The 56557-nt window shown below is 65.5% G+C and carries 54 protein-coding genes and 2 tRNA genes (2 of these 56 only partly in view); 22 read left to right on the top strand and 34 right to left on the bottom strand.

Features of this window, described 5'->3' with window-relative positions; translation table 11 throughout:
• Nucleotides 1-114: the 5' portion of a group III truncated hemoglobin gene (locus tag ACOYW5_RS12760; protein ID WP_423065268.1), read on the bottom strand. It extends 294 nt beyond the left edge of the window; the window shows 114 of its 408 coding nt (coding positions 1-114); the start codon lies at nt 112-114; its stop codon lies off the left edge, out of view.
• 120 nt (nt 115-234) lie between these two features.
• Nucleotides 235-319 (bottom strand) — tRNA-Leu (locus tag ACOYW5_RS12755).
• 195 nt (nt 320-514) lie between these two features.
• On the opposite strand from ACOYW5_RS12755, the gene ACOYW5_RS12750 reads away from it, so the two are divergent.
• The gene (locus tag ACOYW5_RS12750; protein ID WP_423065267.1) at nt 515-1477 is read left to right on the top strand and encodes a complex I NDUFA9 subunit family protein; all 963 of its coding nucleotides are present in this window, start codon (nt 515-517) and stop codon (nt 1475-1477) included.
• Nucleotides 1478-1481: 4 nt separating this feature from the next.
• Here ACOYW5_RS12750 and ACOYW5_RS12745 read toward each other — a convergent pair whose 3' ends face one another.
• Nucleotides 1482-1706, bottom strand: a complete 225-nt coding sequence (locus ACOYW5_RS12745; protein WP_423065266.1) for a hypothetical protein — start codon at nt 1704-1706, stop codon at nt 1482-1484.
• Between the two features lie 88 nt (nt 1707-1794).
• On the opposite strand from ACOYW5_RS12745, the gene ACOYW5_RS12740 reads away from it, so the two are divergent.
• The 5 genes from ACOYW5_RS12740 (at nt 1795) to ACOYW5_RS12720 (ending at nt 5523) form a co-directional block, all read left to right on the top strand.
• On the top strand, nt 1795-2769 hold the full coding sequence (locus tag ACOYW5_RS12740; protein ID WP_423065265.1) for a helix-turn-helix transcriptional regulator: 975 nt from the start codon (nt 1795-1797) through the stop codon (nt 2767-2769).
• 62 nt (nt 2770-2831) lie between these two features.
• Nucleotides 2832-3194, top strand: a complete 363-nt coding sequence (locus ACOYW5_RS12735; RefSeq protein ID WP_423065264.1) for an ArsR/SmtB family transcription factor — start codon at nt 2832-2834, stop codon at nt 3192-3194.
• Nucleotides 3175-3675 (top strand): SRPBCC domain-containing protein, encoded by a 501-nt coding sequence (locus tag ACOYW5_RS12730; RefSeq protein ID WP_423065263.1) that lies wholly within the window; start codon nt 3175-3177, stop codon nt 3673-3675. Before ACOYW5_RS12735 ends, ACOYW5_RS12730 begins: the two co-directional genes overlap by 20 nt.
• A gap of 100 nt (nt 3676-3775) precedes the next feature.
• Complete coding sequence (gene uxaC / locus ACOYW5_RS12725) at nt 3776-5188, top strand: glucuronate isomerase (RefSeq protein ID WP_423065262.1); 1413 nt, start codon at nt 3776-3778, stop codon at nt 5186-5188.
• Between the two features lie 8 nt (nt 5189-5196).
• Nucleotides 5197-5523, top strand: a complete 327-nt coding sequence (locus ACOYW5_RS12720) for a cupin domain-containing protein (protein ID WP_423065261.1) — start codon at nt 5197-5199, stop codon at nt 5521-5523.
• A 12-nt stretch (nt 5524-5535) separates the two neighbouring features.
• Here the strand turns inward: ACOYW5_RS12720 and ACOYW5_RS12715 are convergent, their stop codons facing one another.
• The 10 genes from ACOYW5_RS12715 to ACOYW5_RS12670 form a co-directional block, all read right to left on the bottom strand.
• Nucleotides 5536-7419, bottom strand: coding sequence for a diguanylate cyclase (locus ACOYW5_RS12715; protein WP_423065260.1), 1884 nt, complete (start codon nt 7417-7419; stop codon nt 5536-5538).
• Between the two features lie 79 nt (nt 7420-7498).
• The gene (locus ACOYW5_RS12710) at nt 7499-8758 is read right to left on the bottom strand and encodes an Hsp70 family protein (RefSeq protein ID WP_423065259.1); all 1260 of its coding nucleotides are present in this window, start codon (nt 8756-8758) and stop codon (nt 7499-7501) included.
• Nucleotides 8759-8863: 105 nt separating this feature from the next.
• Complete coding sequence (locus ACOYW5_RS12705) at nt 8864-9865, bottom strand: TIGR03842 family LLM class F420-dependent oxidoreductase (RefSeq protein ID WP_423065258.1); 1002 nt, start codon at nt 9863-9865, stop codon at nt 8864-8866.
• Nucleotides 9866-9930: 65 nt separating this feature from the next.
• Entirely contained in the window at nt 9931-10740 is an 810-nt protein-coding gene (locus ACOYW5_RS12700; protein WP_423065257.1) for an ABC transporter ATP-binding protein, read from the bottom strand.
• Nucleotides 10737-11750 (bottom strand): iron chelate uptake ABC transporter family permease subunit, encoded by a 1014-nt coding sequence (locus ACOYW5_RS12695; protein WP_423065256.1) that lies wholly within the window; start codon nt 11748-11750, stop codon nt 10737-10739. Before ACOYW5_RS12695 ends, ACOYW5_RS12700 begins: the two co-directional genes overlap by 4 nt.
• A complete protein-coding gene (locus ACOYW5_RS12690) occupies nt 11750-12685 on the bottom strand; it encodes a putative F420-0 ABC transporter substrate-binding protein (protein ID WP_423065255.1) in 936 nt (311 codons plus the stop codon). Before ACOYW5_RS12690 ends, ACOYW5_RS12695 begins: the two co-directional genes overlap by 1 nt.
• 1 nt (nt 12686) lies before the next feature.
• A complete protein-coding gene (gene cofE, locus ACOYW5_RS12685; RefSeq protein ID WP_423065254.1) occupies nt 12687-13517 on the bottom strand; it encodes a coenzyme F420-0:L-glutamate ligase in 831 nt (276 codons plus the stop codon).
• Nucleotides 13514-14515, bottom strand: coding sequence for a glucose-6-phosphate dehydrogenase (coenzyme-F420) (fgd, locus tag ACOYW5_RS12680; RefSeq protein ID WP_423065253.1), 1002 nt, complete (start codon nt 14513-14515; stop codon nt 13514-13516). The genes cofE and fgd overlap by 4 nt, the downstream gene beginning before the upstream one ends.
• A gap of 146 nt (nt 14516-14661) precedes the next feature.
• A tRNA-Ala gene (locus ACOYW5_RS12675) sits at nt 14662-14737 on the bottom strand.
• A gap of 214 nt (nt 14738-14951) precedes the next feature.
• Nucleotides 14952-15371: a TIGR02300 family protein gene (locus ACOYW5_RS12670; protein WP_423065252.1), complete on the bottom strand. Its 420-nt coding sequence runs from the start codon at nt 15369-15371 to the stop codon at nt 14952-14954.
• A 178-nt stretch (nt 15372-15549) separates the two neighbouring features.
• Here ACOYW5_RS12670 and ACOYW5_RS12665 point away from each other — a divergent pair, with 178 nt between their 5' ends.
• From ACOYW5_RS12665 to trpA, 10 genes are all read left to right on the top strand, one after another.
• Complete coding sequence (locus ACOYW5_RS12665) at nt 15550-16188, top strand: (d)CMP kinase (RefSeq protein WP_423065251.1); 639 nt, start codon at nt 15550-15552, stop codon at nt 16186-16188.
• A gap of 173 nt (nt 16189-16361) precedes the next feature.
• Complete coding sequence (rpsA, locus tag ACOYW5_RS12660) at nt 16362-18059, top strand: 30S ribosomal protein S1 (protein ID WP_423065250.1); 1698 nt, start codon at nt 16362-16364, stop codon at nt 18057-18059.
• A gap of 88 nt (nt 18060-18147) precedes the next feature.
• Entirely contained in the window at nt 18148-18654 is a 507-nt protein-coding gene (locus ACOYW5_RS12655; protein ID WP_423065249.1) for a GNAT family N-acetyltransferase, read from the top strand.
• Between the two features lie 62 nt (nt 18655-18716).
• Nucleotides 18717-19664 (top strand): signal peptide peptidase SppA, encoded by a 948-nt coding sequence (sppA, locus tag ACOYW5_RS12650; RefSeq protein WP_423065248.1) that lies wholly within the window; start codon nt 18717-18719, stop codon nt 19662-19664.
• Nucleotides 19665-19698: 34 nt separating this feature from the next.
• Nucleotides 19699-19983: an integration host factor subunit beta gene (locus ACOYW5_RS12645; RefSeq protein WP_055047553.1), complete on the top strand. Its 285-nt coding sequence runs from the start codon at nt 19699-19701 to the stop codon at nt 19981-19983.
• Nucleotides 19984-19998: 15 nt separating this feature from the next.
• Complete coding sequence (locus ACOYW5_RS12640; protein WP_423065247.1) at nt 19999-20352, top strand: lipopolysaccharide assembly protein LapA domain-containing protein; 354 nt, start codon at nt 19999-20001, stop codon at nt 20350-20352.
• 10 nt (nt 20353-20362) lie between these two features.
• Nucleotides 20363-21013 carry a phosphoribosylanthranilate isomerase gene (locus ACOYW5_RS12635; RefSeq protein WP_423065246.1) on the top strand — a complete coding sequence of 217 codons (651 nt, stop codon included), beginning with the start codon at nt 20363-20365 and terminating at the stop codon, nt 21011-21013.
• A gap of 13 nt (nt 21014-21026) precedes the next feature.
• Nucleotides 21027-22247 (top strand): tryptophan synthase subunit beta, encoded by a 1221-nt coding sequence (trpB, locus tag ACOYW5_RS12630; protein WP_423065245.1) that lies wholly within the window; start codon nt 21027-21029, stop codon nt 22245-22247.
• 87 nt (nt 22248-22334) lie between these two features.
• Entirely contained in the window at nt 22335-22511 is a 177-nt protein-coding gene (locus tag ACOYW5_RS12625) for a hypothetical protein (protein ID WP_423065244.1), read from the top strand.
• A gap of 61 nt (nt 22512-22572) precedes the next feature.
• Nucleotides 22573-23403 carry a tryptophan synthase subunit alpha gene (gene trpA, locus ACOYW5_RS12620; protein WP_423065243.1) on the top strand — a complete coding sequence of 277 codons (831 nt, stop codon included), beginning with the start codon at nt 22573-22575 and terminating at the stop codon, nt 23401-23403.
• 46 nt (nt 23404-23449) lie between these two features.
• Here trpA and ACOYW5_RS12615 read toward each other — a convergent pair whose 3' ends face one another.
• Nucleotides 23450-24253 carry a hypothetical protein gene (locus ACOYW5_RS12615; RefSeq protein WP_423065242.1) on the bottom strand — a complete coding sequence of 268 codons (804 nt, stop codon included), beginning with the start codon at nt 24251-24253 and terminating at the stop codon, nt 23450-23452.
• 221 nt (nt 24254-24474) lie between these two features.
• Here ACOYW5_RS12615 and accD point away from each other — a divergent pair, with 221 nt between their 5' ends.
• Both accD and ACOYW5_RS12605 read left to right on the top strand, forming a co-directional pair.
• Nucleotides 24475-25434, top strand: coding sequence for an acetyl-CoA carboxylase, carboxyltransferase subunit beta (accD, locus tag ACOYW5_RS12610; RefSeq protein WP_423065241.1), 960 nt, complete (start codon nt 24475-24477; stop codon nt 25432-25434).
• Nucleotides 25435-25613: 179 nt separating this feature from the next.
• On the top strand, nt 25614-26909 hold the full coding sequence (locus ACOYW5_RS12605; RefSeq protein WP_423065240.1) for a bifunctional folylpolyglutamate synthase/dihydrofolate synthase: 1296 nt from the start codon (nt 25614-25616) through the stop codon (nt 26907-26909).
• 29 nt (nt 26910-26938) lie between these two features.
• Here the strand turns inward: ACOYW5_RS12605 and ACOYW5_RS12600 are convergent, their stop codons facing one another.
• The 15 genes from ACOYW5_RS12600 to ACOYW5_RS12530 all read right to left on the bottom strand — a co-directional run bounded on the left by ACOYW5_RS12600 (nt 26939) and on the right by ACOYW5_RS12530 (nt 45678).
• Nucleotides 26939-27313 carry a YciI family protein gene (locus ACOYW5_RS12600; protein ID WP_423065239.1) on the bottom strand — a complete coding sequence of 125 codons (375 nt, stop codon included), beginning with the start codon at nt 27311-27313 and terminating at the stop codon, nt 26939-26941.
• A 57-nt stretch (nt 27314-27370) separates the two neighbouring features.
• Complete coding sequence (locus tag ACOYW5_RS12595; RefSeq protein WP_423065238.1) at nt 27371-29023, bottom strand: glycoside hydrolase family 3 protein; 1653 nt, start codon at nt 29021-29023, stop codon at nt 27371-27373.
• A 57-nt stretch (nt 29024-29080) separates the two neighbouring features.
• On the bottom strand, nt 29081-29416 hold the full coding sequence (trxA, locus tag ACOYW5_RS12590; protein WP_423065237.1) for a thioredoxin: 336 nt from the start codon (nt 29414-29416) through the stop codon (nt 29081-29083).
• Between the two features lie 136 nt (nt 29417-29552).
• The gene (gene trxA, locus ACOYW5_RS12585; protein WP_423065236.1) at nt 29553-29876 is read right to left on the bottom strand and encodes a thioredoxin; all 324 of its coding nucleotides are present in this window, start codon (nt 29874-29876) and stop codon (nt 29553-29555) included.
• Between the two features lie 79 nt (nt 29877-29955).
• Nucleotides 29956-33375: a double-strand break repair helicase AddA gene (gene addA, locus ACOYW5_RS12580; RefSeq protein WP_423065235.1), complete on the bottom strand. Its 3420-nt coding sequence runs from the start codon at nt 33373-33375 to the stop codon at nt 29956-29958.
• Complete coding sequence (gene addB, locus ACOYW5_RS12575; protein WP_423065234.1) at nt 33372-36326, bottom strand: double-strand break repair protein AddB; 2955 nt, start codon at nt 36324-36326, stop codon at nt 33372-33374. Before addB ends, addA begins: the two co-directional genes overlap by 4 nt.
• Nucleotides 36327-36366: 40 nt before the next feature.
• Nucleotides 36367-36807: a tRNA (adenosine(37)-N6)-threonylcarbamoyltransferase complex ATPase subunit type 1 TsaE gene (gene tsaE, locus ACOYW5_RS12570; RefSeq protein ID WP_423065233.1), complete on the bottom strand. Its 441-nt coding sequence runs from the start codon at nt 36805-36807 to the stop codon at nt 36367-36369.
• Between the two features lie 39 nt (nt 36808-36846).
• Nucleotides 36847-39207: a PAS-domain containing protein gene (locus ACOYW5_RS12565; protein ID WP_423065232.1), complete on the bottom strand. Its 2361-nt coding sequence runs from the start codon at nt 39205-39207 to the stop codon at nt 36847-36849.
• Nucleotides 39208-39687: 480 nt separating this feature from the next.
• Complete coding sequence (gene ahcY, locus ACOYW5_RS12560) at nt 39688-41088, bottom strand: adenosylhomocysteinase (protein WP_423065231.1); 1401 nt, start codon at nt 41086-41088, stop codon at nt 39688-39690.
• Between the two features lie 145 nt (nt 41089-41233).
• Complete coding sequence (locus ACOYW5_RS12555; protein ID WP_423065230.1) at nt 41234-41761, bottom strand: DUF2937 family protein; 528 nt, start codon at nt 41759-41761, stop codon at nt 41234-41236.
• Between the two features lie 85 nt (nt 41762-41846).
• Nucleotides 41847-42158, bottom strand: a complete 312-nt coding sequence (locus tag ACOYW5_RS12550; protein ID WP_423065229.1) for an HPr family phosphocarrier protein — start codon at nt 42156-42158, stop codon at nt 41847-41849.
• A gap of 24 nt (nt 42159-42182) precedes the next feature.
• Nucleotides 42183-42581 carry a PTS sugar transporter subunit IIA gene (locus ACOYW5_RS12545; protein WP_423065228.1) on the bottom strand — a complete coding sequence of 133 codons (399 nt, stop codon included), beginning with the start codon at nt 42579-42581 and terminating at the stop codon, nt 42183-42185.
• A 95-nt stretch (nt 42582-42676) separates the two neighbouring features.
• The gene (locus ACOYW5_RS12540; protein ID WP_423065227.1) at nt 42677-43162 is read right to left on the bottom strand and encodes an HPr kinase/phosphorylase; all 486 of its coding nucleotides are present in this window, start codon (nt 43160-43162) and stop codon (nt 42677-42679) included.
• Entirely contained in the window at nt 43159-44949 is a 1791-nt protein-coding gene (locus ACOYW5_RS12535) for a stimulus-sensing domain-containing protein (protein ID WP_423065226.1), read from the bottom strand. The genes ACOYW5_RS12540 and ACOYW5_RS12535 overlap by 4 nt, the downstream gene beginning before the upstream one ends.
• Nucleotides 44950-44958: 9 nt before the next feature.
• On the bottom strand, nt 44959-45678 hold the full coding sequence (locus ACOYW5_RS12530; protein WP_423065225.1) for a response regulator transcription factor: 720 nt from the start codon (nt 45676-45678) through the stop codon (nt 44959-44961).
• Nucleotides 45679-45907: 229 nt separating this feature from the next.
• Here ACOYW5_RS12530 and pckA point away from each other — a divergent pair, with 229 nt between their 5' ends.
• On the top strand, nt 45908-47461 hold the full coding sequence (gene pckA, locus ACOYW5_RS12525; protein ID WP_423065224.1) for a phosphoenolpyruvate carboxykinase (ATP): 1554 nt from the start codon (nt 45908-45910) through the stop codon (nt 47459-47461).
• Between the two features lie 322 nt (nt 47462-47783).
• Here the strand turns inward: pckA and ACOYW5_RS12520 are convergent, their stop codons facing one another.
• Together ACOYW5_RS12520 and ACOYW5_RS12515 are read right to left on the bottom strand one after the other, a co-directional pair.
• Nucleotides 47784-48146 (bottom strand): hypothetical protein, encoded by a 363-nt coding sequence (locus ACOYW5_RS12520; protein ID WP_423065223.1) that lies wholly within the window; start codon nt 48144-48146, stop codon nt 47784-47786.
• Between the two features lie 304 nt (nt 48147-48450).
• Nucleotides 48451-48711: a DUF2171 domain-containing protein gene (locus tag ACOYW5_RS12515; RefSeq protein WP_423065222.1), complete on the bottom strand. Its 261-nt coding sequence runs from the start codon at nt 48709-48711 to the stop codon at nt 48451-48453.
• Between the two features lie 127 nt (nt 48712-48838).
• Here ACOYW5_RS12515 and ACOYW5_RS12510 point away from each other — a divergent pair, with 127 nt between their 5' ends.
• Nucleotides 48839-50731: an AAA family ATPase gene (locus ACOYW5_RS12510; protein WP_423065221.1), complete on the top strand. Its 1893-nt coding sequence runs from the start codon at nt 48839-48841 to the stop codon at nt 50729-50731.
• A 6-nt stretch (nt 50732-50737) separates the two neighbouring features.
• On the opposite strand, the gene polA is transcribed toward ACOYW5_RS12510, so the two are convergent.
• On the bottom strand, nt 50738-53653 hold the full coding sequence (gene polA / locus ACOYW5_RS12505; protein WP_423065220.1) for a DNA polymerase I: 2916 nt from the start codon (nt 53651-53653) through the stop codon (nt 50738-50740).
• Nucleotides 53654-53792: 139 nt separating this feature from the next.
• Between polA and ACOYW5_RS12500 the strand changes: the two genes are divergently transcribed.
• Nucleotides 53793-54764, top strand: a complete 972-nt coding sequence (locus ACOYW5_RS12500; RefSeq protein WP_423065219.1) for an NAD(P)-dependent alcohol dehydrogenase — start codon at nt 53793-53795, stop codon at nt 54762-54764.
• A gap of 65 nt (nt 54765-54829) precedes the next feature.
• Here ACOYW5_RS12500 and ACOYW5_RS12495 read toward each other — a convergent pair whose 3' ends face one another.
• Nucleotides 54830-54967: a hypothetical protein gene (locus ACOYW5_RS12495; protein ID WP_423065218.1), complete on the bottom strand. Its 138-nt coding sequence runs from the start codon at nt 54965-54967 to the stop codon at nt 54830-54832.
• Here ACOYW5_RS12495 and ACOYW5_RS12490 point away from each other — a divergent pair.
• Entirely contained in the window at nt 54966-55796 is an 831-nt protein-coding gene (locus ACOYW5_RS12490) for an SH3 domain-containing protein (RefSeq protein WP_423065217.1), read from the top strand. The two genes, ACOYW5_RS12495 and ACOYW5_RS12490, sit on opposite strands and share 2 nt — an antisense overlap.
• A gap of 192 nt (nt 55797-55988) precedes the next feature.
• Here the strand turns inward: ACOYW5_RS12490 and ACOYW5_RS12485 are convergent, their stop codons facing one another.
• Nucleotides 55989-56557 carry the 3' portion of a phosphoribosyltransferase gene (locus ACOYW5_RS12485; RefSeq protein WP_423065216.1) on the bottom strand. The gene runs 124 nt beyond the window's last position, so the window shows 569 of its 693 coding nt (coding positions 125-693); the start codon falls outside the window, past its right edge; its stop codon occupies nt 55989-55991.

Raw genomic sequence — 56557 nt, 5'->3', positions numbered from 1 at the left:
CTTGCTGAGATGCGCCGGCCATTCCTCGGCGGCGACCACCCGGTTGAACACCGGCCCGACCACGTCATCGGCCCGCGCCCGAGCGTAGAACGCCTCGACTACGGCACGCACCATGGCGTCGTCGAGCTCGTCCGGAACGAGTCGGCCAGTGGGATGCAGACGCTGACCTGTGGGTTGCTCAACCATAACTCACCAAAACAAAAAGCCTCCCCGGAGGGAGGCTCTTGAGCCGATTGGTGCCCTGGAGAGGACTCGAACCTCCACGTCGTTAAACACACGGACCTGAACCGTGCGCGTCTACCAATTCCGCCACCAGGGCAAACCGATGGGCGCCGCTACGTAGGGGATGGCGCGGGGCGTGTCAATGCGCCGGGAGGCGGTTGCGATGAGAATGTTCGGGCCGGGCGGCAAGCGCCTGCGTCATGGTCGCGCTGCGGCGCCTCGAACCCTCGACACTGGAACAGGTGCGCGCTAGAAGCGGCCAGTTGATTGCGCCAACGGAGCCCCCTGCGCCATGGAGTCCTCGAACAACCTCGTCACCATTTTCGGCGGTGCCGGTTTCATCGGGACGCAGGTGGTGCAGGTGCTCGCGTCAAAGGGCTACCGCATCCGCGTCGCGGTGCGCCGGCCGGACCTCTCGGGCCACGTGAAGCCGCTCGGCATGGTCGGGCAGGTGATGCCGATCCAGGCCAATATCCGCAATCGCGATTCGGTCGAGCGCGCCATCAAGGGGGCGTCGATCGTCATCAATCTCGTCGGCATCGGCCACGAGAGCGGCAAGCAGCGCTTCCGTGCTGTGCACACGATGGGCGCCAGGAACATCGCCGAGGCGGCCAAGGCGCTGAAGGTCGAGCATCTGGTGCATGTCTCGGCGCTCGGTGCCGATCCGCAGAGCCTCAGCGGCTATGCCCGGTCGAAGGCGCTGGGTGAGGCCGAGGTGCTCTCGGCTTTCCCCTCGGTCGTGGTCATCCGCCCCTCGATCGTCTTCGGGCCCGGCGATGGCTTCTTCAACCGCTACGGCATGCTGGCGCGCTTGCTGCCGGTGGTGCCGGTCATCGGCGGCAAGACCCGCTTCCAGCCGCTCTATGTCGGTGACCTGGCGCTTGCCATTGCCGCCGCTGCCGAGGGCGAAGTGAAGGGCGGCCGGATCTACGAATTGGGCGGGCCCGAAGTCGCGACCCACAACGAGCTGGTGAAGCGCGTCATCGCCGACACCGCCCGCACCAACCCGATCGTGCCGCTGCCGGCAGGGATCGCCAAGCTCATCGCCTTCCCGCTGTCCTTCCTGCCCTCGCCGCTCATCACCGGCGACCAGGTCGATCTGCTGCAGCAGGACAACGTGGTGTCCGAGGCTGCAACCAAGGACAAGCGCACGCTCGCCGCCTTCGGTGTCACACCGACGGCGATGGAGGCGATCCTGCCGAGCTATCTGTGGCGGTTCATGAAGAACGGCCAGTTCGACCGGCAGACCGCCTGAGCACTCACATCAGGTCCGGCGGCAGCCCTAGATCCCGCTTGAGATAGGCCGGCATCTCGTCGAGATGGATGCGTTCGGGCCGGCGTAGCGTGCGCCTCAGCAGCCGATTGGCATGGGCGCGTAGCAGCAGCGACCTGAACCATGCCCCGACGGCCGGTGCAGCCAGCGGAGCCTCGTCGGGCTGCATTCGCGCACTCTTCTCGACTTCGATCAGATATCCCACGCTCATCCCTCATCTCCTCGTCTCTTTGCAAAAACGACTCTATGCCTATAAGGCTGACATCCGATGTCAGGGTTGATCGTGTAGAAGAGCTTTTATGCGTGCCAGTCGCCTGCTCACCATTTTGATGATCCTCCAGACGCGAGGCCGGACCAGTGCCGAAACGCTGGCCGAGGAGCTCGAAGTCTCGGTGCGCACCGTCTATCGCGACATCGACCAGTTGAGCGCTGCCGGCGTGCCCGTCTATGCCGAGACAGGGCGGAACGGTGGTTTCGCCCTGCTCGATGGCTGGAAGACCCGGCTCAACGGGCTGACGGCGCCGGAAGCGCGGGCCCTGTTCTTTTCGGGACTGCCGGGACCGGCGGGTGAGCTGGGGCTCGGCGACGAGGCGGCGCAGGCGGAACTGAAGCTGCTGGCGGCGCTGCCGGCCGACTGGCAGGCCGAGGCCCGCCGGATGAGCTCGCGCTTTCACCTCGATCCGCGCGGCTGGTTCCAGCCCGGCCACAAGCCGGAATTCCTGAAGCTCGTCGCCGAGGCGGTGTGGAACGCCACCCGCATCGCCATCCGCTACGAGAGCTGGAAGGACGTGCGCGACCGGGTAATCGAGCCACTCGGGCTCGTGCTGAAAGGTGGCGTCTGGTACGTCGTGGCGCAGCGCGATGGCGCTGCCCGCACCTACAGGCTCTCCCAGATCCAGGCGCTCGGACCGACCGGTGAGACCTTCGTGCGGCCCAAGGATTTCGACCTGCCGAGCCACTGGGCCGAGGCGACCAAGCAATTCGAGCGCGACATCTATGTCGGCACCGCCAGGGTGCGCGCCAATGCCGTCGGCCGCCGCAAGCTCAAGGACCTGAGCGAGACCGTGCGCCATGCCATCGAGGCGCTCACTGTTGTGCCGGACGCCGACGGCTGGGCCGAGTTCGACCTGCCGGTCGAGGAGACCGGCTGGGCCAGCCACGAGCTGACCAAGATCGGCGACGACGTCGAGGTCCTGGGTCCACCGGAGCTGCGTGCCCGGGTGGTCAGCAACGTGCAGAAGATGGCGCGGCTCTACCGGGTCAACGGCACCTAGAAACACTGCAAGTCGCGCCAGCCCTCTTGTGCGCGGCTGTCTGTGGTCATATACTGAACTATATGGTTCAGTTTTATCAAGCCCGCTTCGATGCTTCGTTCTCGGCCCTGTCGGACGCCACGCGTCGGGGTGTGCTGGAGCAACTCGGGCAATCCGATGCATCGATCACCGAGCTCGCCGATCGGTTCCACATGACCCTCACGGGCATGAAGAAGCACGTTGGGGTGCTGGAGCAGGCAGGGTTCGTCGTTACCCAGAAAGTCGGCCGGGTCCGCACCTGCCGGCTCGGCCCCTACCGACTGGAGGACGAAATGACCTGGATCGAGAATTACCGCCGGCTGTGGGCGGCTCGCTTCGACGAGCTGGACCAGATCGTCGAAGAGTTGAAGCGCAAGGAGAAGGCCGATGGACGGTCAAGTGAGTGAAGCCGGCAAGTACGAAACGACGACGGAACGGGCCTCCGGGCGCGAGCTCGTTGTCACACGGACCTTCGACGGCCCGGCGCGGCACGTGTTCAAGGCCTGGACGACGCCAGACCTCTTGCAGCGCTGGTGGGCGCCCAAATCGATCGGCATCACGCTCGTCTCTTGCGAGGTCGACGCGCGCACGGGCGGTACCTACCGCTTCGAGTTCGGCGTGCCGGGTTCAGACCAGCCGGTCGCCTTCTTCGGCCGCTATATCGAGGTGGTGCCGGATAAAAAGATCGTCTGGACCAACGAGGAAGGCGAGGACGGATCGGTGACCACGGCCACCTTTGAGGAAAAGGACGGCAGGACCCTGCTGGTCATTTCCGACCTCTATCCCACCGAAGCGGCGCTCGATGCGGCCATCGCCTCAGGAAGCGTCGCCGGATACGACGAGCAGTTTGGACAGCTCGACGAGCTTCTCCCCACGCTACGCCCATAGTCGCAACCCCGCCGGCGGTGAACATGGCTGGACAGCCGCCGGCCACGCTCCCTATGGTGCGCCCCAAGCTAAGTAACCAGTTGGTTCGGGGAGGATGAGGGTGGCTGCGGCATATCTGGACGAGGACCGGCTGTTCGATGCGGAACCGAAGGCGCGGGGCGTGGCCCGTGCACTCTATGCCGGCATCAAGGACCTGCCGCTGGTCTCCCCGCACGGCCATACCGAGCCGCGCTGGTATGCCGAGAACGAGAAATTCCCCGATCCGGCGCAGCTGCTGATCGTCCCCGATCACTACGTGTTCCGCATGCTGTTCAGCCAGGGGATACGGCTCGAGGACCTGGGCGTGCCGACCGCCGACGGCAGCGCCGTCGAGACCAGCGGCCGGACGATCTGGCGGCTCTTTGCGAAGAACTATTACCTCTTCCGCGGCACCCCGACGCGCATATGGCTCGATCACACGCTGGCGACGCTTTTCGGCATCGAGGAGCGGCTGACCGAAAAGAACGCCGATGCCGCCTATGACCGGATCGCCGAGCTGCTGCAGCGCGACGACTATCGGCCGCGTGCCCTGTTCGAGCGCTTCAACCTCGAAGTGATCTCGACCACCGATGCCGTCACCGACGAGCTCAAGTGGCACAGGATGATCCGCGACTCGGGCTGGAAGGGCCGGGTCGTTCCCGCCTATCGGCCCGATGCGGTGGTCGATCCGGATTTCGCCGGCTTTGCGCAGAATCTTGATCGGCTGGGCGAGCTCACCGGCGAGGATACCGGCCACTGGACCGGCTATCTCGAAGCACATCGCCAGCGCCGCGCCTATTTCAAGCAGTTCGGCGCGACGTCGTCGGATCATGGCCACCCGACTGCCGAGACGGCCAATCTCCTGCCCAAGGAGGCGGGGCAGCTGTTCGACAAGGTGCGGAGCGGCAAGGCCGATACACGCGAGAAGGCGCTGTTCCGGGCCCAGATGCTGACCGAGATGGCCCGCATGTCGATCGAGGACGGGCTGGTGCTGCAGATCCACCCCGGCGCCTCGCGCAACCACTCGCCGACCATGCTGGCACACTTCGGCCGCGACAAGGGCTTCGATATCCCCACGCGCACCGACTATGTCGGGGGGCTGAAGCCGCTGCTCGACGCGGTGGGCACCGACCCGCGGCTCTCGATCATTCTCTTCACGCTCGACGAGAGTGTCTATTCGCGCGAACTGGCGCCGCTTGCCGGCGTCTATCCGTCGCTGAAGCTCGGCCCGCCCTGGTGGTTCCACGACAGCCCCGAGGGCATGCGCCGCTTCCGCGAACTGGCGACCGAGACGGCTGGCTTCTACAACACCGTCGGCTTCAACGACGACACCCGGGCCTTCCCCTCGATCCCGGCCCGCCACGATGTCGCCCGCCGCATCGACTGCGCCTTTCTCGCGCGACTCGTCACCGAACATCGGCTCGACGAGGACGAGGCCCACGAAGTTGCCAAAGACCTCGCCTACAACCTCGTGAAGAAGGCCTACAAACTGTGAGCGACCGCATGTCCCCACTCTTCGCGCAAGCCGGCGACGGCAAGGTCACCCAGCTCGACGGCTCGAGCCGGCGCGTCATCCTCGATCTGCCTGACCTGATGCTGGTCGAGTTCACCTTCGACAAGGGTGGTGTCGGCGCGCTGCACTCCCATCCGCACCGCCAGTCGAGCTACGTCGCCGAGGGCGTGTTCGAGGTGACGATCGACGGAGTCACCCAGACGATCGGCAAGGGTGGCGCCTATATCGTGCCCGAGGGGTTGGTGCACGGCGTCAAGGCGCTGGAAGCGGGCAAGCTGATCGACAGCTTCACACCCCGCCGCGAGGATTTCCTCTAGCGCAGGCTCGCCTCAGCCGGCGATCCGCGCCACATCGCGCGGCTTCCAGCCCATCACCCGGTTTCGGCCGGCGCCCTTGGCCTCATAGAGTGCCTCATCGGCGCGCGCCAGCAGTTGCGCCACGCTGCGTCGCGTCTCGCTTGCCCCATAGCTGGCGATGCCGGCGCTGATGGTGACGATGCCGGCTCGCGTTGAAGGATGCGGCAGCTTCAGTTCGCTGAGCGCCGTGCGCACCCGGTCGGCAACGACGAAGGCGTCGTCCTCGCCAGTATCGGGCAGGATGGCGACGAACTCCTCGCCGCCGTAACGGGCGGCGATGTCGTCCGGCCGCAGCAGCGTTGCCTTCAGGCAGCGGGCCACGTCGCGCAGGCACTCGTCGCCCGCCGGGTGGCCGAGCGCGTCGTTGTAGGGCTTGAACCAGTCGACATCGAACATGACGAGGCTGAAGGGCCGCCGCTCCTCCCGGCTGCGGGCGAGCGCCTCGGTGAAACGCACGTCGAACGAGCGCCGGTTCATCAGCCCGGTCAGTCCATCCGTCTCGGCGAGGACCTTGAGCTCGGAGGTGAGGCTGCGCAGCTCGCCTTCGGCCTTCTTGATCGAGGTGATGTCGGAGACCACCACCATGGCGGCGCCCTCATCGGTCGGGCGGGTCTTGACCAGCAGCCACCGGCCGTTGAACAGGTTGACCTGCTCTTCGGAATGCTTGCGCAGGGAAGCGGCGACGACCTCTACCCAGATTTCGGGGTCTCCGAGATTGAGCTGCTCGCCGGTCTCGACCACGCGGGTGAGGATGTCGCGGATATGCGCTCCCGGCCGGCGCACGTCGGCGGTCAGCGGAAACAGGCCTCGGTAGCGCTCGTTGCAATAGACGAGGTGCCCGCTGCGATCGAACATGGCGAGGCCGTCGGACATCTCGTTGACGGCGTAGTTGAGGAGGTTCCGGCTGTCGGTCAGGGCCACCTCAAGCTTGTGCTGCTCGGTGATGTCGCGTGTCGTACCGGCGATGCCGATCGCTTCACCGTCGGCATTGTGCAGCGCCACCTTGGAGGTGAGGAACCAGCGCTCGCGTCCGGACGCATCGACGATGCGCTCCTTGCGTCCAATCATCGGCGTTCCGGTTCGCAGGATACGCTGCTCGTCCTCGAACAGCTCGTCGGCGCGCTTCTGGTCCACGAGGTCGAAATCGGTTTTGCCGACGAGGTCCTCCGGTCGGTCGAGGCCCGCATTGTGGGCGACGTTGACGTTCGCCATGACGAAGCGGCTGGCCTGGTCCTTGATGTAGAAATACTCGGGCGAGCGCGTGAGGGCCGCGCTCATCAGGTCGCGCTCCGCCGAGCGCGCCTCGCCGCGAGCGACGACGAAGCCGGCAAGCACCGTCGCTGTAAAGATGAGGCCGGCCGCCGGCAGGGCCATGAAGCGCAATTCGTCGGTCAGGGTCGGCAGGCTAAGCGTGGTCAGCAACGTAACACCCGCCACGCCGGTTGCGGCGAGCAGCACGTGGATCGGTCTCGGGTCGCGACCGTTGAGCATGAGGTGGAGGATGACGCCGAGCAACGTGACGATGCCGATCATGACGAGGCCGGGTCCCGTGCCCACGCCGCCGACAGCCAGCCGGTAAGCCGCCGTCAACGCCGCAGCCAGCAACGCCGCGAGTGGCCCGCCGAAAAGGCCGGCAATCACGAGGGGTGCTGAACGGAGGTCGAGCAATAATCCCGGCTGGCCTTCGACAGCAAAGACGATGGTGGCGATAGCACTGAGGCCCATGAACGTGCCGAGCGCAAACTGACGCACCGGGCGCCGGTGGCGATGCAGCCACTCCTGGGCCAGTGTCCATAGGGCGAACACGGTCCCCACGACCGCGAAATTGGCTACCAATGCGTGCCAGAAGTCGTCCAAACCACCGCCGCCGAGCTCGTACTACTGCCGACAACTTAGCCGAGGATGGTTTTGTTTTCGGTAACAATCGTATGCGAAGTCACCCGAACCTGCGCGCAGCGTCGATCGCGAGCCCGAGGCCTACGCTGCCGAAGGCGTCGGTCTCGACGGCTTTGGCCTTAGGGAACAGTCCCCGCAGCATGTTCGATACGGCCGGAACGCGGGTCGAGCCACCGGTAAGGATCAGCGTATCGATCCTCTCTCCCCCCACCCCCGCGGCTTCCAGCGTCCGGCCGATGGCCCTCGCGATCGACTCCGTGGCACCGGCAAGGGCCGCCCGCAATTCACCGACGGCTATCAGCGTCTCGAGTTTCACGTCGCGCGTCACGAAGCGGAACTCGGTCTGGTCGGTCTCGCTGAGTGCGATCTTGGCCTCTTCGACGCGCCCGGCCAGGCGATGCCCCTGCCGGTCCTCGACCAGCGCGACCAGCATGGCGACGAGGTCGGGGAACTGCGCTTCCTGGTAGGTCTCGCGCAGCTCGGCCATGATCTTGGCATTGTAGAGCCGGTTGATCCGGTGCCAGGTGGCGAGATCGTAGTAGGGCGCCGAGGGCAGGGGGCGCTTGCCGTCGGCAGTTTCGGTGCCATAGCCGAGCAGCGGCATCACCTTCTTGAGCGAGAGCAGACGGTCGAAATCGGTGCCGCCGATATGGACGCCGGCAGTTGCAAGGATGTCGTCCTTGCGCTCCTTGGCGCGGGCCCGCTCCGGCGAGAGACGGATCACGGTGAAGTCCGACGTGCCGCCGCCGATATCGGCGACGAGCCCGAGCTCCTCGCGCGTCACCTGCTGTTCATAGTCGAGCGCCGCCGCGATCGGCTCGAACTGGAATTCGATGTGGCGGTAGCCCTGCGTCCGCACCGCGCCTTCGAGCTGGCGCTGCGCTTCAGCATCGGCGGCATCGTCGTCGTCGACGAAGCGCACCGGGCGCCCGCAGACGATCTCGCCGATCTCGTGCCCGAGCGTTGCCTCCGAGCGATGCTTCAGCTCGCCGACGAAGCGGCCGAGGATTTCGGAGAATTTCAGCGCCTCGCGCTTCACCCGCGTGGTGTCGTTGAACAGCGAGGTGCCGAGCACACTCTTGATCGAGCGCATCAGCCGCCCATCGGCGCCGGTGACATATTCGCTGACCGCTTGGCGGCCGAAATAGGTCCGGTTTTCCTCGAACGAAAAGAAGATCGCCGACGGGATGGTCGGCTTGCCGTCCTCGAGCGGGAGGAGGCGCGGTGGCTCGTTGCCACCCGCCACGGCGAAGGTGGAGTTGGAAGTGCCGAAATCCATGCCGCAATGGGGTCGCGCCATTCCAAAACTCCGCATGCGTGTGAACCCGCCTCGGGGAGCCAATGGCGGGGCGCGGGATATAGAAGGTCTGGCCCGGGCTGTCGAGGCCCCGGGGTGCTGAGGAGGCTATCGGAAGGCCGGGATTACGTGGCGGCCGTAACCGGCGATGATCTCTTCCTCGTCGCCCGAGTCGAGATAGATGTTGAACTGGGTGACCCCGGCGGCTTCGAGCTCGCGCACCTTGGCAACGTGCTCGTCGGGCTCGCCCAAGACGCAGAAGCTTTCGACCACGTCGTCGGTGATGAAATCTAGGAACGGGTTATCGGCCTGGCCGTGCTTGGAATAGTCGTAGCCGCGGCGCTTCTCGATATAGCTGGTCAGGCTCTTGGGCACCTGGCCGGACTCGGTGCCGTATTTCTCGACGATATCGGCGACGTGGTTGCCGACCATGGCCGGGAACCACTTCACATGCTCGATGGCGCGCTTCTTGTCGCCGAAATAGGCGGGGGCGGCGGCCATCGACCGGAAGTTCGACATATCCTTGCCCGCTGCCTTGCCGGCCTCGATGCACTGGTCGGTGAACCACTTGCAGAGGCTGGGCTCGGCGATCTGCAGCACCACGCCCTCGGCGCTCTCGCCAGCCGTCTTCAGCGCCAGCGGACCGTACGCCGCGATCCAGCTCGGCATCTCGTGGCCGACGGCCCAGGGGAATTTCGCCGGGACCGGGATCTCGCCGTATGTCACTTCCTCGCCGCGCACCATGGCCTTGGTTTTCGCAATGAACTCGGCCACCCGCGCCAGCGTCGCCGGCTTCTTGCCCATGACGCGCATGGACGAGTCACCACGGCCGACGGCGAGATCGAAGCGGCCGCCGGACTGCTTCGACAACGAGCCGAAGATCGAAGCGGCCACTGACCAGTCGCGCACGTCCGGGTTGGTGACCAGCGGCCCGAAGCGCATCTTCTCGGTGTGCTCCATGCACATGGCGATGGCGGCGTAGCAATCGCGCCAGAGGATGTGGGAATCATAGAACCAACAGTAGCTGAAGCCGGCGTACTCGGCGGCCCTAACGAGGTAGCGGGCCCGGTCGGCATCGACAAAGCCCTTGAAGGTGATCCCGAATTCCATAGCCCGCGCTCCTCGCCCCGAAATTTGACCAGATGATCAAAGATTTGGCCGGCTGCGCGCCGTTGTCAATCGGATTTCGGTGCCGGAACCGTCCCGGCAGCGCGATCGTAGATGACGAGCGGGCGGGCACTGCCCGGCAGGGTCACGATGTTGGCGTGGACGCCGTAGACTTCGAGCAGCAGGCTCGGCGTCAGCACCTCGGATGACGCGCCTTCCGCCACCACGCGGCCGCCATGCATCACCACCAGATGATCGCAGAAGCGCGCAGCAAGATTAAGGTCATGCATCGCGAGGAGCACCGTGCTGCCGGCCTGCGTTAGGCGGCGCAGCAGGTCGAGGACGAGCAGTTGCGCCTTGATGTCGAGATGGCTGGTCGGCTCGTCGAGCAGCAGCAGCTGTGGTTCCTGCGCCAGGGCGCGCGCCAGTTGCACCCGCTGCTGCTCGCCACCCGAGAGGCTGTGGTAGAGGCGGCCAGCAAACTCGCGTACGCCGAGTTCGTCGATTGCTGTTTCCACCACCCGCTCGTCCGCCGGTGTCGGCACGGATTGCCAGGTCGATTGAAATGGGATGCGCCCCAGCGCCACCACGTCGCGGACGGTAAGGCGCTCGGACGTGGTCGACGACTGCTCGACATAGGCGACGAGCTTCGCGCGCTTGGCCGGGCGCATCTGCGGCAGGTCGGCGCCATCGAACGTGATGGTGCCGCGCGACAGCCGCCTCAGACCGACGACCGCGCCGATCAGTGTCGATTTTCCTGCGCCATTGGGGCCGATCAGGCCGGTGACGGCACCTGCGGGCGCCGTGAGGCCTGTCCCGGAGAGGATGGTCACCTCCCCGGCGCGAACCTCGACATTGCTGACGGCGAGCCCGCTCATGTCACCCGCCGGTAGCGGAGGAGGATGAGCAGGAAGGCCGGCGCGCCGATCAGCGCGGTGACGATCCCGACCGGCAGTTCGCGCGGATCGAACAGGCTCCGGGCCACGGTGTCGGCCCAGAGCATGAAGATCGCGCCCACTAGCATCGACATCGGCAGCAGCACGCGGTGGCGCGACCCGACCGCCAGCCGCACTGCGTGGGGCACGACAAGGCCGACAAAGCCGATGGCCCCGCCGATCGCGACCATAACGCCGGTCAGCAACGCCGTGGCGCCGAGCAGCGTCCAGCGCAGGCGCCTGATATCAATGCCGAGGCCGATCGCACCGGCGTCGCCAAAGGCGAAGGCATCGAGGCCGCGGCCGGAAAGGAGGATTACCGGGGTGCAGAGGATCAGCCCGAGTGCCACCAGCCCCGCATCGCCCCAGGTCGTGCCGCTGAGCGAGCCCATCAGCCAGCTGAGGATTTCGCGATAGGAGTCTCCCGTCGCCGACCAGAAGATCAGCAACGACGTCAGCGCCGAAGCGACCGCCGCGATGCAGATGCCGGCGAGAATGGCCCGCGACGGGGTGGCGCCGCCGAGCAGCGCGGCGATCAGCAGGGCGAGACCAAGTGCCGCCAGGCTGCCGAGAAAGGCGCCCACCGGCATCAGCAGGGCTGCGCCGGCGAGGAGAAAGATCACCGCGCCAAGCGCAGCGCCCGAGGAGAGGCCGAGGAGGTACGGATCAGCCAGCGGGTTGCGGGTCAGCACCTGCATCACCGTGCCGGCAAGCGCCAGCCCGGCGCCGACGCCGAGGGCCGCCAACACACGAGGCAGCCGCAGCTCCCAGACGATGGCGTCACGCAGAACCGATAGGGGGCTGTCGCCCGGACCGAGGTGATGCAGCAGGCTGCCCCACACCTCGGTCGGCGAGATATCGGCCGGCCCGAAGGTTATCGCTGCAACGATGCTGGCAAGCAGCAGCGCCCAGAGGCCGGCATAGGCCAAGAGGTAGGCCGGCCGGCTCGCCATCAGTCGAACGTGAGCGCCTTGAGTTGTGCCGCGAGGTCAAGCGCGGCCGGTACGTTGCGCACGCCGGCCTCGGAGGCCGGGAACGGAATGATCAGGTAGCGTTCGTGCACCACGGCATCGAGCTTGCTCGTGATCGGGTTCTCGGCGAGGAGCTTCTTCTTCTGCGCGGCCGAGTTCCAGGCGGAATCGACGAGAACGATCACGCTCGGATTGGCGTCGACCACCGCTTCCCAGCTCGCCGCGAACCAGCCCTCGTCGGTATCGGCGAAGATGTTCTCGAGTCCGACTGCCTCCATGATCATCGCCGGAGCATTGCTGCCGGCGCCGACATAGGGGGCCTTGGTGCCAGAGGAGTACCAGACGGCGGTGAGGCCACGGCTATCCGCGGCGAGACCGGCGAGCTCGGCCCTCTGCTTGTCGATGAGCGCGGTTGCGGCCGGCTCGACATCGAAGATCGCGCCCATTTCGGCGATCTCGCCGAACAGCGCGTCGAAGGTCAGCTTCGGCGGCTTGATCGTGCGGCAGGCGGCGGGCGCCACATAGGACGCAACGCCGAGCTGCGCCAGGGCGGGGCGCTCACCCGCGCCATCGGCGGCAAAGTTGCTTTCCCAGCCGCCATAGACGAAATCCGGCTCCGTCTCGAGCACCACTTCCTGCGCCGGCAGTTTCTCGGCCAGCACCTTGAGGTTTGCGCCAGCCGCCGCGAGATCTTCCGGCAGCGGTCCATCCTGGAAGCCGACGCCGACGATCTTGTCGGCAAGTCCGAGCGACAGCAGCAGTTCGGTGGCCGTCGACTTGATCGTCACCACGCGCTCCGGCGCCTTGGCGATGGTCACATCGACCCCGCAGTTCTCTAGCGTCAGCGGGTAGGTCGTAGCAGCCAGCGCCGGGCTGGCGAGCAGCGCAGCCATCAAGGCGAAGGGGATGAGACGCATTTCAACTCTCCTGTCGGGCGCCGCGCTTTTTGGCCGGCGCCCCGCCGAGCTCCGCGCGCGCTGTGTCGTAACCAAGCTGGTAGGCCTCGGCCGAGCCGAAGCGGAACATGTCTTCCTCGAGCGGCCGGACAAGGGTCCGGGCCCCCGGCGCATCGACCGCGACCACCAGGTGGCCGAGCCCGCGCACCACGGCTACCGGCAGTCCGCCGGCCTTGCCCTTCACGAGGTCTGCCGCTCCGGCGATCTCGTCGGCCAGCACGGCGATGGTGGCATGCAGCGGCCGGCCATTCGCATCGGTGCTGCCACGCAGGTCCTCGGTCAGTTGCACCCCCGCTGCTCCGATCGCCACATCGGTCTGCCCGACACGCCACGGGCGGCCGAACGTATCGGTGACGATGATCCCCAGCGCGATACCGAGCCGCTCACGCAGCGCTGCACAAAGAGTGCGCGCAGACAGGTCCGGGTCCTCCGGCAGCCGCAGCGCGTAGCCGTCGGGGACGTTCGACATGTCGATGCCCGCCGCCGCCATGATCAGCCCCTGCCTCGTCTCGACGATCCGGGTGATCCCGTTGGGCGTCACGCGTTCGGCGACGACGCGCACGGTATCATCGGCAATCACCTTCTCGCGGTCGGTCGCGGGAACGAGCATCCCCTCGGCCTTGGCGACGATCTTGCTGGCGATGACGAGGATGTCGCCCTCCGCCAGTGCGAGGTCTGGTTCCGTGCCTGCCTGCCTGGCCACCGCATCGAGGATCAGCGCGACGAGATCGTCGCCCGCCTGCACTTCGGGAATGCCCGGGACGGCCCAAGCGGAAAAGCGCGGGAAACTCATGCCTGCAACGCCCTGAGCCGTGGCAGGATCTGTTCGGCATAGAGCTTCAGGAACCGGCTCTGGTCCGGCCCGGGCGCATGGAACACCAGATGGTCGAAGCCGTAGTCGATATAGGTCTTGATCGCCGCGACATGCTCGTCCGGATCGCTAGAGACGATCCAGCGCTTGGCGACGCGCTCGATCGGCAGCGCCGCGGCCAGCCGTTCCATCTCGGCCGGGTCCTCGACCGAGTGCTTTTCTTCGGCCGACAGAGAGAGTGCCGCCCAGTGGCGGGTGTCGTTGAGGGCGCGATCGGGGTCGGTGTCGAACGACACCTTCACCTCGATCATCCTCTCGAACGGCTGATCCTTGAGTTCCGACTCGGCGCGCCCGATCGCCACATTGGGCAAGAGCTCGTCGACATATAGCTCGGCGCCCTTGCCCGACGTGCAGATGAAGCCGTCGCCGGCCCGCCCGGCATATTTGGCGTTCAGCGGTCCGCCCGCCGCGATGTAGATGGGCACCGGCTCGTCGGGCTTGTCGTAGATCGTGGCGCTGACCGTCTTGTAGTACTCGCCCTCGAAGCTGACGCGATCCTCGCGCCACAGCTGCCGGATCAGCCTTACCGCCTCGCGCAGCCGCGCCGACCGCTCCTTGAGCTCGGGCCACTCCATGCCGGTCGCCGGCACTTCATTGAGGGATTCGCCCGTGCCGACACCGAGTATGATGCGGCCGGGGAACATCGCGCCGAGGGTGCCGAAGGTATGAGCAACCACCGATGGATGCAGCCGGAACGTTGGGGTGAGTACGGACGTGCCGAGGATGATGCGCTCGGTCCGCGCCAGCACCGCAGCCATCCAGGCCGGGGCAAAGGGCGCGTGGCCGTCCGTATGCTTCCACGGCTGGAAATGGTCGGAAACGAACACCGAGTCGAACCCGGCCTGCTCTGCCTCGACGGCGAAGCCGAGGAGCGCATTGGGCGAAAACTGCTCTGCCGATGCCTTATATCCCAGCCGCACGTATCCCTCCGCTCAGCGCTCACAGGCAGACGATATTTGACCAATTGGTCAAAGAATGTCCAATGAAAAGCGCACGACCGTTTCGCGGCCGACGGGGAGGCGCGGAAAACGAAAAACCCCAGCATGCGCCGGGGTCTTCAGGGTATTGGTGGAGCCAAACGGAATCGAACCGTCGACCTCTTGAATGCCATTCAAGCGCTCTCCCAACTGAGCTATGGCCCCATCAACGATCACTTGGATCAGATCCGGTTGCCCGACACTCGCCGGGCCTTGGGATTTTTGCGCGGCGGCGTATCCGTCGCAGCGCGGGTGCTATCTACCTAGGCGATCCGCTCGTGGCAAGCGGGTTTTTTGCACCTCTTGTGAAGATGGAGCGCGGTCCGCGGAAAGTTATGAGACTTTCACGCCGCGACCGCACGGCCACCTTCAAGCGGCGTCAGCGTTCGTCGCCGCCACCGCCAACGTCGAAGTCGAGGTCTTCGTCCTCGTCTTCATCCTCTTCGAGGAACACGTCTTCGTCCTCGCCGATATCCTCGACGTCTTCGACGTCCTCGACATCGGGAATCTCCTCGCCCTCGTCCTCGACGCCTTCTTCGGCATCGGCTTCCTCGAGCGAAACGATCTCGGGCGCGCCGGGCTCGGCGGCCTCTTCGACCTCGATCTCTTCTTCTTCCTCTTCCTCGTCACGCACGGGGGCCGCTTTTACGCGGGCCGCAGTCACGGCGAGGGTTTCGAAGTAGGTTCGAGGATACGATTTGCCCGTATAGGGCGAAACAATCGGATCCTTGTTGAGGTCGTAGAACTTCTTGCCGGTATCGGGGTCTTCCCGCTTCGTACCGCGTTCGTCCTTGGCCAATTGCTTCCTCATGTAGAAAGGCGGGGGCCACCCCGCTGGGAACCGTCCGGTTAGGGTGAAAGCGTCACCCTGTCAAACCCAAAATGCGACGAACTCTGGGGGTTGATGGCGTCGCCGCTGGCCCGGCAAAATCCCCAGTGCTAGGGGGAGACGGAACGTCTCGCCAACGGGAGCGGCAATGATCATCGCGGTGGATGGACCGGCAGCGTCCGGCAAGGGCACCCTCGCCGCGGGATTGGCACGGCACTACGGCCTGCCGCAACTCGATACCGGCCTGCTCTACCGCGCCGTTGGCCGCGCCGTGGCCGGGCTCGAGGATACACCTGGCTTCGAGGCCGCAGCCATCGCCGCCGCTCGTTCGATCGATACCGGGCATCTCGATCCCCTCGCGCTCTCGACCGCCGAAGTCGGGGTGCTGGCCAGCAAGGTGGCGGTGATCGCCGAGGTTCGCGCCGCGCTGTTCGATTTCCAGCGCCAGTTCGCCCTGCAGCCCGGCGGCGCCGTCCTCGATGGCCGCGACATCGGCACCAAGATCGCGCCCGATGCCGATGTGAAGCTCTTTATCCAGGCCGACAGCAAGTCGCGCATGGAGCGCCGGGCGCGCCAGCTCGAAGGTCGCGGCGTGGTGGTTGATCGCTACGCCCTCTATCACCAGATAGAGCAGCGGGACGCCCGTGACATGGCAAATCCCAATGGCGGCTTCTATCCGGCAGCCGATGCCCACTTGCTGGACACCACGCTCTTGGATATAGAGGCCGCACTCCGCGCAGCCGTCGCCATTGTCGACGGGGTCATGGCGCGCAAGGGGCAGCACTAGCTGCAAAACCAAACCTTGCGGCTTAGTCCCCTCGGCAAAGCCCAAGAGCCGGCACCGGACACCAATCTCAATATTCTATTGGCTCGCGCGCCAGCGCACCGGATCGTCTTTCACATGACGATGGCAGACGGGCCCTTCAACACCAGCCACCGGGCGCGAATGGAGAACCAAACTTGGCAGTTCAAACTGTAACCAAGGACGATTTCGAGTCCATGCTGATGGACTCCTTCCTTGAAAACGAGCCCCTAGAGGGCACCGTGGTCAAGGGCCGGGTGGTCGCGATCGAGAAGGATCTGGCCATCATCGACGTCGGTCTGAAGACCGAAGGCCGTATCGCGCTGAAGGAATTCGGCGCCGCCGGCCGTGACGGCACCATCCAGGTCGGCTCGGAAGTCGAAGTCTATGTCGACCGCGTCGAGAACGCCGTCGGCGAGGCTGTCCTCTCCCGTGAGAAGGCCCGCCGTGAAGAGAGCTGGGTCAAGCTCGAAGAGAAGTACGGCGCCAACGAGCGCGTCGAGGGCATCATCTTCAACCAGGTCAAGGGTGGTTTCACCGTCGACCTCGAAGGTGCCGTGGCGTTCCTGCCGCGTTCGCAGGTCGACATCCGTCCGATCCGCGACATCGCTCCGCTCATGAACGTGCCGCAGCCGTTCCAGATCCTGAAGATGGACAAGCGTCGCGGCAACATCGTTGTCTCTCGTCGTGCGATCCTCGAGGAAAGCCGCGCCGAGCAGCGTTCCGAGATCGTCCAGCAGCTCGAAGAGGGCCAGGTTGTCGACGGCGTGGTCAAGAACATCACCGATTACGGTGCGTTCGTTGATCTCGGCGGCATCGATGGCCTGCTGCACGTCACCGATATCGCGTGGCGTCGCGTCAACCACCCGTCCGAAGTGCTGTCGATCGGCGAGACCATCAAGGTCCAGATCGTCCGCATCAACCACGAGAGCCACCGCATCAGCCTGGGCATGAAGCAGCTCCAGGCCGATCCGTGGGACGGTATCGCCGCCAAGTACCCGGTCGGCGCCAAGTTCACCGGCCGCGTGACCAACATCACCGACTACGGTGCATTCGTGGAACTGGAGCCGGGCATCGAAGGCCTGATCCACGTCTCCGAAATGAGCTGGACCAAGAAGAACGTCCACCCGGGCAAGATCGTCTCGACCTCGCAGGAAGTCGAAGTGATGGTGCTCGAGGTCGATCCCGAGAAGCGCCGTATTTCGCTCGGCCTGAAGCAGACCCTCGCCAACCCGTGGGAAACCTTCGCCGAGAAGTTCCCGGTCGGTGCGACCGTGGAAGGCGAAGTCAAGAACAAGACCGAGTTCGGCCTGTTCATCGGTCTCGATGGCGACGTCGACGGCATGGTGCACCTCTCCGACCTCGACTGGCAGAAGCCGGGCGAGCAGGCTCTGGAGGAGTACAACCGCGGCGACATCGTCCAGGCCAAGGTGCTGGACGTCGACGTCGAGAAGGAGCGTATCTCGCTCGGCATCAAGCAACTGGCAGTCGGTGATGTGGCCGATGCAGGTGGCGACGGCATCCGCAAGGGTTCGGTCGTCACCGGCACCGTGACTGAAGTCAACGACGGCGGCATCGAAGTTCGCATCAACGACACCGAGATGACTGCGTTCATCCGTCGTGCGGATTTGAGCCGCGATCGCAACGACCAGCGTCCGGAGCGTTTCTCCAAGGGCGAGAAGGTCGACGCGCGCGTCACCCAGTACGATCGCAAGACCTCGCGTATCCAACTCTCCATCAAGGCGCTTGAAATCGCCGAGGAGAAGGAAGCCGTGGCTGCCTATGGTTCGTCGGACTCGGGCGCTTCGCTCGGCGACATCCTCGGCGCCGCGCTCAAGGGCCGCGACGACAAGTAAGCTTTTCCGCGACCTCCATGCGAGGTCGCGGGTCTGCGCACACGGGGCTCGCACCAGTTTGGTGCGGGCCCTTTGTTTGGGGGAAGCGATGGTTCTGAAGGATGTCGCCTGGCGCGCCATGACCGCATATGACCTGCCGGCCGTGCAGGGCATTGCCGACACCGTGCATGTCGACTTCTTCGAGAGTCCCGAGGTCCTCGCCGAGCGCCTGAAACTATACCAGAACGGCTGCTACCTGCTCGAAGTCGGCGAAAAGCCCGCCGGCTATGTGCTCAGCCACCCCTGGACCTATGCCTCGCTGCCGCCGCTCAACACGCTGCTGAAGCGCCTCCCGGCCGAACCCGACACCTACTATCTCCACGACCTGTGCCTTTTGCCCGTCACCCGCCGTATCGGCGCCGCGAGCAAGATCGTCGAAGCGCTGGTCAAGCACGCTCGCGCCGAAGGCTACCCGACGATGACGCTGGTGGCGGTCAATGGCTCGATCCCGTTCTGGGAACGCCACGGCTTCGAGGCCACCGAGATTCCCGAACTCTACGGCAAGCTGCTGAGCTACGAGGAAGCCGCGCGGTATATGGTCCGCCGCCTCGACTGAGCCTTGCATTCGCCCCGACCCGCCGTTACCTCGTTGCCCAACCGAAGCGGCACGAGGCCTCGATGACCGATACGTCCGGCGATCCCGCCCACCTGATTCCCGCCAATCGCGTGCTGCGCCGCTCGCGCCGGACCTGGCGCGTGCTGTTCTTCGTCGCGCTGGCAGCGGTGGTGCTGGCGCTGGTCGGTCGTTTCAGCCTCGAACAGGGCGGGCCGGGCGATCGCATCGCGCGCGTCACCATTGCCGGCACTATCCTGACTGACCGCGAACGGCTGAAAGTGCTCACCGATCTCGCTGACGACGCCGCCGTGAAGGCAGTGATCATCTCGATCAACTCGCCGGGTGGCACCACTGCCGGCGGCGAGGAACTCTACGAGGCACTGGGCGCGCTGCGGGCCAAGAAGCCGGTCGTCGCCACCATCGACGAACTTGGCGCCTCGGCCGCGTACATGGCCGCCATCGCCTCGGACCGCATCTTTGCCCGCCGCCTGTCGATCGTCGGCTCCATCGGCGTGCTGTTCCAGCATGTCGACGCAGGCAAGCTCCTCGACACCATCGGCGTCGACCTCGACAAGGTTCAGACCGGTCCGCTGAAGGCCGAGCCCGATATCAACGAGCCGATGACGGGCGAGGTGCGCGCTTCGCTGCAAGCGCTGGTAAACGATTCGTTCGAGTGGTTCGTCGATATCGTCTCCGAACGCCGCGGCATCGCCCGTCCGGAGACGCTGGCGCTGGCCGATGGACGCATCATCACCGGCCGCCAGGGTGTCGAAACGAGACTCATCGATGCCATCGGCGGCGAGGCCGAAGCCATCGCCTGGTTGGAGTCGGACAAGGCGGTCGCAGCCGATCTGCCGGTGGTCGACTACTTCCCCGAACCCGAGACCGGCTGGGGCGGCATTACCCGCTGGCTGGGCAAGTCTGCCGCAGAAGCCGTCCGTTCCGGCGTCGATCAGGCGATGTCGCTTGACGGGCTGGTCTCCCTTTGGCACGCTCAGGCGTCGATGTGATACCCATCGTTCGTAAGGAGCGCCGGGGGGCGGTATGATCAAGTCCGAACTCGTGCAGCGACTGTCCGAAGAGAATCCGCATCTGTTCCAGCGGGATATCGAGAACATCGTCAACGCCATACTCGACGAGGTCGGGGACGCGATGGCGCGGGGCGACCGGGTCGAACTGCGCGGCTTTGGCGCTTTTTCGGTCAAGAACCGGCCGGCGCGCGTCGGCCGCAATCCTCGCACCGGCGAGACCGTGGACGTGGGCGAGAAATATGTGCCGCAGTTCAAGGCCGGCAAGGAAATCCGAGAGCGGATCAATCGCGCGGGATGATGTCTGGGCCTTCGCATGATTAGGCGGATCGTCGGCTGGTTCGTACTCGTGCCGCTCTGTGCGGCCGTGATCATATTTGCGCTCGCCAACCGGCAGCTCGTCGTCGTCAATTTCAACCCCTTCGCTCCCGTCGAGGCCCTGACCTCGCCCGGCGTCGGCGTGCCGCTGTTCCTTATCCTATTCGCGGTGCTGCTGTTCGGCGTGCTGCTGGGCGGCATTGCCACCTGGTTCGCCCAGGCCCCGCATCGCCGCGACGAACGCCATTTCAAGCGCGAAACCGAGCGGCTCCATCGCGAGCTCGAGGTTGCCCGCCGCTCACCTGAGCCGCATACGGCGCTCGGCGCCGAAGATTTCGCCCACACCAGCTGACCAAGACCCCATGCCCGACCCCCTCGTCGTCAAGATCTGTGGCATCAAGACGCCCGCATTGCTGGATGCAGCGATCGATTCCGGGGCCGACATCGTCGGCTTCATGCATGTCGAGCGCAGCCCGCGCTATGTCGACCTCGAGACGCTGCAGGAGCTGATCTCGCAGGCCCGCGGCCGGGTCGAGACCTGCGTCGTGCTGGTTAACCCGGACAATTCCACCGTGATGGAAGTGGCGGCACTATCGCCGGACTGGATCCAGCTCCACGGACCGGAGACCCCGCACCGGGTCGAGGCCATCCGTGACGAGGCCGGTATCGCCATCCTCAAGGCACTGGGCATCGGCAATGCCGAGGACGTGGCCCGCGTCGCCGAGTTCGCCGATGCCGCCGATCGGCTGCTGCTCGATGCCAAGCCCCCCAAGGGCGCCGAACGTCAGGGAGGGCTGGGCGTGACGTTCGACTGGACATTGCTCAAGGCGCTTGACCCGAACCTGCCCTTCATGCTTTCCGGGGGCCTCACGCCCGCGACGGTGGGAGAGGCGATCAAGGCCGTGCGGCCGATGGGCGTCGACGTATCGTCCGGGGTGGAGACAGCGCCCGGCGTCAAGGACGCCGCGCTCATCCGGGCCTTCATCGACAGTGCGCGCGCCGCGCACGCATAGGAGCTAGCGACAATTGAGTTCGAGTGGGGCCAATTCCCTTCGCAACGGCCCCGACGACCAGGGTCGCTACGGTCTCTATGGCGGCCGTTTCGTCGCCGAGACGCTGATGCCGCTGATCCTCGACCTCGAAAAGGCCTATCGCGCCGCCGAGGCGGATCCGCAATTCCAGGCCCAGCTCAAGGACCTCGGCGAGCACTATACCGGCCGCCCGTCGCCGCTCTATTTCGCCGAGCGCCTGACCGAGCATCTCGGCGGCGCCAAGGTCTACTTCAAGCGCGAAGAGCTGAACCACACCGGCTCGCACAAGCTCAACAACTGCGTCGGCCAGATCCTCCTTGCCCAGCGCATGGGCAAGACCCGCATCATCGCCGAGACCGGCGCCGGCCAGCATGGTGTCGCGACCGCCACGGTCTGCGCCCGTTTCGGCCTGCCCTGCACCATCTTCATGGGCGCCACCGACGTGAAGCGGCAATGGCCGAACGTGCTGCGAATGAAGATGCTCGGCGCCGAGGTTCGGCCGGTGACGGCCGGCGCCGGCACGCTCAAGGACGCCATGAACGAGGCGCTGCGCGACTGGGTCACCAATGTCGATACGACCTACTACCTGATCGGCACCGCTGCCGGCCCGCATCCCTATCCGGAGATGGTCCGCAACTTCCAGTCGGTGATCGGCGAGGAGATCAAGGTCCAGCACTTCGAGGCCGAGGGTAAGCTCCCGGACGCGCTGGTCGCCTGCGTCGGCGGTGGCTCCAACGCCATCGGCACGTTCTACGCCTTCCTCGATGAGCCCAGCGTCAGGATCTACGGCGCCGAGGCCGGCGGGCATGGCATCGACGTCGAGAACGGCCACGCCGCCTCAATGACCGGCGGCCGTCCCGGTGTGCTGCACGGCAACCGCACCTACCTGCTGCAGGATGCCGACGGCCAGATCCTCGAGGGTCACTCGATCTCGGCCGGCCTCGACTATCCCGGCGTCGGACCCGAGCACTCGTACCTGCACGACACCAAGCGCGTCACCTACGTGCCCATCACCGACAACGAGGCGATCGAAGCCTTCCAGCTCTGCACCAAGCTCGAGGGCATCATTCCGGCGCTCGAGAGTTCGCACGGCCTTGCGCAGGTGATGAAGCTCGCCCCGACCATGGGCAAGGACGAAACCATCGTCCTCTGCCTCTCCGGTCGCGGCGACAAGGACGTCGAGAGCGTCGGCCGTCTTCTTGGCCTGATCGAGTAAGCCTGACCTGCACGCATCCGAGGCATGCGATGCCTCGCCTTGTCCGCATAGGCGGTCGACTCCATCTACGGACAAAGGAGAACGATGATGCGTAACAAATTCCTGGCCGGGATCGGCAACCTCTTCGGCGACTTCGGTCGCGCCCGCAATGCCGTCAATACCTACGAGCGCCTCAATGCCCTCAGCGATGCGAGCCTCGCACGCCAGGGCCTGAGCCGCTCCGATCTGCCCGCCGAGGCGTTCAAGCGCTCCTTCCGCGCCTGAGGGTGGTTGACTCCGCCGGTTCCCGGCCCCTAAACGGGCAGTCTCTCGGGGATCGACGTTGATGAGCACTCGCCTTCCTGCCCGCTTTGCCGCCTGCGCCGCCGCGGGCCGTCCGGCTCTCGTGACCTACACGATGGCGGGCGATCCCGATCTCGCCACCGCCCAGGCGATTCTCAACGCTCTGCCGGCTGCCGGCGCCGATATCATCGAGCTTGGCATGCCCTTCTCCGACCCGATGGCCGATGGCCCGGGCGTCCAGGCGGCTGGCCAGCGGGCCCTTGCCGCCGGTCAGAATATGCGCAAGACCCTGGCCATGGTTGAAGCCTTCCGCCAGACGGACGACGAGACCCCGATCGTCCTCATGGGCTACTACAACCCCATCTACATTTTCGGCGTCGATGCCTTCCTCATTGCCGCCAAGGCCGCTGGCGTCGACGGTCTTATCGTTGTCGACCTGCCGCCCGAAGAGGACAACGAGCTTTGCCTTCCGGCCCTCGCTGCCGGCATCAGCTTCATCCGCCTCGCGACCCCGACGACCGACGATGAGCGCCTGCCGACGGTGCTCAACAACACCTCGGGCTTCGTCTACTACGTGTCGATGAACGGCATCACCGGCGCCACGATCAAAGCCAACGCGGCAGTGGGCGCCGCCGTGCAGCGGATCAAGCGCCATACCGACCTGCCGGTGGTCGTCGGTTTCGGCATCAAGACCGCCGACGATGCCGCAACGTTCGGCCGGGACTCCGACGGCGTGGCGGTCGGCACCGCCATCTGCAACGCGGTGCTCGGCTCTCTGGACAACGGCAGGGCCACTGCCGGCACTGTCGCCGCTGTAACCACGATGGTCGCAGGCCTCGCGAGCGGCGTGAAGCGGGCCAAGGTCGCAGCCTAGCTCCCGCGGAAGCAGGACGGGCGCTCAGCCCGTCCCCTCCAGCACCTCAGCCCCGGGCGAGGCAGCTTTCGAGCTTGCTCTTCGCCTTGAGGCCGCCTTGCCATTCGACCTGCGCGACGTTCTTGCTTCCGATCAGCAGCTTGAAGCTATGCTGGTCTTCCATGCCCTCAAGCGCTGCCTCGATGCTGGGCACTGCGAGCGCGATCGCGCCCCAGGCATCGCCGGCCAGATGATAGTTAAACGCCTTGACCTTCTGCGGTGCTCCGTCAGCCTGATCGAGCGTCACGCTGATCGTCTTCACCTCCGAGGGCGTCGGAATGTTCGGGCCCCAGAAGGTGATCAGCGCACCCTTATAGTCGCCGCCCGGCCCGGATAAGCGCACCATGCCGTCCCCCCGCCAATAGAAGGCGGCGCAGTACTCACCCGGCGCCGCCCCGGCACCGTCCTGGAAATAGTCCCAGCCGCCATTGGTGTAGCGCTCGTAGGCCTTGCGGAAGCCGGGGTCCTTCAGCTTTTCATCGAGCGCACTCTGCTGGGCGCTCACCGCACTGGCAAAGCTGGCGGCCTCATTCGACAGGGACCGGCCTGGGTCCTCGCTATAAGCGGAATAGTCGATATCGCCGCTGTAGTAGCCGCTGTCGTAATAATCGTCGCCGTAATACTCTTCTTCTCCGTAGTAATCGCCGTAAGCGTAGCTGGCCGATATGTCCACCATGTTCTGGTGGTGCTGCGCATTCATATCGCAGATGTTGGGCAGGTCGGAGCAGGCCAGGGCCGGCCCGGTGAGCAGTGTCGCGAATGCCGCCGCCGCGGCGAAAATGGCCTGTCGAAACAATGTCGTGCGTCGCACGGCTTTTCTCCTTGAGGCCCCCCGCGCCCAACCCACACTGTCGGCCGGCACCGGTCAAGCGGCCCCTGTCGCGATCGGTCCGGGTTGCGCCAAATCTGCCGGGACATGCGCCCACGGACCCTTAACCACGGGCTCCGAAGCTGATAATATCTGCCACAATCACCATATAGGGCCTGAGCAGCGCCGGATGGCGCGCATCGGACCCACGAACAGGCTAGGCCATGAACTGGATCAACAACGTCGTCCGTCCCCGTATCCGCTCCTTCCTCAAGCCGAAGGATACGGGATCCGAGAATCTCTGGGTCAAGGACCCCGAGTCGGGCGAGATGGTGTTCTACCGCGATCTCGAAGCCAACATGTGGGTGGTGCCCAATTCCGGCTACCACATGAAGATCAAGGCCTCCGACCGGCTGTCGACCTTCCTCGACGAGGGCAAATACGACACCGTGGCGCTGCCGCAGGTGGCGACCGATCCGCTGAAGTTCCGCGATAGTAAGCGCTACGTCGATCGCCTCAAGGAACAGCGCCTGAAGACCGGCGCCGACGACGCCGTAACCGTGGCGACCGGTGAGCTGTTCGGCCAGCCCGTTACCGTCGGCGTGCAGGATTTCGATTTCATGGGCGGCTCGCTCGGCATGGCGGCGGGTTCCGCCATCGTCACCGGGCTCGAGACTGCTGCCAACAACAAGACCGCCTTCGTGCTGTTCGTCTCCTCGGGCGGCGCGCGCATGCAGGAGGGCATCCTGTCGCTGATGCAGATGCCACGCACCACCGTTGCCGTGCTGCGCCTGCGCGAGGCCGGGCTGCCCTTCATCGTCGTCCACACCAACCCGACCACCGGCGGCGTCACCGCCTCTTACGCCATGCTGGGCGATGTGCACCTCGCCGAGCCCGGCGCACTGATCGGCTTTGCCGGCCCGCGCGTTATCGAGCAGACCATCCGCGAAAAGCTCCCCAAGGGCTTCCAGCGCTCGGAATATCTCTACGAGCACGGCATGGTCGACATGGTCGTCCACCGCCACAACCTGCGCGAAACCATCGGCTCGATCGTTGGCCTGCTGACCAAGGCGCCGATGCGCGAAGAGCTGAGCGAAAGCGCCCCGGCGCGACTCGCCACCCCGATCAGCGCAGCTGCTGGCGATGACCTCGTGGGCGTGCCGGAAGCCGCGCACGCCGAGTAAGTCTGCCGTCATCATGCGCCCTTCAAGGGCCGGGAACTGGTGCCGGAGCGCGGTCAGGAAAAGTTGCAGACTTTTCCGGTTCGACAGCGCGACCAAGTGAAAACCGGGAGCTTTCGACGTTTCAGGGAAACGGCGAATGATCTAGAAGCGCCATGCTGCTGTTCGAAAATCTGGTTCCCGTGTCTCGCACCGACGCTATCCTGAAGCGGCTGCTCAAGCTGCATCCGAAGCTTATCGACCTGAGCCTCGATCGAATCGAGAAGCTGCTCGGCAAGATCGGGCACCCGGAGGACCACCTGCCGCCGGTGATTCACGTTGCCGGCACCAACGGCAAGGGCTCGACCATCGCCTATCTCCGGGCCTTCCTCGAGGCGTCCGGCAAGAAGGTGCATGTGATGACCTCACCGCACCTCGTGCGCTTCAACGAGCGCATCCGACTGGCCGGAAAGCTCGTCTCGTCGCGCAAGCTCAACCTGGCGCTGGAGTTCTGCGAAGCGGCCAATGGCGGCGATCCGACCACCTTCTTCGAGATCACCACGGCAGCGGCGTTCAAGCTCTTCGCCGAAGTGAAGGCCGACTACCTGCTGCTCGAAACGGGCATGGGCGGCACCTTCGATGCCTCCAACGTGGTGAAGCACCCGCTGGGCGTCATCATCACGCCCGTCGACTACGACCACCAGGCGTTCCTCGGCAACACCGTCGCCGAGATTGCCGTCAGCAAGGCCGGCATCCTGAAGCGCGGCGCCAAGGCGGTGTTCGCCCGTCAGCGTGACGACGGCCGCGATGTCCTCGTGCGCCGTGCGGCGAAACTCGGGATTACCCCGCTGATCATGGGCGAGGATTTCGATGGCCGGGCCGAGGATGGCCGCCTCGTCTACCAGGACGAGCACGGCCTGCTTGACCTGCCGCCACCGGCGCTGGCCGGCCCGCACCAGTTCGAAAATGCGGCGGTAGCGATTGCTGCCGCGCGGCATTTCGACCTGCCCGTCACAGAGGCTGATATCGCCAGGGGATTGCGCGGGGTCGACTGGCCGGCGCGGCTGATGCCGGTGCATGGCACGCTGCTGCAGATGCTGCCCGAAGGCTCCGAGCTTTGGCTCGATGGCGGCCACAACGCCCACGGCGCCGCTGCGCTGGCGCTCGCGCTCAAAGAGATGGGCGAGAAACGCCATCTGCCCCTGGTGCTGATCATGGGCCTGATGAATACGCGGAAGCCTGCTGACTTCCTCGCGCCCTTTGCCCATATGAACGAGAAGGTCTTCGCCCTCACCATTCCCGGCGAGCCCAACGCGCACTCCGCCGCGACCATTGCGGCCGAAGGGCGTGGCGCCGGCTTCGACGTGGTCGAGAGCAAGTCGATCCTCAACGCCCTGGCCGATGCGGCGGCCCTCGACCACCCGATGCGCGTGGTGTTCGCCGGTTCGCTCTACCTCGCCGGCCATGTGCTGCACCAGAACGGCACGCCACCCCGCTGACTGGGCGGCCCAACGCTGACGCTGCGAGGTCAGCGCCGCTGCTGCGCCTTCTGCCAGGCGACATCGAGCTCGGGCCGCACTTCCACCGTGCCGTAGTCGGCCATGGGCCCCATCTCAGCGATCTCGATGGCCTCGGCCATGTCGCGCGCCTCGATGATCAGGATACCGCCGAGCTGCTCCTTGGTCTCGGCATAGGGCCCGTCCGTCGCCGAGGTCGCACCGCCGCGACGGCGGACGACCACTGCCTTGCCGGAATCGGCGAGCGCCAGTGCGCTGACATAGTGGCCCGACGCGATCAGCGTCGCGTCGGCGTCTCGGTTGGCGAGGTCGAACTGCTCGAGTTCGGCCGGCGTGAGCTTGCCGATCAGCTCGGCATCGACGTGGAACAGACAGACAAAGCGCATGGTGACCTCCGTGTTTGTCCATCTGGTCGAATGGCGCCGAGGCCATTCGACATTGGCTCAGTACTTCGCGTCCGGTAGCCCGCAGAATGGATCGACCGGGCTGTGCTGGTTCCACGTGCCATTGCCGAGCAGCAGCTCGACGACGGCCCGCTGCATCGTCTCGGTGGTCGAGTAGGCGTTGATATAGGTCGGCACGCGCGGCGCGTCGTAGAGCATGTAGGGGTAGCCGAACGAGATCATCGCCGTCGGAATATCGTGCCAGTAGCGCTGCATGGCCTTGCCGAAATGGCCGGTGAGCCCAAGCCAGTCGAGAAAGATACGGCCGCGCGTCAGCAGTGTTTCGTCGCCGAACAGGTAGAGCATCAGATCGAACCGGGTCGGATCGACCTCGGTTTCCGGCGTGTATATAGTCACCTCGAAGCCGTGCTGCCGCAGCATTTCAGGCAAGGCAAACGGCAGCGGATCCGGGAAGAACGGGAACACGATGCCGCCCGAGACCACCAGCACGCGCTTGTGCTTTTGGGGATCGAGCGGCAGCAGGCACTGCACGTCCTTGACCAGTGTCGGAGCGCGTCTGGCAACCGCGTCGGCGTAGACACGGTTCTTCTCCGTTGGGACGGAAGGAACGGGGGCAGGCGGGCGGTGCAGCCCAAGCGCCGCCTTGAGCGCGAGCTGCCGCATGATTGCCTCATCCACCCGCGCCTGCGTCAGTCGACCATCCGCCAGTGCGGCGCGCACATAGCCGAGGTCCTGTTCCGGGTCGTTGGCAAAAAGGATCACGTCGCAGCCCGCGGTGACCAGTTGGGGAATGGTCTCGCTGCGTTTCGCCCAGTTGCCCATCCCGGCCATGCCGGTAGCATCCGAGACGATCAGCCCGTTGAAGCCGAGGCGCTTGCGCAGCAGCTCTTCGTTCAGCATCCGGCTCAGTGACGCCGGCCGGTAGGCCTCGACGCCCGCCTCCGGATCGACCGAGCGCACGAACTCCGGCAGCGCGATATGCGCCGACATCACCGACAGCACGCCCGCTTCGATGGCGCCGCGATAGAGCCGGCCGAACGTCGCTTCCCAATCCGCAATCGACAGCGGGTCGATGGTGGTGACGAGGTGCTGGTCGCGATCGTCGAAGCCTTCGCCCGGCCAGTGCTTCACCGCCGAAGCAACGCCGTTCTGCTGGAACACCCGCATCTGCGTCAGCGCATGCTTTTCGACCGTCGCGACGTCCGAGCCGAAGCCACGGGTCGCGACGATGGCGCTGCGGAAGGCGGCGTTAATGTCGAGGACCGGGGTGAAACTCCAGTTGATGCCGATGGCGCGCGCTTCCTCGGCCATGATGCGGCTGACCTCCGCCGTCACCTCGACATCGTCGATAGCGGCGAGCGCCAGTGGATTGGGCATCTCGGCCCCGCCCGCCAAGCTCATGCGGCTGCCTTCTAGGTCGGCGGAGATGAGGAGGGGGACCGACCCCCCGGCATTGAGTTCGGCGATCAGCGCCCGCTCGGCGGCCATGTCGGAACCCGCGTGACGCGTGATGCCGCCCGGCCGGAAGGCCTTGATGGCGGCAACGTCATTCGGATTGTCGCCCGCGATCCTCAGGTTGAACAGCTGCCGCAGCTTGTCGTCGGGCGACAGGCCGGCGAGCGTCGCCTTCACCCAGGCGATGGCTTCGGAATCGAGGTTGAATGGGGCTTTGGTCAGGTGGTCGAACGTCATGCGGCTCCTCCGATGCGCGGCACTATGCCCGAGCGCACCGGAAAGTCTCGTCCGAAATCACGCCGCGAACTGATCCAGCCACTTGATCAGCTGGACGCGCGACTGCCCGGCGCCGACCTTGAAGTCGACCGGTTCGCCGTCCTTGAACACGATCAGCGTCGGCATGGCGCGCACGTTGTATTTCACCACCGTCGAGGGATTGCCGTCGACGTCGAGCTTGACGATCTTGACCTTGCCGGCGAGTTCGTCGCTCAGCTGGTCAAGGATGGGGTCCATCGCCTTGCAGGGTGGGCACCACTCGGCCCAGAAATCCACCAGCACCGGCTCCTTGGCGCCAAGCACTTCGGCATCGAAATTCTGGTCGTTCACGCGCTGGCCCAACGGAGCCTCCATCGTTGATTGCCGATGGAAGCTATCGGGAGTCGGGGCGGATGGAAAGGAATGCCATTCTCACATGCGGCGCAAAAAGAAAACGCCGCCGGACGAACCGGCGGCGTTTTCTTGGAGTCGTCGGCGAGTGCCCGCGCCGTTAGGCGGCGTGGCTCTCCAGCCACTTGGCGAGGCCCGCCTTGGGGGTGCCGGCGCCGATCTTCATGTCGGCGGCTTCACCGCCCTTGAACAGGATCATCGTCGGGATCGAACGCACGCCGTACTTGACGGTGGTGTTCGGGTTCTCATCGACGTTCAGCTTGACGATCTTCACCTTGCCCTGAAGCTCGCCCGACAGCTCTTCGAGGACCGGAGAGATGGCGCGACACGGGCCACACCACTCGGCCCAGAAGTCTACGAGCACGGGCTCTTTGGAGGACAGGACTTCCTCGCCAAAATTGGCGTCGGAAACGTGGGTTGTCATTGAGTTTGCCTTTTGGGTTGAAAGCGGCGGTCTGTTTGATCCAAAAGCTAGGTAGAGTCCAGCACCCGTTCAATGAACGTCACCGGACAGTGAAGCCCCCGGCCGCCTTCGCCAAAGCAGCCATCGGCAATTTTATCAGCGATTCCAAACTAGTCCAGAGGATGGCGGCATTGACCGTACGCCCTGGGAACAGCTGACCTGCAACGAGCGCATAGAGCGCCAGTTGCCTTTGGTAAGCAAGGGGAACCCCGGCTGGTTCCATCACTGCATTGGCATCGGATTTGAAATCGACGAGGAGGATCTCGTCCGGCGTGTCCACCAGCCGGTCGATCCGGCCGGCAATCGTCACCGGCTGGCCATTGCGCAGCGCCTCGGCGAGGAAGGGGACTTCGGCCCGGCTGTTGGGCCCGAAGAGGTGCGCGAGCTCGGGCCGGCCGAGGATCGAGATGGCCTTCGTCGCCAGCGTCTCGTGCTGCGCTGGTGCGCCCGGCAACAGCAGCGGCAGTGCCCGGGCGGCGACAGGGGCCCGCTGCTCGGCCGGTACCCGCGACAGGTGCTGCAGCAGGGCGTGGAGCGCCGTGCCGGTGAGGCGGGCCGTCTCCGGATCGAGGCTCTGTTCGAGCCGCGTCGCCAGCGCCCGTTCCGGATCGGGCGGGGCATCGACCGAGGACGGGCGGATGATCTGGCGGATACGGTGGGGCGGCAGCGCCGGCAGCTCGAGTTGCCCGGTGACATCAGCAACAGGCTCCAGCCTCGCCACGACGGGCTCGGCGTTCGATCGTTCACGCGGGTAGATCAGCGCCCGGGCCTGGCCGTCGTCATTCGGCACGATTTCGCTGAGCGGCCGCAGTCCCTGCTCGATCGCTTCGTACCAGCTGCCGTCGACTTTACCCTGCTTGGTCAGGTAGCCCGTGACATAGAGCTCGTCCTCGGCCCGGGTCATCGCCACGTAGAGCTTGCGCCAGTATTCAGCCTGCTGGTCGGCATCGGCCTCCTGTTTGAACTCCTGCGTCTCGTCGACATGGGTAGCAGCCGATGAGGCATGGATGAACAGCGGCGGCCTGATCCGTATGTAGACGCTGCGCCGGTCGCGCCCGCGCTCGGTGGTCGCCGCGTCGGCAAGGATGACGATCGGCGCCTCGAGCCCCTTGGCCCCGTGCACGGTCATCACCCGCACACCCGCGCCGCCTTCGGCCAGCTCGCGCTTGATGATCACCTCGCGCGAGCGGAGTTCGGCGAGAAAGCCGAGAAGCGAGGGCTGCGGCGACTGCTCATGCGCCAGCGCGAGGTCGAGGAATTCGGCCATCACGTCGTCGATCTCGCTGCCGAAGCGGCCGCGCATGCGCCTCAGCCCGCCGCTGGCATAGAGCACGTCGGCGTAGAAGTTGAACGGCCGTTCGAAATCGAGGCGGTTGCGCCAGCTCTCGAGCTGCGCGAAAGCGGCCTGTACCGAGGGAATGCTGCTGTCCTTCAGCGCCCAGTAGAGCTTCTGGTCGCCGCGCGGCCGCGCCACCGCCATCAGCTCGTCCTCGCTTACGTCGAATAGCGGCGAGCGCAGCAGGGCCGCGAGTTGCAGGTCGTCGGCCGGGTTACTCAGCACGTCACCCAGCGCCATCATGTCGAGCACCCCGATATGCGTAGTGACCGCCAGCCGGTCGGCGCCCGGCGTCGGCACACCCTCCCGGATCAGGGCGCGGATGATCTCGTGGAACAGGACGCTCCGGACCTGGACAAGGATCAGCACGTCGTCGGCGCGGACCGGACGGCCACGCGGGCCCAGCGGACGCTTCTCGTCGATCCAGCCCCGGATCTCCCTGGCGATGCGCTCGGCCACCTGCCGCTGGGCGCTCTGGGTCTGCTGCTTCGGGGCCTCGAGCGGCCAGTTCTCGGGATCGGTTTCCTCCGCCTGATCCTGGATCGGCGGCCACAGCGTCACGACGCCGCCACCCTCGGAGCGCGCCGTATCATGGACAACTCCGCTCTCCTCGAGGGCACCGAGGCGCAGGTCCTCGCGCTTGAACACCTCGTCCACCGCGTTCAGCACATTGGGCAGCGTGCGGAAGCTGTGCCGTAGCGGAACCTGGGTGATCTCGAAATTCGCCGCCTTGGCACTGAAGGCATACTGCCGTCCGGCTTCGACGAACACTTCGGGGTCGGCGCCCTGGAACGAGAAGATCGACTGCTTCTGGTCGCCCACCGCGAACAGGGTGCGCGGCCGGTCGGCGGCGCTGTCGCCAAAGAAGAAATCGTCGATCAGCGCGCCCACCACCTGCCACTGCAGGGGGTTGGTGTCCTGCCCTTCGTCGACGAGGATATGGCTGAGGCCTGCATCGAGCTTGTAGCGCACCCAGGTGCCCTGCGCCTCGTTGCGCAACAGGGCCGCCAGCTTCTCGATCAGGTCGTCGAAATCGAGCAGCGATCGGGCCCGCTTGGCCTTCTCGTAATGGGCTGAAATCGCGGCGACCACATCGAGCATGGCCTCGCTGCGCGCGATCAGTTCGGCCTTCACCAGTTGGCCGTAGAGCCGCGCCACTCGCTCGCCCTCAGCCGCAAGCCGGTCGGCGACATCGGGGATCAGCGTCGCCGTTGCCTTCTTCAACAGGGTTTTCCGCAACGTGCGGTCGGCCTGGGTGAGGAAGGTGTCGATCAGGTCTTTCGGGTCGGGCCCCGATGGGTCGAGATCGTGCAGCCGGTCGACGAATCCAGTGCCGCCGGGTTCGGGTGTTACAAGCGCGAAAATCGCGCTGTGGTCGGCCCGGCTGAGCGTGTAGCCCGAGCTGATTTCGTCGAGCACCTCATCGACGCTGCCAACGTTGCCCACGAGGCTGCGCAGTTCGCGCTTGGCCCGCGGCGGGTCGGTCAGCACGCGGCGGAGGGTGCGCTGCTGGTTGAGGGCCTCGAGGATCGACTGCTCGATCGAGAAATCGCTGAGGAGGCCGAAGAGAGTCTCCACCGCGGCCGCCTCGCCGCTGCCGCGCAGGCCCGCCGCGATCACCGTCTCGCGCGCTTCGAGCAGCATCAGGTCGCGCTGGTATTCCTCGAGCACGCTGAAATCGAACGGCACGCCCGCCTCGCGCGGAAAGCGGTGCAGAATGCTTTCGCAGAAGGCGTGGATGGTCTGGATGCGCAACCCGCCGGGCGCTTCGAGCGCGTGGGCGAACAGCGACCGGGCCCGCTTGAGCATCTGCTGGGTCGGCGGGACGCCGCTCAGCGCGGCGAGGTCCTCGGTGAGGTCCTCATCGCTGGCGAGCGCCCATTTGCCCAGCCGCTCGGCGACGCGCCCGCGCATCTCCGCCGCCGCCGCCTTGGTATAGGTGAGGCAGAGGATCTCCTCGGGCTTGGCGCCCGAAAGCAGGAGGCGCAGCACCCGGGCCGTAAGCACATAGGTCTTGCCCGAGCCGGCATTGGCCGTCACCCACACGCTGCGTTCGGGATCGGACGCATCGCGCTGGCGTTGCCCAATCTCGGGCGGCATCGGCGATTTGAGGCGCCGGCTCATGGATCATCCACTCCGGCGGTGAGCGTCCATTCGTCGGTCCGCGCCAGGTGATCGTAGTCGCCCGGAAAGCTCTTGCGGCCAGTTTCGACCCGCGGCCGGATCCGCGCCGTCATCGGCGGCCCGTCGTGGAGGAGGAATGCATCGACATGGCGCTGCACGCGCCGCTCGATCTCCCCCACCGCCTCCATCAGTTCCATGCCTTTGGGCAGCTTGTAGGGCTTGATCTGGAACGCGGCGGGCCCGAGGCCGATCTTGATGTAGGTCAGCGCCGAACTGTCGCGCGGAGCAAGCCCGGGGAAGACGCCGGCCCGCGCCATTGCCGCCTCGAGCAGCAGCTGGGGCGCGTCGAACGCCGTCATGTCCTTGGGCTGCGGCACGCCGCCGGTCTTGAAATCGATGATCTCGAGCGTGCCGTCACGCCTGACATCGAGCCGGTCGGCCTTGCCGACCAGCGTGAAGCCGTCAAGGGCGGGGAAGCGCCACTCGCCCTTCAGCTCGGCATTGCGCTCGACGATATCGGCGTCGCGCCGCCGCTCGTAATCGAGGAACTGTCGGGCGGCACGCTCGAAGCGCTTGAGCCAGATGTCGCGGCGCTCCTTGATCGCGTCGAGGCCGGCAAAGGCATCGCGAGCCATCCCCATCATTTCGGGCAGCGCCTCGGGGGCTTCGATGTCGAGCCCCGCTTCGACGAACTTTTCGAACACGCCGTGGATCATCGTGCCGCGCTCGCGCGCACTTGGCTCGGTCCCGAGCGGCTCCATCCGGTAGAGGCCAAGCACATGCTTGGCGTAGATGTCGTAAGGCGAGCGCATCAGCGGCTCGATCTCGGTGATCGACAGCCGCCGCGGCCGCAACAGGCCGGGCGGATTGGGCATCGGCCGCGTCGCCGGCCGCGGCAGGCCGGCATAGTCGATGGCATCGGCCTGCCGAAGCCAGATCTCGCCGCGAGCGCGGAGCGCCCTGGTCTCATCCTCGCCGATGAAGGCGTCGATGCGCTGCAGCAGCGGCGAGGGCAGGGCCGGCGACGTGCCGATCCGCTCGGCATAGGCGATCAGCACGTTGGCATTGCCGAAGGCCATCGTGAAATCGTGCGCCGCGAGACCCTGTTGCCGTTCCGGCGGCTCGAGCCCGATGCCGATGCGCATGCCGCGGCTGAGCCACGGGCCGGGATCGGCGACCGCCGGCCAGATGTCCTCGTTCATGCCGGCAAGGATCATCAGGTCCGGGTTTTGGAGGCGGGCTTCGAGTTCGCCCCAGATATGGATGTCGTCGCGCGCCGACACCGGCCCCTGCGCTTTGGCGCCGGCCAGCAGCGCCGCCAGCACCGCATCGAGATCATCAGGCGGGAACGGTGTCCCTTCCTGTTCGGTCTGTGTCAGCTCCTCCGCCCAGCGCTGGAATTCCGGCAGGCCCGGCGGCTCCGTATCGGGGGCGAGGGCGGAGAGGGTGGCGAGCAGCGCGGCGGCGAGATCTGGCGCCGTCAGCACAGTCTCGATCTGCAGGGCGGCGACCGGCGCCATCGCCTCGCCGAGCTTGGCCAGCACCGCACGGACCTCCTCGCGGTCGGTGAGACCATGCAGCCCCGCGAGACCTGCCAGCGGCCGTGTCCGCCGCAGCTTGAGGTCGAGATGATCGGCCGCCTTGCGCACATCGAGCCGATCGAGGCCCAGGGAGACGGCGGCGTTGCGTAGCAGCGCAATCGTATCGACCGGCGCATAATCGTTCGCGGACACGGCCAGCACCTGCCGCGCCAGTCGCCCGATGCCCGACTGGTAGAGCGGAGTCCCCGCCGCATCGTCGACGATCACGCCGTGGCGCTTAAGCTCGACAGCAATGCGGCGGGCCAGCGTCTGGTCGCGCGAGACGATGCCGACCGTCTTGCCGTCCGCAAGTGTCGCGCGCGCGGCGAGCGCGATGGCGCGGGCTTCGACATCGGCATTGCGGGCGGCGAGCACGGCCACGCCGGCGAGGGCATCGGCAACCGGCAGCGCGGCGCGCCAGCCGGGCCAATTCGGCGTCTCGTTGGCCGGCGCGAGGGCAGCGCGCACCAGCGTGGTGCGTGGGCTGCCGCCGGCCAGCTCGACCACGTCGCCAACGCCTGCATCGAGACTGCGCAACAGCTTCATCAGCCCGTATTGCGGATGGCTCTGCGTCGTCTCGCCCTTCAGCATCATGTCGTGCTGTCCGGGCGAATAGGTGGTGTCGATGCCCGGCAGCACCAGCACGCCGCGCGGCAGCTCGGCGATGGCCTTGAGCAGTGCCGCGGTCGCCGGGATCGAGCCGGTGGAGCCAGCGGCAATGACGGGCCGGTCGCCGTAGACGTAGGGGGCAGCCGCCGCCTGCCGCAGCAGTCGCTCGTTGCGTGCCGCGGCGGCATCGATCCTGCCACTTTCGGCCAGGATCGCTGGCCAGGCTTTCAGCGCCACGTCGAGGAAATCGAGGATCTGCTGCCAGTTCTCCGCGAGGCTTTCCGGCACCAGTTGCTTGAGCTGGTCCGGCGCGATGCCCTCGATGATGAAATCGTCCACCACCTCGCCCAGCGAGTCCGCCAGCCAGAAGATCTCCGCCGCGTTCGGCGGGTTGGCGAAGCTGCCTGCGCGCTCGGCGAACAGCCGCACCAGATGCGACAGCGTCAGCCGCCGCTCGAGGCTGGATGCGGCCAGTGCAATGCCCGGCGCATCATAGGGCGGCAGGAACGGCTCTTCGTCCGCGACTTCACCCCCGAAGGTACGAATATCGGGCAGCAGCGCCGAGCCGCCCAGCTGATCCGCCAGCTCTGCCGCCAGCGCCAGTCGGGCGCGCCTTGTGGGGAGGATGATGGTGACGTCGCTGAGCCAGAAAGCGCCTTCGCGCGGCCAGTCGCCCAACAGTGTGCCGTCGAGCACCCGCGCCGCGAGTGTCTCAAGGAAGGGCGCGTGGGGCGCGATAGAATAGAGCGAGTCGCGGCGCATGGCGGGATTTGACCGGGTGCGACGGGCGAAGTCCAGCGGACTAATACGAACGGCCGTCGACGAACGTGACCGTCGCGATACGGCCCTCGCCGCCAACCGGAACGGCCAGTCGCACGGCCACAGTTGCCCGTTCGACCACCTCGTCGGACCGCTCCGGCCACTCGACCAGCACGATCGCATCGGCGCGGTCGAACAGCCCCAGTTCGTCCACCTCGCGCGGCCCACCGAGGCGGTAGAGGTCAGCGTGCAGCACCGGATTCCCGTCCGCCTCGTAGGGTTGGACCAGCGCGAAGCTGGGCGAGGGGACATCCAGCCGGTCGTCGCTGACGAGCGTGCGGATCACCGAGCGCGCCAGCGCGGTCTTGCCGGCGCCGAGATCGCCCTCGAGCAGCACCAGGTCGCCCGGACGCAGGGCTGCGGCAAGCCGCCGGCCGAGAGCGGCGGTGGCGTCGTCGTCCGCGAGGGTGATGGGCTCGTTCATAACCCCGGCATAGCCGAGCGGGGCGGCCCGTGCAAAGCCCTACTCGGCCGCGCCGGCCATGGCGACATCGCTCGGCAGGCTGACGATGACGCGGGTGCCGCGCGGCTCGCGCCGCTCGATCCCGATGGTGCCGCCATGCATGTTGACGAAGGCCCGCACGATGGCAAGGCCGAGCCCGGCGCCGCGCTGCCGGGCCGCGCCGGTGAGCGCGTCGTCGCGATCGAGCAGCGCCAGCCGCATTTCCTCGGTCATCGGCGCCCCCTCGTCTTCGACGATGAACTGCATCCGCCCCGTGCGGCCAGAGACGGTGAGCTTCACCTCGCCACCCGGCTCCGAGAAGCGGGCGGCATTCGAGAGGAGGTTGTAGAGGACGTTGACGATGCGCGTGCCGTCGGCGACGAACACCGGCAGGTCCGGCTCGATCACCACCTTGAGGTTGAGCGTCGGCTGGCCATCGACTTCCGGGAAGGTGGCGATGAGACCGGCGCGCGCCTTCTCGACCAGCGCAGCCACATCGAGCTGCTCGGGCTGGAGTTCCGCGATCCCGGCATCTACCGTCGCGAGATCGAGGATATTGTCGATCAGCACACCCAGCGTCGCGCTCGAGGCGCGGATGAAGTTGGTGTAGCCGTACTGCTTCTCGTTGAGCTCGCCGGCCACACCCGAGGCCAAGAGGTCGGCAAAGCCGATGATGTTGGTGAGCGGCGAGCGCAACTCGTAGCTGACATTCTGCACGAACGCGTCCTTCAGCCGGTCGGCCGTGACCAGGGCGTCGTTCCGCTCTTTCAATACGCGCTGGTAGTTGGCGCTCTCGGTGACGTCGAGGAAGGTCATCATCGTCTGCCCGTCGGGCAGGCGCACCACGGCATAGTCGATCAGCTTGCCGTCCGCCCGGGCGATGCGGCCCTGGCGGTCCGAGCGGGTGGGGTTGAGGTCGATGATCGAGCGCTTGAGGTCGCGCCAGATGGTCGCTCCATCCTCGGGCAATGCCTTGGCTGCGGCTTCGCTGACCTGGTCGATATGCGGATTGTCGTTGAGCAGGTTCGACGGGAGTTTCCACAGCGTCGAGAGCTTTGGGTTCGAGAGCGTCAGACGGCCATTGGTGCCGAACACCGCCACGGCTTCGCTCAGCGAATTAAGGGTCGAGCGCTGTACGTCCAGCATGGCCTTGTGCTGGCTCTTCAGATTGAGCTGGTCGGTAATGTCCTCGAACACATAGATGACACCGCCCTTGGGACCGGCCGGCGCCGCAATCACCTGCACCGTGCGCCCATCCGGCAGGTGCCAGGGCTCGAGTTCTTTCGGCGCGCGCAGCTGGTAGGAGGCCAGGTGCCGGTTGCGCCAGCCCTGGTAATCGGGCTCGTTCGGCAGCTTGCCGTCGGTCCTGAGCTTGTCGAGAATAGCCCGCTCGTCCATGCCCGGCTTCAGCCAGTTCGGGTCGAGATCCCAGAGTTCGCGATAGGCGCGGTTGGACTGCACCAGCTCGCGGTTCGGTCCGAAAATAGCGATGGGGCTCGCGAGTGCGTCGATGATGGCGCTCATATGCGACAGCCCGCTGTCGCGCGGCGCGCTGTCGGCCTTGGGGTGGAGATAGCCGGCCGAGCCGCCGTTCACCGGGAAATCGACGATCTCGAAATCGCCCAGTTCGCCCAGCGTCACGATGCTCGTCTGCGGCTTGCGCAGATCGCCGAGCACGGCCCGGTTGCGCTGCAACAGGCCGTTGTCGAGCAGTTCTGCCGGCTGGTTCTCGGCGGTCGTGCGGCCCAGCGCGCGGGCGAGGTCGTGATACGGCCCATTGGCAAACACCAGCCGGCCCGTGCCATCGCGGAGGAAGGCCGGCTTGCCGAGGCTGGCGAGCACCGTGCGCGCCGTCGCCTGGTCATGCGCCGGTTGCTGCTCGACTGCCGCAGTGGCGGGAACGGGCAGGCTGTCGCTGTTGGTCGACGGCGCGGCCGGACGGAGGCGCAGCGCAGCGCCATCCCCGAGCAGCGAGCCGGAGGCGCGAACGGCGCGGCCGTCGATGGCGGTCAGCGCGAGCTGGAAGCCGCGTCCGCCGACGCGCAGCGCCTCGATGGCCCGCGCCAGCCGGTCGGCATCCGCATCGGGCAGCCAGGAGGCGAAATCGAGCACGGCTTCGGCCCGGCGGCCGGGCGGCAGCAGGGAGGAGGCCTGGCCGAGGAAGCGCGGGCCTTCGCCCGGATTAGTCCACAACACGATGATCTCGCGGCTCCCTGACAGCAGGGCCTCGTACTCGTCGACGCGCGCCCTGAGGCTCGCCACCTGTTCGGCCGAGCGCCGCTGGGCGGCACGGTTGTCGTTGATGATGCGGCGCACCAGCGCCACGGCGATCAACGCAAAGGCTCCGGCTCCGAGCGCGATGGCGATGGGAGCGGCACCCATGACGTTACCGGTGTTGATGCCCTGGGCCAGGGCGGGCGAGGCACTCAAAAGGGCGACCAGACTCGCGCCAGTAACGGCGAATCGCCAATCGTTCCGGACCCTATCCGGCGCCATATACTGCCCCTAACCGAAATAGCTGCCTCGCCGCCACAACTGGCGGGCGATACACCGCACTAGATGCCGCGCCGAGCCCCGTGCCGCCGCGTGTTCGGAGGTCAAAACCCGTAACCACCGAATCACCCGACATTACCGGTCGGGGAATCGCGCAAAAAGAGTCAAATTGCATGTGAACAGCGGGGAAGGCACCCAGATAGGGTGTTGACCGGAGTCCGAACAGTGAACGCTTCGTTAACGCCGGAGTGATTTGGGCAGGATTATTTTCGGCGGGCGTCTGCCGGCGGCGTAGCTGCCTCTTGATCCTCCCCTGTCGAAGACGGGGGGAGGATGAATAAAGGGCGCCTCGTGGGCGCCCTTTGAACTTCAGTACCGGTACTGCTCGGACTTGAACGGCCCCGTCGGGCTCACGCCGATATAGTCGGCTTGGCCCTTGCTGAGCGTCGTGAGCTTGGCGCCGAGCTTGGCGAGATGGAGCTGCGCCACCTTCTCGTCGAGATGCTTGGGCAGCACGTGCACGGCCTTTTCCAGCTTGTCGCCGTTGGTCCAGAGTTCGACCTGCGCCAGCGTCTGGTTGGCGAACGACGCGCTCATCACAAAGCTCGGGTGGCCGGTGGCGTTGCCGAGGTTCACGAGACGGCCTTCCGACAGCAGCACGATGCGCTTGCCCGGCGCGAGCTCGACGATATCGACCTGCGGCTTGACGTTGGTCCACTTGAAGTTGCGCAGCTCCGCAACCTGGATCTCGTTGTCGAAGTGGCCAATGTTGCAGACGATCGCCATGTCCTTGAGGTTGCGGATGTCGTCGAGCGTAACGACGTCCTTGTTGCCAGTGGCGGTGACGACGATGTCGGCGCGGTGCGCCGCATCCTCAAGCGTCACCACCTCGTAGCCGTCCATCGCCGCCTGCAAAGCGCAGATCGGATCGACTTCGGTGACCAGCACGCGGGCGCCGGCGCCGCGCAGCGACTGGGCCGAACCCTTGCCGACGTCGCCATAACCGCAGACGATCGCCACCTTGCCGGCCAGCATCACGTCGGTGCCGCGCCGGATGGCGTCGACCAGCGATTCACGCGTGCCGTACTTGTTATCGAACTTGCTCTTGGTCACGCTGTCGTTGACGTTGATCGCCGGGAAGGGCAGCTCGCCCTTCTGCTGCAACTGGTAAAGCCGCATCACGCCCGTGGTGGTCTCTTCCGAGACGCCGCGGATATTGGCGCGGATCTTCGAATAGAACTTGGGGTCCTGGGCGAGGCGCTTCTTGATCAGCGCGAAGAAGATTTCCTCTTCCTCGGAATGCGGGTTGTTCAGCACCGACGGATCGGTCTCGGCCTTGGCACCGGTCAGCACCAGCATGGTGGCATCGCCGCCATCGTCGAGGATCATGTTGGGGGTCTGGCCACCGGGCCATTCCATCATGCGGTCGGTATAATCCCAGTATTCCTCGAGGCTCTCGCCCTTCTTGGCGAAGACCGAGATACCGGCGGCGGCAATGGCGGCGGCGGCGTGGTCCTGCGTCGAAAAGATGTTGCACGAGACCCAGCGCACGTCGGCTCCGAGCGCCTTCAGCGTCTCGATCAGCACGGCGGTCTGGATCGTCATATGCAAGGAGCCGGCGATGCGGGCGCCCTTCAGCGGCTGTTTCGCGGCATATTCCTCGCGGATTGCCATCAGGCCCGGCATCTCGATCTCGGCCATGCCGATTTCCTTGCGGCCATAGTCGGCCAAGCCGATATCGGCGACCACGTAGTCGTTGTTGCTGGCCATCGGCCTCATCTCCTGTCGGTCGTATTGACCGGCTTATACTGAACGGCACGCAAGCTAGCAACCGGGATATAAAGAAAGCTTTATATCTCCCACGGTGCATCCGCCTCCACGCCGGTGGGTAAAAGGCAAACCACTGTCCGGGCTATCAGGACTGCACCTCTCGCGCCCGCCGTTCGATCCGGCGCGGCCGGCGGCGGAACGGGAGCAGCAGTACAGCGGCAATTGACGACAGCACGATGTAGCCGACGACAAACCCGCTGCCGGCATAGGCGAGCCCCTCTATGGTCACCGGCACAGCGGGCTTGTAGTCCTCCAGCGCCCGGCGGCCGATCTCGGTGTCGAAATACTCCGGCAGCTGCTGGAACCGCTCCCAGCCGCTGGCACCGCGGATCTCGGCCAAAGTGGTTGAAAGCTCTTCGTACCGAAGGAAAGTGCGCGCCATCGACTCGCCGCGCGCGGCCAAAAACCCGTCACCGGTCCTCGAGTAACGATCGATCGCTTCGTCGCGACTCAGCCCAGCCTCTTTGGCCGCCGCTTCGAACTCGGCCGTGATGATCCGAAGTTCGTCCACCGCACCGCCCAGGCGCTGGGTGTATTGCTGCGCATACTCCGGAAACTGGCTGAGGCAGGTGCCCAGTGCGAGCCCGCCAAGGATGCCAAGCGTTCTGCGCATCTTTATCTCCGTTCGGATGAGCAACGGCACAAGCGCCGGTGGCGTTCCGAATATAGGAGCCGGCGATGACGGAGGGGATAACCTGCTAGGCTGGGGCGCCGTCGGCGTCTTCGTCGAAGCCGTTGTTGACGAGCGTCGTGATGGCGTCGAGCGCCTCGCGGGCCTGCTTGCCGGTGGCTTGCACGAGGATGGTCGAGCCCGGTCCGGCGCCGAGCATCATCAGGCCCATGATGGAGTTGCCGTTCACCGCCTGGCCGTCGCGGACGACCTTGATATCGGCATCGAAGCACTCCGCCGTGCGCACGAAACGCGCCGAAGCGCGGGCGTGCAGCCCCTTGCGATTGACGATGGTCAATTGCTGCGCGAGTGCCCGATCCGATCCTGCCGCTGTATCCATACGTTGAGGATGCCGGATTTTCGGTTAGCCGCCAAGCGTCTCGCTGGCCACGTTGATGTATTTCCGGCCGGCTTCGGCGGCTTCCTTCACCGCCCGCTTGATGTCGAAGTCGGCGCGGATGCGCGCCAGTTTCACCAGCATGGGCAGGTTCACCCCGGCGATCACCTCGACCTCGCGCTGCTGCATGATCGAGATGGCGAGGTTCGAGGGGGTGCCGCCGAACATATCGGTGAGGATCACCACGCCCTGGCCCTGGTCGGCCCGGTCGACGCAGGTGAGGATATCGTTGCGCCGCTCTTCCATGTCGTCATCAGGGCCGATGGCGACAGTTTCGACGAAATCCTGCGGGCCGACGACGTGTTCGAGCGCAGATTTGAATTCAATGGCGAGCGCCCCGTGCGTCACCAGAACCATGCCGATCATCAATAGTCCCCAATCCCGCAGGTTCCGGCCGGTCCCCAAGTTATGACTTCCGGGGCCAGGACGAGACAGGAGTCTTGCCCCATGCGAGCCTTGATTCAAGTGGTTTTTTGTCGCGCTGTACCAGCAGGTGAACCGAGGGTGCGGATCGCCTCTCGGACCAGCAGCGACTGATGCCGGCCATCGACGATCCCGGCCTGCGGCACCGGGGCTCGGGCGACGCTCACCCCGAACAACTCGGTGGTCAGAGCCTCGTCCTCCAGCATGCGCTCGAGCGTTTCGACGAGGTCGACGACGAGATCGACCCGCGCCGCATCGACATGCGGCCGGCTGACGATGCCGCGGCCGCGCAGCTCGATGAGGCCGGCGATATTGGGCGCTGGATGCATCGTGAGCTTGCCATTCTCGGCGATGATCTCGACCCGGTCGTCGGAGACGAGCCTGGCCGGCAACCCGCGCGCTTCCCACCAGTCGAGGAGATCGAGTGCCAGCACGGATTTGCCAGAGCCCGGCGGGCCCCGCAGGATCACGCCGATCCCGTCGAGCACGATGCCGGTGGCGTGGATATTGTGGCTTTCGCTCACTTCCGCTTCTCGGCCGCGGCCCGCCGCAGCTTGACCGTGAACTGGGCGCCGCTGCGATCCTCGCGATTGGCCGCGGCGATCGTGCCGCCATGCCCTTCGACGATCTGCTTGGAAATCGCGAGGCCGAGGCCCGAGTGGTCGCCGAAATGCTCGCCATCCGGCCGGTCGGTATAGAAGCGCTGGAAGATGCGGGTGATGTCGCCGCGGATGCCCGGACCTTCGTCGGTGACGGTGATCGTCACATTGTCCTCGTCGGTGCGGACCAGTACCAGCACCTTGCCGCCTTCGGGCGAGAAGGACACGGCATTGTCGATGAGGTTGTTGATCACCTGTGCCAGCCGGCTGTCATGTCCGAGGACGACCGGCGAGTAGCGGCTGACATGCTTTTCGAGATCCACCTCGACCTTGCGGTTGGCGGCAACATCCTTCTGGATCGACACCATCGCATCGGCGAGCTGCGCGATGTCGACGCGCTCGGCGCTCTGGCGCGCCAGCTCGGCATCGAGGCGGCTGGCGTTGGAGATATCGGAGATCAGCCGGTCGAGGCGGCGGACGTCATGCTGGATGATGGCGTTAAGCCGTTCTCGATCCTCGGCGCGGCGAGCCCGCGGCAAGGTCTCGACGGCCGAGCGCAGCGAGGTCAGCGGGTTCTTCAACTCATGCGCCACATCGGCGGCGAAGCGCTCGATCGCCTCGATGCGGTTGTAGAGGGCCGATGTCATCGAGCGCAGCGCCTTCGACAGGTGCCCCACCTCGTCGGTGCGCTGGCTGAAATCGGGAATCTCGGCGCGGCTGGTGATGGTCTGCACCTTCTCCGCCGCCCCCGCGAGCCGGCGCAGCGGGCCGGCAATGGTGCCGGCGAGCAGCAGCGACAGGATGATCTGCACGGCCGCGGCGACCAGCGCGAGCCTGAGGATGCCCCAGCGCTCCGCCGTCGCGATCTGGTCGATATCGCCCGGCTGGGTCGAGAGCAGCAGCACGCCGACATTGGAGCGCAGACGCTGGATCGGCACGGCCACCGAAACGACGAGCTGGTGCTTGGGATCGACACGCACGATTGCCGCTGTCGCGCCGCCCAGCGCCGAGGCGACTTCCGGGTACTTGGTCCCCTCGTCGGCGCCGAACTCCTGGTATTGCGGATAGTCGTCCCCCGGCAGCCAGTCCATTACGGCATTCCACCAGTCGAACAGGAAGAAGCTGCCGTTCTCCTGCGGCTTGGTGATCTGCCGCAGCACTTCGCCGCGGGCATAGAGGTTGGCACTGTCGAGGATCAGCAGCCCGCCTTCGTCATAGATGCGGGCTCGCGTCCGCGTCGGTGTCACGAGGTTGCGCATCAGCGGCGCGACGCGCTCGGGATTGATCGGGAACTCGAGGCTGGGATCGAAGAAGCTGAGCGGGGAGATCGGCTCGCCGCCCTGCATCTCGAGCAGCCGGTCGGGGTTCACCGTGATCACGTCGCTGCTGACGGTGGCCGAGGCGGCAACGGCGGCCGCAATGATCTCGCCCTGGACGCGCAGGCTCTGCACCCGCGCTTCGATCAGCCCGGTGCGCCACTGGTTGAGGAACAGGATGCCGATGACCATCACCGCGAGGCCGGCGAGGTTGAGCACCACGATGCGGCGGGCGAGGCTCGAAAAGATCGTCAGCTCGAGCAGGCGCTTCAGCTGTCCGAGCCAGCGCAGCACGACCGTGCCGACCGCGCCGGCGATCCGGTTCAGTTTCGACACGGCACCGCCGTCCGCGGACGCGGGCTTTGCACCCGTCACATCCTCATCGGTAACGGCCAAAGGGTCCTCTTACTGCTCCTTGAAGCGGTAGCCTACGCCATAGAGCGTTTCGATCATCTCGAAATCGTCGTCAACGGCTTTGAACTTCTTGCGCAGCCGCTTGATGTGGCTGTCGATGGTGCGGTCGTCGACATAGACCTGGTCGTCGTAAGCCGCGTCCATCAGCGCATTGCGCGACTTCACCACGCCCGGACGGAGCGCCAGGGCCTGGAGGATCAGGAATTCGGTGACGGTGAGGGTGACGCGCTGGCCCTTCCAGGTGCAGGTATGCCGCTCCTCGTCCATCACCAGCGACCCGCGCTCGATCAGCGCCTTGCTCGGCGCCGCTTCCGACCCCGGGGTGCCCGGGGCAGCAGACGGATCGCGCGGCGCGGCGCGGCGCAGTACGGACTTCACCCGCTCGACCAGCAGGCGCTGGCTGAACGGCTTGGTGATGAAATCGTCGGCACCCATCTTGAGCCCGAACAGCTCGTCGATTTCCTCGTCTTTCGAGGTGAGGAAGATCACCGGCACGTCGGACTTCTGGCGGAGGCGTCGGAGCAGTTCCATGCCGTCCATGCGCGGCATCTTGATATCGAGGATGGCGAGGTCCGGACGATCGGCCGTCAGCCCTTCGAGGCCCGAAGCACCATCGGTATAGGTGGCGACCTGATAGCCTTCCGCCTCCAGTGTGAGCGACACCGAAGTGAGAATGTTCCTGTCGTCGTCCACCAGTGCGATCTTGGGCATTGAGCTCCCTTTCAGCGGGGTAGAGATGCGGCGATTCAGTCGCGCCCACCTCAATTGTGGCGGACATTGACTGCCACAATTGCGCATAAATAAGGCGCCCTGCCCAGGAACGCTAGTATGGCAAGTCAAACAGAAGTCGCAGAACTTCGGTCTTAAGCCGGATTTCCGGATGTTCTGCGGGGCTTTTCGGGCGCTTACTCCCCGCCAGACCAGACCGGGAGCGACGGCCATGGGCCACGACATTCATCCTGAGATTGCTGAGCGGATCGCGGCCGGGGCGTCGGTACGCTGGAATGAGCTGCCTCCGACCCTCGTCGAAACCGCCCTTGCCGAGGGCGAGGGCCGCCTTGCCGCCGGTGGCGCGCTGGCGGTGACCACGGGCATCTACACCGGACGTTCGGTGAAGGATAAATTCATCGTCCGCGACGCCGAGACCGAGCATCGCGTCTGGTGGGACAACAGCCAGTCGATGGCCCCCGCTCATTTCGAACTGCTGCTCGCCGATATGCTGGCGGCGACGAAGAGCCGGACGCTCCACGGCCAGCACCTCCTCGCCGGGGCCGATCCGGCGCACGAGATGAAGGTCAGCGTCGTCACCGAGACGGCCTGGCACGCCCTGTTCATCCGCAACCTCTTGATCCGGCCGGACGCGCCCGATGCCGCGGGCACGGATGTCACCATCCTCCACTTGCCGAGCTTTGCCGCCGATCCGGCCCGCCACGGCACCCGCACCGGCACGGTGATCGCCCTCGATTTGGCGCGGAAGCTGGTGCTGATCGCCGGCACGGCTTACGCTGGGGAGATCAAGAAGTCCGTCTTTTCGCTCTTCAACTACCACGCCCCCTTCACCGGCACGATGCCGATGCACTGCTCGGCCAATATCGGCCGCGACGGCGACGTGGCCCTGTTCTTCGGCCTCTCGGGCACCGGCAAGACGACGCTGTCGAACGATCCCGAGCGCCTGCTCATCGGCGACGACGAGCACGGCTGGACGGCGAACGGCGTCTTCAACCTCGAGGGCGGCTGCTACGCCAAGACGGTGAAACTCAGCCCCAGCGCCGAGCCCGAGATCCACGCCGCGACGCAAAGCTTCGGCACCGTGCTCGAGAATTTGAAGCTCGATGAGCAGCTCGTGCCGCTCTACGACGACATCTCGCTCACCGAGAACACCCGCGCCGCCTATCCGCTCGAAACCCTGCCCGTCGTCGCCCCTGGCGGCATCGGTGGCAAGCCGCATGCCGTGGTGTTTCTCACCGCCGATGCCTTCGGCGTGCTGCCGCCGATCTCGAAGCTGACGCCCGAACAGGCGGCCTACCACTTCCTCTCGGGCTACACGGCCAAGGTCGCCGGCACCGAGCGCGGCATCACCGAGCCGGTCGCCACCTTCTCGGCCTGCTTCGGCGCCCCGTTCATGCCGCTCCACCCCAGCGTCTACGGCCGCCTGCTCGAGGAGCGGTTGACCGAAACCGGCGCCCGCATTTACCTGCTCAACACCGGCTGGACCGGCGGCGGCTACGGCGTGGGCAAGCGCATCGATATCGCGACGACCCGGCGCCTGCTCTCGGCCGCGCTGGCCGGCGAACTCGAACGCACGGAACTGCGCACCGAACCCCTGTTCGGCATGCAGGTCCCGCTCCGCGTCGACGGCGTCGTCCCCCGCGCCCTCGACCCCCGCGCCGGCTGGGCCGATGTGGCGGCCTACGACGCGGCGGCGCTGAAGCTCAAGGAGCTGTTCGCGCAGAATTTCCGCCGGTTCGAAGCGGTGCCGGTGGCGGCCGAGTAGAGGGCGAGCCCCAGCGCCCGACGGCCACGCGGCCTCGGGTTATGCGATAGTTGGGCGGGACCGGCGCGGTTTTCGGCCACGCGGGTAGTCCGCAGATAAACGGCCGTCGCCGCGCCGGTCCTGTTCGGGATGGATTTGGATCGGTGGGATCCAAGGAGCGTGCCCCCATCGCGCCTCTCGTCTGCATTGCTGCATCGGAGCCTGGATGGGTGGTCGGTTGTCGGTCTCACAAACCCGCCGCAGGACGGCTCCGGCGACTCCCGTAGCTCCCTGCCAGCCGTCCGTGCACGACTGCGCCCAGCAGGAAACCGTGGCCACTATCTCACGGGCTGCGAACACGGGGATAAGTTTCCGGCACGCCGTAGTGTTTTGGGATTTCAGCGAGCGTCCGGTTGCGCCTGTGCCCGGTCGCGCGGGGCGGCGCGAGGCACTCCCGCGCCCGGTGCAGCAGCGCCACTGCCTCGGCCAGCGGGATTTCCTTGTCGGCCGGCCAATCGAACGGAATCAGCGGCGGGCGCTCGCGCGATAGCGCAAAGCCGGCATCGGCCAGCGCATTGCCGATGCGGGCCGTCTCGAAGTTGCAGAGCGGCCCCTTGCCCTCGCGCTCGCCGAGATCGTCGAGCCGCTGCTCGATCGTGCGCAGTGCTTTGGCGCGGAGGCTCTGGAGGCGGGGTGTGATGGTCATGTCGTGCTCCCGTGTTGGTGCGGGGAGCATAGGGGCGGCGTGGGGGAGGGGGATAAGCGCCCGACAGTGTCACCGGGCGGACCGGACCTGCAGCGGTGCGGCACCAGAGCTACGAAGTTCAGCGCAGAAAGATCACCCCCCACCCTGTCCCTCCCCCGCAAGGGGGGAGGTGACCTGCGGGCGCAAGTCTTCGTTCCATCTACTTCGGCGTTGGTGAGAGCGTCTCCCTCCCCCTTGCGGGGAGGGGACAGGGGTGGGGGTATTCTTCCCGCACGAATGTTCCCGGGTGCTGGTCCCGCCCCCCTCAGTGGCGCAGCTTGCCGTCTTCCTCTTCCTCGAACAGCTCGGCGTTCGCGGCGTCGGCCGATAGCCGAACCTTGTCGCCCTCAATGGCGGCAACCAGCACGCCCGGCACGTAATGGTGATGGTCCTCATGCGCGCCGCCCGGCGCCTCGGCCCTGGTCAGCTTGATCCGCCCGCCCTCGACCTTGTCGACAACCCCCACATGCACCCCATCGGCGCCGATGACTTCCATATGCTCGCGAATGGACGAAAGGTTCTGCATGGGATTGCTCCTTGGTTGTTGGAGCAGGGGGAACGCGCGGGGGTGGGGATGGATGCGACTGGAGAAAGACCGTAGTTGCAAAACGAAAAAGCTTGAGCTTTCCTACAGATTCTATTGGGGGGAGAATATGGCAGAGATACTCGGGTTTGAGATCAAGAATTTCCGCGGTGCCAAAGACATTTCCATAAAGCTGACGTCGAAGGCAAGACTGCCAGTTACCACGTTGGTGGGGCTAAATGAGAGTGGAAAAACCACGATCTTGGAGGCGCTGTCCCAGTTCGCCAGTCGTGATATTACGCTTGACAGGATGATGACCCCCGGGCGGCGCCGGGACCTAATCTCGTTTTTGCCTATTGAGCTGAAGCCGGCATTCACAGGATTGGTGTCAGTTACGGCAGATGTGCTTGTTACTGACGATGACAAGAAATCGTTGATGTCTGCATACGCCCTAAAAGGAATAGAGCTCGATCAGCAATCGATATCAAAAAATATCACGATATCAGTTAGATATGCGTTCAAAAACAGCGCATACGACGAAGAGGACAGCGGTACGTACTGGTACGGAATAGATTGGAAGTACAAGAAAAAGAATGGCAAAGTAGTTAGAAAGCTAAGTGCAGACAGTGAAGACGAAAAGAAGATATGGCAAATCGCTGTTTCTGCTCTTCAAGAGACGTTACCTCAGGTTGTGTACTTTCCGACCTTCTTAGTCGATCTTCCAAAAAAGGTGTACTTGGAGCCGCATCAAGGCGAAACCAGCACCAATTCTTACTACAGAACGATAATATCAAACATCCTTGGCGATTTGCCGAACAAATTGAACCTAGAGGATCATGTGCTTGGGCGCATACGGTCCTTCAAGGTGAAGGATGCGTCCCCGACCTGGATAGCGAAAATATTCGGCAGCCCCGAGAAGGGACTAATTGATTCTGTCTTCAACAAGGCCGGGGCACTTGTTACCCGGCGGGTGCTGGAGGCGTGGCGCGAGGTTATTGGGGGGTCCATCAACATTGAGAACATTGCCTTGGAATGGGGACTAGATCCGGCCAAGGCCGATCTCCCGTACGTGACCTTCTCGGCTAGCGATGGGGAGTCTAAGTATGAACTGGACGAACGATCTCTTGGGTTCCGCTGGTTTTTCTCATTTCTGCTCTTTACTACGTTCGGGGGCGCTGCGAAGCGTCGGAAACTATTCCTCTTCGACGAGCCGGCTGCAAATTTACATGTGAAGGCTCAGTCTCAGTTGCTAGATAGCTTTCGGTATCTACTGTCGCGTGGAGACTATATAATATACAGCACACACAGTGCCCACATGATCGAGGTTGACTGGCTATCGGGTGCAGTTATCGTTGAAAACGACGCGATTGACTACGACAGGGATGTTGGAGAGTCGGATTTTTCAGTGGTACCAACAAACATAAAAGTAACGCCGTACAGGCAATTTGTTCAGAGATACCCTGCAAGGACGAGTTATTTTCAGCCAATCGCCGAAAAGCTGGAGCATGTAGCTCCGGCGGTTCTGCCAGATCGCCCTGCGCTAATTGTAGAGGGGCCTTCCGATTTTTATGCCCTCAAGTATGTCGCTGCGTCGGAAAAACTCAAGTTGCCGTTCGATATTGTGCCGGCAGAGAGCGCTGACAAATTCGCGCCATTGATCGGCTTGTACCTAGGTCGAGGCATAAGGTTCTTCGTACTCTTGGATGACGACAAAGCAGGGCGAGATGCCAGGGATCGCTATCGGGAACATTGGTTCATTTCAGACGCGGAGGTGGGCACGTTTGGTGACCTCGATGCCTCGCTTGGCGGGAAGATGCTAGAGGGGCTCCTGTCGGCAGATAGCAAAGCCAAGATACAGGCGCACTTTGGCACGGGTGGTCAGCCCGCGCCCAAACTAACCAAGAAGCTCATTGCAGCATATTTCGCCGAAGCCGCAACGGCAGCTTCGAAGGGATGGCTTAGCGTTGAAACCGTCAACACGCTAAAGGCGCTCCTTGCCAGCGCCAAAAGCAAGCTGAGCTAGCGCCCCCTAATGCGCCCCGTCCCAATCCCTAGCCGCGTGCGCATCCACCTTGATCGGCACCGTCAGCCGCACCGCCGGCTCGCTTGCCGTTTCCATCGTCTTGACGATCACCGGCATCACCTCGTCCTCTTTCCCCTCATCCACCTCGAAAATCAGCTCGTCGTGGACCTGTAAGAGCATCGTCGCATCGGCGCCGGCCGCCTGCAGCGACCCTTCCATGCGAATCATGGCGCGGCGGATGATGTCGGCGGCAGAACCCTGGATGGGGGCGTTGATGCTCGCGCGTTCGACGAAGCTGCGCTCGGCGGGGTTGGAGCTGCGGGCGTTGGGGAAGTTCACCTTGCGGCCGAAGATGGTTTCGACATAGCCGTCTTCCTTCACCTTGCGGCGCTGGGCGGCCATGTAGTCCTGGATGCCGGGGAAGCGGGCGAAGTAGGTCTTGATGTACTCGCCGGCCTCGCTGCGCTCGATGCTGAGCTGGTTGGCGAGGCCGAAGGCCGAGATGCCGTAGATGATGCCGAAATTGATCGCCTTGGCGCGGCGGCGCACATCGGCCGGCATGCCCTCGACCGGCACGCCGAACATTTCGGATGCCGTCATGGCGTGAATGTCGAGCCCTTCCTCGAACGCGTCCTTGAGCGCCTGGATATCGGCGATATGGGCGAGGATGCGGAGTTCGATCTGCGAATAATCGGCGCTGATCAGCACCTTGCCCGCCGGCGCGACGAAGGCGGTGCGGATCTTGCGGCCATCCTCGGTGCGGACCGGAATGTTCTGGAGGTTCGGATCGTTCGAACTGAGCCGCCCGGTCAGTACCGAGTGCTGCGAATAGGTGGTGTGGACGCGGCCGGTGCGGGGGTTGATGTAGGTGGGCAGCGCGTCGGTATAGGTGCCCATGAGCTTGGTCAGCTGGCGCCAGTCGACGATGGTGCGCGCCAGGGGAATGCCCTGGCTCGCCAGCTCCTCGAGCACGTCGGCGCCGGTCGCCCAGGCGCCGGTCTTGGTCTTGGTGCCACCGGGCAGGCCCATGCGGTCGAACAGGATTTCGCCCAGTTGCTTGGGGGAGCCGAGGTTGAAGTTCGACCCCGCCAGCTCATAGGCCTCGGCCTCGAGCGCGGCGGCGCGCTGGGCGAAATCACCGCTGAGGCGGGAGAGGATCTGCCGGTCGACGGTGATGCCGCGACCCTCCATGCGCGCCAGCACCGGGGCGAGGGGGCGCTCGATCGTTTCGTAGAGCGTCGTCATGTTCTCGGCGACGAGCCGCGGCTTCAGCACATGCCAGAGGCGGATGGTGAGGTCGCTGTCCTCGGCGGCATACTTGGCGGCGTCCTCGATCGGGACTTCGGCGAAGGTCTTCTGCGTCTTGCCCGAGCCGAGCAGCTCCTTGATGCCAATGCCCTTGTGGCCGAGCCAGTGCTCGCTCAGCTCGCCCATGGTGTTGAACTGCGGGCCATCGAGCGAATAGCTGAGCAGCAGGTTGTCATCGAACGAGCGGACCTCGACGCCGTAGCGGGCGAGGATGCCGAGGTCGTATTTGATGTTGTGGAAGATTTTGAGGATCGAGCGGTCGGCGAACACGGGCTTCAGCTGCTCGAGCGCCTGCCGCAGGTCCATCTGGCCTTCCGCCGCACCGCCGCCAAAAATGTCGTTCTGCCCGGTGGTGTGCCCGAGCGGCAGGTAGGCGCCATTGCCCGGCGCGGTGGAAAAGCTGATGCCGACGAGGTCGGCGGTCTGGTTGTCGAGCCCGGTGGTCTCGGTATCGGTTGCGACCCGGCCCTCGGCGTAGATCGCATCGATCCAGCGCTGAAGGTGCGCGGCGTCGCGGATGATCTCGTATTTCGTGTGATCGAGCGGGATCGCCTTGATCCGCTCATGCTCGATCCTGGCATGCAGCACCGGCGCGGAATCGGCCCGCCCTTCGGCCTGCTGCCGCGCCTCGCGGGCGACGGCGCGGGCGGAATTGTCGAAGCCGATCGGCTCGGGCGTCTTCGCCGCAAGTTCCGGGTCCGCCGGCCAGGCGCTGGGGTCGGCATCGAGCAGCGTGCCGAGGCGCTTGGCCACGGAGATGAACTCCATGGCGTTGAGGAAGGGGAACAGTTTCCCCGGCTCGATCGGCTGGCGCACCAGGTCCTCGAGCGGTAGCTCGACCGGCGCGTCGTGCTTCAGCGTCACCAGCTGCTTACTGATACGCGCCAGCTCCGCATTCTCCTCGAGCGCCTGCCGGCGCTTCGGCTGCTTGATCGAGGCGGTGTTGGCGAGCAGCGTTTCGATATCGCCATAGGTGTTGATCAGCTCGGCCGCCGTTTTCACCCCGATGCCCGGTACGCCCGGCACGTTGTCGACGGCATCGCCGCACAGCGCCTGGACTTCTATGACCTTCTCCGGACCAACGCCGAACTTGGCATAGACTTCATCCGAGCCGATCCAGCGAAGTGCAGGCTGGCCCGGTCGCGGAATCGTATCGAGCAGCCGCACCGAACCATCCGGCTCGACCAGCTGCATCAGGTCCTTGTCGGAGCTGACAATGGTCACCTTGCCGCCGATATCGCGCGCCATCGCGGTATAGGTGGCGATGATGTCGTCGGCCTCGTAGCCTTCCATCTCGATCGAGGGCAGCCCATAGGCGCGGGTGGCGGCGCGGGTCAGCGGAAACTGCGGCACCAGCTCTTCCGGCGCCGGCGGCCGCTGCTGCTTGTATTCGGCATAGATCTCGTCGCGGAAGGTCTTGCTCGAATAGTCGAAGATCACCGCCATATGTGTCGGCGCGTCATCCCCCTTCAGGTCTTCACCCAGCTTCCACAGCATGTTGCAGAACCCGATCACGCTCCCCACCGGCAGCCGGTCGGTCTTCCGCGTCAGCTGCGGCAGGGCGTGGAAGGCCCGGAAGATGAAGCCAGAGCCATCGACGAGGACGAGATGCATGGGAAGCGATTCCGGATGTTCGGGCGCGGACCTTAGCCGAGATGGCGCGGGGGATGAAGGCTGACGAAGGCTGACACCCCCGATTGCAATCGCCCCAGCGCGCACCATCTGTGCGTGTGGGTCATTGAGGGACATGGGCATGCGGGCAGCGGTTTATCGGAAGTTTGGCGGGCCGGAAGTGGTGCGGGTCGAGGAGATGCCGAAGCCGGTGCCGAAGGCGGGTGAAGTGTTGATCCGGGTGGCGGCGTCCACCGTGTCGGCGGGCGACCATCGGATGCGGGCCAAGGACTTGCCGCGCGGGCTTGGCTTTCTGGCCGCCGCAGTCGTGGGCGTGTTTGCACCGCGCAAGCGCGTACTGGGCATGGATTTCGCCGGGACCGTCGAGGCGGTGGGCGAGGGCGTGACGACGTTCAAGCCGGGCGATGAGATCGTCGGACTCACCGGCAATGCCTTTGGCGGGCACGCTGAATATGTGGTGCTACCAGAGACAGCCGCCATGATCGCCAAACCCGCCGGAATGAGTTTTGAGGATGCGGTGGCGCTGGTCTTCGGCGGCCACACCGTTGCCGAATGCGTCCGCCAGTGCCCGATCAAGCCGGGTGACGAGGTGCTGGTCAACGGCGCGTCGGGCGCGGTGGGGGTGGCGGCGGTGCAGGCGGCGAAGGCCGCGGGCGCGGTGGTGACGGCTGTGACCAGTGCCGGCAATGCCGAGCTGGCGCGCTCGCTCGGAGCTGACCACGTGATCGACTATGCCCGCGAGGATTTCGTGAGCGCCGGCAAGTTGTATGACGTGATTTTCGAATGCGTCGGCAACGCCCCGTTCGGGCGGGCCGACAAGGCGCTGAAGCCGGGTGGTGCGCTGCTGCTGGTGATCGTCGACCTCATGGGCATGCTCAGTGCCGGGGGCCAGAGCCGGCGCAGCGGCAAGCGCGTCATCCCGATCAGCTTCAAGCCCAAGGCGGAGGATGTGCGCTTCGAATTCGACCTCGCGGCGAAGGGCGAGATGTGGTCGGTGATCGACCGGACCTACACGCTCGACGAAATCGTCGAAGCGCATCGCTATGTCGATACGGGCAGGAAGCGCGGCGCTGTCGTGCTCCGGATCGGCTGATTTGTCGCGGGCGCCGATCGTGGCTTTCCGGGGTCCGTCAAGTCATTGCCCGATTTGAGTCCATTTCAGGACAGATTTTCCACAAGCTTCTTAATCATAGTCGGCAGCATGAACGGGGCATTTGACAAGCTGAAGCGGGCAAACAAGGCCGCAAATCCAGGTTCAATTCGCGACTTGCTGGGCGGGTTCGCGATGCCGGTCATGGCCGGGGTAGGAACGCTGGCAGTTGTTGCCGTACTGGCCGGCCTGCAGTGCGGCGGCATCGATCGTTGCTTTGTCGCCGAAACCAAGGTGGCGTCCGCCGCCATCGAGCCGGCCGAAGCCGCGGAGGCGCCGGTGGCGGAGGAGCGGCTGATTGCCGACCAGGTGATCGCGGCCAAGCCGGCTGCGGCGCCTGCACCTGCAGTCGACACACGCGCCCAGCAGATCGCCGCTCTGATCGGCGGCAGCTTCGAAGCGATCCGCGCCGACGACGAGGGTTGGCTGACGGGCGCCTATGCCCCCGCCGAGCCTGCCACGGCCCAAGTGGAAGAGGGCGATGGCCCGGGTCCCGCCGTCGCATCGGTAGCCGACACCGCGCCGGCGGGTGGCACGGCATCGGGCGCCGAAGCGGTTGCCGCCATTGCCGCGCTCGAGCAGCCGGTAAAGCCGCTCGATCGGCCCAAGCCGCTCGCTGTGACGGCCTTTGCCGAGGTGCCCGAGCAGACCGCTCCGACGGTCACGGCCGCGGCGGAAAAACAGCTCGCCGACGTCGCGGCGAAAGTTGCGCCGGCCAAAGAGGAGCCGGTCAAAGAGGAGGCCGAGGCGCCTGCTGCTGAGCCAGTGAAAGTCGCTGCCGTCGAGTCCACTGATGTCCGTACCGTCGCCGGCTCCGGCGCCAATGTGCGGTCCGGCCCGGGCAAATCGAACAAGAGCCTGTTTACGCTCGCTGGCGGCGAACAGGTCAAGGTCGGCGAGAACCAGCGCGGCTGGCTCAAGATCACCGACGACCAGGGCCGCACCGGCTGGATCTACAAGACCTACCTAAACTAGGAGCGTTTTCCGGCAATCCGAACTGCCGGCTCAACTCGCGCAGGGACATTCCGGCGTAGGCCGGAAATGCTGCAACCTTTATGGCTGACCGAGAGACCTCATGATGGACCCCGGCCTTCGCCGGGATGACATCGTCTATGGGGTAGCGCCCGCGAACATCCCGCTGATTCAGTTGAACCCGTGAAGTGCTCTCTAGGTGCCGCCTGCGCCCGCGACCGGCAGGGCCTCGCGCTTCCCCATCAGCTCAAGCACCTGCTCGTCGCCGAGCTGGCCGAAATGCTGGTAGTGAAGGCTCACTGCGACAAAGGGTTCGGGCGTCGCGAGGCAGACCAGCCGGTCCGCTTCCTGCGCCAGCGATTCCACCACGTCGGCCGGTGCGACGGGAATGGCGAGGATCACTTCGCGCGCACCGTCCTGCCGCACCGCTCGGATGGCGACGCGCGCCGTATTGCCGGTAGCAACTCCGTCATCGACGATCACCACCGTGCGACCCGCCACGGGTATGGGCGGCCGGCCGCCGCGCCAGGCGAGCCTGCGGCGCTCGATCTCGGCGATCTGGCGCCGCTGCTCGGCCTCGAGATAGCCGGGCGGCGGATTGATGAGCGCCATCACTTCTTCGCTGACGACCAGCTGCGGATGAACCGCACCTTCGGCCACGGCGCCGATGCCGTACTCCGCGTGGCCGGGCGCGCCAATCTTGCGCACCAGCAGCAGGTCGAGGTCCGCGCCAAGCGACTCCGCCACTTCGCGCGCTACCGGCA

The sequence above is a fragment of the Devosia sp. CN2-171 genome, assembly GCF_049354815.1.
Taxonomy (GTDB): domain Bacteria; phylum Pseudomonadota; class Alphaproteobacteria; order Rhizobiales; family Devosiaceae; genus Devosia_A.
This window is presented reverse-complemented; position numbering and strand designations above follow the sequence as displayed.

Coding starts and splice junctions, on each gene's coding strand:
- trxA (WP_423065237.1), bottom strand. CDS start 29,416: ATGGAGGCTCCGTTGGGCCAGCGCGTGAACGACCAGAATTTCGATGCC.
- ACOYW5_RS12635 (WP_423065246.1), top strand. CDS start 20,363: ATGCCCGACCCCCTCGTCGTCAAGATCTGTGGCATCAAGACGCCCGCA.
- pckA (WP_423065224.1), top strand. CDS start 45,908: ATGGGCCACGACATTCATCCTGAGATTGCTGAGCGGATCGCGGCCGGG.
- ACOYW5_RS12745 (WP_423065266.1), bottom strand. CDS start 1,706: ATGAGCGTGGGATATCTGATCGAAGTCGAGAAGAGTGCGCGAATGCAG.
- ACOYW5_RS12495 (WP_423065218.1), bottom strand. CDS start 54,967: ATGACCGGCATCGCGAACCCGCCCAGCAAGTCGCGAATTGAACCTGGA.
- ACOYW5_RS12555 (WP_423065230.1), bottom strand. CDS start 41,761: ATGCGCAGAACGCTTGGCATCCTTGGCGGGCTCGCACTGGGCACCTGC.
- ahcY (WP_423065231.1), bottom strand. CDS start 41,088: ATGGCCAGCAACAACGACTACGTGGTCGCCGATATCGGCTTGGCCGAC.
- ACOYW5_RS12710 (WP_423065259.1), bottom strand. CDS start 8,758: ATGGCGCGACCCCATTGCGGCATGGATTTCGGCACTTCCAACTCCACC.
- ACOYW5_RS12695 (WP_423065256.1), bottom strand. CDS start 11,750: ATGGCGAGCCGGCCGGCCTACCTCTTGGCCTATGCCGGCCTCTGGGCG.
- trxA (WP_423065236.1), bottom strand. CDS start 29,876: ATGACAACCCACGTTTCCGACGCCAATTTTGGCGAGGAAGTCCTGTCC.
- ACOYW5_RS12750 (WP_423065267.1), top strand. CDS start 515: ATGGAGTCCTCGAACAACCTCGTCACCATTTTCGGCGGTGCCGGTTTC.
- sppA (WP_423065248.1), top strand. CDS start 18,717: ATGACCGATACGTCCGGCGATCCCGCCCACCTGATTCCCGCCAATCGC.
- addB (WP_423065234.1), bottom strand. CDS start 36,326: ATGCGCCGCGACTCGCTCTATTCTATCGCGCCCCACGCGCCCTTCCTT.
- ACOYW5_RS12545 (WP_423065228.1), bottom strand. CDS start 42,581: ATGATCGGCATGGTTCTGGTGACGCACGGGGCGCTCGCCATTGAATTC.
- ACOYW5_RS12510 (WP_423065221.1), top strand. CDS start 48,839: ATGGCAGAGATACTCGGGTTTGAGATCAAGAATTTCCGCGGTGCCAAA.
- ACOYW5_RS12515 (WP_423065222.1), bottom strand. CDS start 48,711: ATGCAGAACCTTTCGTCCATTCGCGAGCATATGGAAGTCATCGGCGCC.
- tsaE (WP_423065233.1), bottom strand. CDS start 36,807: ATGAACGAGCCCATCACCCTCGCGGACGACGACGCCACCGCCGCTCTC.
- ACOYW5_RS12700 (WP_423065257.1), bottom strand. CDS start 10,740: ATGAGCGGGCTCGCCGTCAGCAATGTCGAGGTTCGCGCCGGGGAGGTG.
- ACOYW5_RS12600 (WP_423065239.1), bottom strand. CDS start 27,313: ATGCGCTTTGTCTGTCTGTTCCACGTCGATGCCGAGCTGATCGGCAAG.
- ACOYW5_RS12655 (WP_423065249.1), top strand. CDS start 18,148: ATGGTTCTGAAGGATGTCGCCTGGCGCGCCATGACCGCATATGACCTG.
- ACOYW5_RS12490 (WP_423065217.1), top strand. CDS start 54,966: ATGGCCGGGGTAGGAACGCTGGCAGTTGTTGCCGTACTGGCCGGCCTG.
- ACOYW5_RS12520 (WP_423065223.1), bottom strand. CDS start 48,146: ATGACCATCACACCCCGCCTCCAGAGCCTCCGCGCCAAAGCACTGCGC.
- ACOYW5_RS12705 (WP_423065258.1), bottom strand. CDS start 9,865: ATGGAATTCGGGATCACCTTCAAGGGCTTTGTCGATGCCGACCGGGCC.
- ACOYW5_RS12690 (WP_423065255.1), bottom strand. CDS start 12,685: ATGCGTCTCATCCCCTTCGCCTTGATGGCTGCGCTGCTCGCCAGCCCG.
- ACOYW5_RS12530 (WP_423065225.1), bottom strand. CDS start 45,678: ATGCCCAAGATCGCACTGGTGGACGACGACAGGAACATTCTCACTTCG.
- ACOYW5_RS12665 (WP_423065251.1), top strand. CDS start 15,550: ATGATCATCGCGGTGGATGGACCGGCAGCGTCCGGCAAGGGCACCCTC.
- accD (WP_423065241.1), top strand. CDS start 24,475: ATGAACTGGATCAACAACGTCGTCCGTCCCCGTATCCGCTCCTTCCTC.
- ACOYW5_RS12500 (WP_423065219.1), top strand. CDS start 53,793: ATGCGGGCAGCGGTTTATCGGAAGTTTGGCGGGCCGGAAGTGGTGCGG.
- cofE (WP_423065254.1), bottom strand. CDS start 13,517: ATGAGTTTCCCGCGCTTTTCCGCTTGGGCCGTCCCGGGCATTCCCGAA.
- ACOYW5_RS12640 (WP_423065247.1), top strand. CDS start 19,999: ATGATTAGGCGGATCGTCGGCTGGTTCGTACTCGTGCCGCTCTGTGCG.
- ACOYW5_RS12720 (WP_423065261.1), top strand. CDS start 5,197: ATGTCCCCACTCTTCGCGCAAGCCGGCGACGGCAAGGTCACCCAGCTC.
- ACOYW5_RS12595 (WP_423065238.1), bottom strand. CDS start 29,023: ATGACGTTCGACCACCTGACCAAAGCCCCATTCAACCTCGATTCCGAA.
- trpA (WP_423065243.1), top strand. CDS start 22,573: ATGAGCACTCGCCTTCCTGCCCGCTTTGCCGCCTGCGCCGCCGCGGGC.
- ACOYW5_RS12730 (WP_423065263.1), top strand. CDS start 3,175: ATGGACGGTCAAGTGAGTGAAGCCGGCAAGTACGAAACGACGACGGAA.
- ACOYW5_RS12550 (WP_423065229.1), bottom strand. CDS start 42,158: ATGGATACAGCGGCAGGATCGGATCGGGCACTCGCGCAGCAATTGACC.
- ACOYW5_RS12735 (WP_423065264.1), top strand. CDS start 2,832: ATGGTTCAGTTTTATCAAGCCCGCTTCGATGCTTCGTTCTCGGCCCTG.
- polA (WP_423065220.1), bottom strand. CDS start 53,653: ATGCATCTCGTCCTCGTCGATGGCTCTGGCTTCATCTTCCGGGCCTTC.
- ACOYW5_RS12740 (WP_423065265.1), top strand. CDS start 1,795: ATGCGTGCCAGTCGCCTGCTCACCATTTTGATGATCCTCCAGACGCGA.
- addA (WP_423065235.1), bottom strand. CDS start 33,375: ATGAGCCGGCGCCTCAAATCGCCGATGCCGCCCGAGATTGGGCAACGC.
- ACOYW5_RS12625 (WP_423065244.1), top strand. CDS start 22,335: ATGCGTAACAAATTCCTGGCCGGGATCGGCAACCTCTTCGGCGACTTC.
- ACOYW5_RS12565 (WP_423065232.1), bottom strand. CDS start 39,207: ATGGGTGCCGCTCCCATCGCCATCGCGCTCGGAGCCGGAGCCTTTGCG.
- ACOYW5_RS12645 (WP_055047553.1), top strand. CDS start 19,699: ATGATCAAGTCCGAACTCGTGCAGCGACTGTCCGAAGAGAATCCGCAT.